The following is a 56864-nucleotide window of genomic DNA, read 5'->3' as shown; positions in this document are numbered from 1 at the left end:
GACCCGCTGGCCGCGCTCCGGGCGGCCGCGCAGGCGCGGGCGGCAGGTCGGGAGACCGCCAAGGCCGAGCACCACGCGCAGCGCGCGGCGCACGCGCGCGGCAAGCGCAGCGCCGACGAGCTGCGTGAGATCGTCGCGCGCGGCCAGGCCGAGCTGCACGGCGCCGGGACCCCCGGCGTCGACGGTGCCACGACGCCGGAGGCGACCGCCGAGCAGGTCGTCGCCTGGGCCGTGCGGGAGTTCGGCACCTCGATCGCCGTGGCCTGCTCGATGGCGGACGCGGTCCTGCCGCACCTGGTCGCCGCCCAGGCCCCCTGGGTGGACGTGCTCTTCCTCGACACCGGGTACCACTTCGCCGAGACGGTCGGCACCCGCGACGCCGTCGAGCAGCAGATGGACGTGACGATCGTCGACGTCCTGCCGGACCTCACGGTCGCACAGCAGGACGCCGCCCACGGCAAGGACCTCTTCGGCCGCGACCCGGCGGCGTGCTGCCAGATGCGCAAGGTCGTCCCGCTGCAGCGCACCCTCGCCGGGTACGAGGTCTGGGTCACGGGCGTGCGCCGCGACGAGGCCCCGACCCGTGCCGGCACCCCGCTCGTCACCTGGGACGACAAGAACGGTCTCGTGAAGATCAACCCGCTGGCCGCCTGGTCGTTCGACGACCTGCTCGGCTACGCCACGCGGAACCAGGTGATCCTCAACCCGCTGCTGAACGACGGCTACCCGTCGATCGGCTGCGCACCGTGCACCAAGCGCGTCGCCCCCGGCGACGACCCCCGATCCGGCCGCTGGGCAGGCCTCGACAAGACCGAATGCGGGCTCCACACATGACGATCGACCTGACCACCGAGCAGACCGCCGAGCAGAGCGTCGGGCTCGACGACCCGACCGTCCCGGCGCACCGCCTGAGCCAGCTCGAGGCGCTCGAGAGCGAGGGCATCCACATCATCCGTGAGGTCGTCGCCGAGTTCGAGCGACCGGTGCTGCTGTTCAGCGGCGGCAAGGACTCCGTGGTGATGCTGCACCTGGCGACCAAGGCGTTCTGGCCGGCACCCGTGCCGTTCCCCGTGCTGCACGTCGACACCGGGCACAACTTCCCCGAGGTCCTCGCCTACCGCGACGCGACCGCCGAGCGCCTGCACCTGCGCCTCGAGGTCGCCAGCGTGCAGGACTACCTCGACGACGGCCGTCTGCGGGAGCGGGCCGACGGCACGCGCAACCCCCTGCAGACGCAGCCGCTGCTCGACGCGATCAGCGGTCACAAGTTCGACGCCGTGTTCGGCGGCGGGCGCCGCGACGAGGAGAAGGCCCGCGCCAAGGAGCGGGTGTTCTCCCTGCGCGACGAGTTCGGGCAGTGGGACCCGCGCAACCAGCGCCCCGAGCTGTGGAACCTCTACAACGGCAAGCACCGGCCCGGTGAGCACGTCCGCGTGTTCCCGCTGTCGAACTGGACCGAGCTCGACGTCTGGCGGTACATCGCCCGCGAGCGCATCGAGCTGCCGGGGCTGTACTACGCGCACGAGCGCGAGGTCTTCGACCGGGACGGCATGCTGCTCGCCGTCGGGCCGTACTCCTCGCCCCGCACCGACGCCGAGGCGGCGTCGCTGCGCACCGAGCAGGTCCGCTACCGCACGGTGGGCGACATGTCCTGCACCGGCGCGGTGCTCTCGGACGCCACGGGCGTCCAGGACGTCATCACCGAGGTCGCCGCGACACGCATCACCGAGCGCGGAGCCACCCGCGCCGACGACCGCATCTCCGAGGCCGCCATGGAAGACCGCAAGAAGGAAGGGTACTTCTGATGGGCACCCAGCTCACGCACGACGCCACGCCCGCCGCCGAGGGCGGGCTGCTCACCGAGCTGCCGGGAACGCTCCTGCGGCTGGCCACGGCCGGCTCCGTCGACGACGGCAAGTCCACCCTGGTGGGTCGGTTGCTGTACGACTCCAAGTCGGTCCTCGCCGACCAGCTCGACGCCGTCGAGCGCGTCTCGCGCGACCGCGGCCTGGAGAGCGCCGACCTCGCGCTGCTCACGGACGGTCTGCGGGCCGAGCGGGAGCAGGGCATCACGATCGACGTCGCCTACCGCTACTTCGCGACCGCACGCCGGGCGTTCATCCTGGCCGACTGCCCCGGGCACGTGCAGTACACCCGGAACACGGTCACCGGCGCCTCGACCGCCGACGCGGTCGTGCTGCTCATCGACGCCCGTAAGGGCCTGCTCGAGCAGACGCGCCGCCACCTCGCCGTCGCGAGCCTGCTGCGGGTCCCGCACGTGGTCGTCGCGGTGAACAAGATCGACCTCGTCGACTACTCGGCCGAGCGCTACGCCGAGCTGGCGGACGACATCCGCGAGGCAGCCGCCGCCCTCGGCGTGCCGGACATCCGGACCGTGCCGGTCTCGGCGCTCGTCGGGGACAACGTGGTGGAGCGCGGCAGCGTCAACACCCCCTGGTACGACGGCCCGAGCCTGCTCGAGCTGCTCGAGGAGCTCCCCACGGGTGAGGACCCGGACGCCGAGGCCTTCCGCTTCCCCGTCCAGGTCGTGCTGCGCCCGCAAGGCGCCGCCGTGGCCGGTGGCGCGGAGGAGTTCCGGGACTACCGGGGCTACGCGGGTCAGGTCGCCGCGGGCGTCGTGCGGGTCGGCGACCCGGTCGTCGTCCTCCCGTCGGGGCGCCGGACGACGGTCGCGGGCATCGACACGGCCGACTCCCTGCAGACCGGTACGGTCCTGGCCGAGGCGTTCGCGCCCCAGTCGGTGACGCTGCGCCTGGCCGACGAGATCGACATCGCCCGCGGCGACCTCATCGCCGCGGCCGACGAGGCCCCGGAGGTCACGCAGGACGTCGAGGGCACGGTCGCGTGGCTCTCGGACCGGCCCCTGCGACCGGGCTCGCGCGTGCTGCTCAAGCACACCACCCGCACGGTGCAGGCGGTCGTGCGGGACGTCGTCGGGCGCCTGAACCTCGACACGACGGCCCTCGACCCGGCCGAGCAGCTGGACCTCAACGACATCGGCCGCGTCACGTTGCGGCTCGCCGCACCGGTCGCCGCCGAGGAGTACCTCACCTCGCGCCGCACCGGTGCCTTCCTCCTGATCGACGGCCAGGACGGCGGCACCCTCGCCGCCGGGATGGTCGGGGACGCCCTCGCGGCCGTGCGATGTCCTGCACAGCGCCCCGGCGCGTACACGATCTGACGCACCCGCGGGGCCCGTCCCCGCGTTCGTCAGGTCGTGCACGGCCGGTCGGCGTGCCGCCGTCCACTCCCTCCCGGCCCTCAGGAAGAAGCCATGACCGAACGCACCGCACCCCGTCCGTCCCGACGTCCGTCCCTGTTCCCGTCCCGGGCCGCCGCGGCCCTCGTCGTCCTGCCCCTGCTCGGTGTGCTCGCCGCGTGCTCGACCGGCACGTCGGCCGCCTCGTCCGACGACGACTCGCTCCGGCTCGGGTACTTCGCCAACGTCACGCACGCCCCGGCGGTCGTCGGTGTCGCGGGTGGCCACGTGGCCGAGGCGCTCGGTGAGACGGAGCTCACCACGCAGGTCTTCAACGCGGGCCCGGCCGCGATCGAGGCGCTCAACGCGGGCGCGATCGACGCGACGTTCATCGGCCCCAACCCGGCGATCAACAACTTCGTGAAGTCGAACGGCGAGGCGGTGCGCATCGTCGCGGGCTCGACGTCGGGCGGCGCCCAGCTCGTGGTCCGGCCCGGGATCGAGAGCCCCGCGGACCTGGCGGGCTCCGCGCTCGCGACCCCGCAGCTCGGTGGCACCCAGGACGTCGCGCTGCGTGCGTGGCTGACCGAGAACGGCCTCGCCAACGACATCCAGGGCGGTGGCGACGTCGCGGTGACGCCCACCGAGAACGCTCAGTCCCTCGCCCTGTTCCAGTCGGGCGAGCTCGACGGCGGGTGGCTGCCCGAGCCGTGGGCGTCGCGCCTCGTGCTCGACGCCGGTGCGGAGGTCCTCGTCGACGAGAAGGACCTGTGGGAGGGCGGCGAGTTCCTCACCACGCATCTCGTCGTGCGGACCGACTTCCTCGAGGAGCACCCCGAGACGGTCGAGGCGCTGATCCGGGGCGAGCTCGCGGCGCTCGCGTGGATCGAGGAGAACCCCGACGAGGCCCAGACCCTCGTCAACGGGGAGATCGAGAAGATCGCCGGCAAGCCGTTGTCCGACGCCGTCCTCGACCGCGCGTTCTCGAACATCACCTTCACGATCGACCCGCTCGCCGGGACGCTCCAGACCCTGCTCGAGGACGGCGTGACCGCCGGGACCACCACCGAGGCCGACCTCGACGGCATCTACGACCTGCGCATCCTCAACGAGGTGCTCACCGACGAGGGCCTGGCGACCGTCTCGGCGGCCGGCCTGGGCCAGGAGTAGACCGTGTCGACCACCACCTCCCCCACCGGCAGCGCGACTGCCGGCGTCGCGACCCCGGGCATCATGGAGTCCGGCGCCGTGGAGTCCGGCGGCGTGCGGCTGCGCGGCATCACGCAGCGGTTCGCCCCAGCGGGCGCACCCGTCCTCGACGGGATCGACCTCGACATCGCGCCCGGTGAGTTCGTGTGCCTGCTCGGCGCGTCGGGCTGCGGCAAGTCGACGCTGCTCAACATCGTCGCGGGACTGCAGGACCCGACCGCGGGCGAGGTGGTGGTCGGCGGGTCCGGCTCGGCGCTGATGTTCCAGGAGCCGGCTCTCTTCCCCTGGCTCACCGCGTCGCGCAACGTCGAGCTCGCGCTCAAGCTGCGCGGGGTGCCCCGCGGCGAGCGCCGCGGGCGAGCGGCCGAGCTGCTGCACCTCGTGCGTCTCGACGGCGCCGCGGACAAGCGCCCGCACGAGCTCTCGGGCGGGATGCGCCAGCGTGTGGCCCTCGCCCGGTCCCTCGCCCAGGAGCGCGACGTGCTGCTCATGGACGAGCCGTTCGCGGCGCTCGACGCGATCACCCGCGACCTCCTGCACGACGAGCTCGAGCGGATCTGGAAGCAGACCGGCCGCACCGTCGTGTTCATCACGCACAACGTGCGCGAGGCCGTGCGGCTCGGGCAGCGTGTGCTGCTCATGTCGTCGCGGCCGGGTCGCATCGCCCGCGAGTGGCGGGTCGACGTGACGGGCGAGCGCCGTATCGAGGCGCCCGACGTGTCGCGGCTCGCGATCGAGATCACGAACGACCTGCGCGAGGAGATCCGCCGCCATGCCCACTGATTCCCCGACCCGCGCGCGGGAGACGTCGACGGCGGCCGGCGCGAGCACCGACACCGACACCATCAGCGACCTCGAGGCCGGTCTCGACGCGCTGCAGACCGTGTCCGGCTCGACCCGCAGCCGGGGCCGTGCCGTCCTCGCCGCCGCCTACCCGCCGCTGCTCGCGGTGGTGATCCTGCTCGCCGTCTGGCAGGTTGTCGTCTGGCTCGAGATCCGTCCCGTGTACGTCATCCCCGGGCCTGCGGAGGTCGGCGAGGCGATCGCCCGCGCCGCCGCCAGCGGGGCGCTGTGGGAGGCGCTCGCCACGAGCCTGTCGCGGGGAGTCCTCGGCTTCCTCGCCGCGGTCGCGATCGGCACGCCTCTCGGGATCGTCGTGGCGCGCGTGCGCTGGGTCCGCGTGACGTTCGGGCCGATCATCACGGGGCTCCAGGTCCTGCCGTCGGTCGCCTGGGTCCCCGCCGGGATCATCTGGTTCGGGCTGTCGGACGCGACCGTCTACTTCGTCATCCTCATGGGCGCCGTGCCGTCGATCATCAACGGCATCGTCGCGGGCGTCGACCAGGTGCCGCCGCTGTACCGCCGGGTCGGGCACGTCCTCGGCGCCGGGCGCATCACCATGGTCAAGGACGTCATCCTGCCCGCCTCGCTCCCCGGCTACCTCGCGGGCCTCAAGCAGGGCTGGGCGTTCTCGTGGCGCTCCCTCATGGCCGCGGAGATCATCGCGGTGGGCGGGTCCATCGGGTTCGGCCTCGGCGCGTTCCTGCAGCAGGGCCGCGAGCTGTCCGACATGGCGATCGTCTTCGTCGCGATCCTGCTGATCCTGGTCGTCGGCATCGCGATCGAGCTGCTGTTCTTCTCCCCCGTCGAGAAGGCCATGCTGCGCCGGCGCGGCCTCGCGGCCGACCCCGCCCCCGCGAACAGGTCCTCCTGGCTCAGCCGCCGCCGAACCGCCGCCACGATCCGGTCGGGAGGCTGAGCACCGTGGACGAGCAGAACCCCACCCTCTACCCGCTGGGCCTGCGCCTCGCCGGCCGCCGCACCGTCGTCGTCGGTGGCGGCCCGGTCGCGGCGCGCCGTACAGGCGGCCTGCTCGCGGCGGGCGCGCACGTGACCGTCGTCGCGCCGTTCGTCTGCGAGGACCTCGCCGAGCACGTCGCGCAGGGCGCCGTGACCTGGGTCCGGCGCGAGTACCTCACGGGCGACCTGGACGGCGCCTGGGTCGTGCACACCGCGACGGGCGACCGCGCTGTCGACGCGCTCGTCGCGCAGGACGCCGAGGCCGACCGCATCCTCTGCGTCACGGCGGGCGACGCGGCGGCGGGGACCGCCTGGGTGCCCGCGGTCGCCCGCACCACGCTCGCGGGCGAGACCGACGGTGACGGGTCTCCGGCCGAGGTCGTGGTGGCCGTCAACGCCGGCCGCGACCCGCGGCGGGCCCAGCGGGTGCGCGACGCGGTCGCGGCAGCGCTGGCCGCGGGCGATCTCCCGCTGCGCCGTGTGCGTCCGGCCGGTCCGCAGCCCGACGCGGACGTGCGCCCGCTCGGCCGGGTCGCGCTCGTGGGCGGCGGACCGGGACACCTGGGCCTCATCACCGCGCGCGGACGCCGCCTGCTCGCCGAGGCGGACGTCGTCGTCGTGGACCGGCTCGGCCCCCGGGGTCTGCTGGCCGAGCTCGGCGACGACGTCGTCGTCGTGGACGTCGGCAAGACGCCCGGGCACCACCCCGTGCCGCAGGACGAGATCAACGCGATCCTCGTGCACCACGCGCTCGCCGGACGCTCCGTCGTGCGGCTCAAGGGCGGCGACCCCTACGTGTTCGGCCGCGGCGGCGAGGAGCTGGCCGCGTGCGAGGAGCACCGGATCCCCGTCGAGGTCGTGCCGGGCGTGACGTCGGCGGTGTCCGTGCCCGCGGCGGTCGGCATCCCCGTGACGCACCGTGGTGTCTCGCGCGGCTTCACCGTCCTCACCGGGCACGAGGACGTCGGCACGGTGCCGGCGGCCCCGGACCACACGGTCGTCCTGCTCATGGGCGTGTCCCGCCTCGCGGAGACCGCCGCCGCGCTCGTGGCGGCCGGACGGTCGCCCGCCACACCCGTCGCGGTCGTCGAGGACGGCTACGGCCCGCGCCAGCGCGCGACGGTCGGGACCCTCGCGACGATCGCCGACCGCGCCCGGGAGGCAGGGGTCCGGCCGCCGGCCGTGACCGTCGTCGGCGACGTCGTGCGCCTCTCCCCCGCCTGGGCGGCGCACACCGGCTGAGTCGACGGATTCCGTAATTCCATTATTCTGGATTCATGGATGAGCTCACGCAGCGACTGAGCGTGCTCGAGGAGCGGGTCGCCCGCCTCGAGCAGGAGGCCCGGGACACCGCCGCACACGACGCCGCCGACCCGTCACCGGCGTCGCCGCACCCACCGCCGGACGACACCTTCTGGGCCCTCGAGGGCCTGCAGGCCCGGACCGGGCGCCCCGACGGCACGGGTGCGGTGATGATCGTCGGCGACGTGACCCTGCCGGGTGGCCAGGGCGCCCGGTGGCAGTACGGTCTCGGGACCGACGACGTCCTCGCGCTCGCGTGGGACGACGCCGCCGACGTCTTCGCGGCCCTCGGCCACCCCGTCCGGCTCGCGCTGCTGCGGGCCGTCGCGGACGCCCCGCGCGCCGCGCGCGAGCTCGCCGAGGAGGTCGGCGCGGGCTCGACCGGCCAGGTCTACCACCACCTCAAGCAGCTCCAGGCGGCGGGATGGCTCCGCACCCGGCCGGGCGGCGTCTTCGTCATCCCGCCCGAGCGCCTCGTGCCCCTGCTCACGACGATCCTCGGAGGACTGCGATGACCACGACGACCGCCCGCACCGCCCCCGTCGCGTCGTTGCGCCGCGGCGTCGCCGGCCTCATGCCCCTGTGGTTCTGGCTCTTCGTCCTCGCCGTGGTCGGCGCCGTCGTGGTCGAGGCCCCCTCGGCCACGGGCATGGTCCTGCCCGCGCTGTTCCTCGCGCTCGCGTTCGTCCGCCCGCCCCGGACGGACCACGACCCCGTCGGCGTGGCGAGCCCGGTCCGCGGCCGGTGGACCGCGATCAACAGTCCCGCCGACGCGGTCCCCAGCCACGGGATCCGGGCGTACGGACAGACGTACGCGATCGACGTCCTGCACCCCAGCCCGGCCGGCGCCGCCACGACCCTCGGCTGGACGGGCGGCTCCCGCCGGCCCGAGACGTTCTCCTCGTTCGGCGAACCGGTGCACGCCGTCGCCGACGGCACGGTCGTCACCGCCTCCTCGTGGCGGCGTGACCACCGCGCCCGCACCTCGTGGCCCGCGATCGTCTACCTGCTGACCGTCGAGTCGTTCCGCGACCTCGTCGGGCCGGGCGGCGTCGTCGGGAACCACGTCGTCCTCGACCACGGCGACGGGGTGTTCAGCCTGTACGCGCACCTGCGGCGGGGCAGCGCGCGCGTCGCCGTGGGCGACGCGGTCCGCGCCGGCGACGTGCTCGGCGAGGTGGGGAACTCCGGCAACACCTCCGAGCCGCACCTGCACGTCCAGCTCATGGACCGCGCCCGACCCCTCCGAGCGGCGGGCATCCCCTTCCGGTGGGAGGACGCGACGATCCTCGACGACACCGACCCCACGCGCGCGCGGGGTGCCGTCCCCACCGACGTGGTCGAGGGCCTGCCCGCGGCAGGTCAGGTCTTCGAGGCCTGAGCCGCGCGCGCTACAGCAGGCGGCGGGCAGCCGCCCAGCGCGTGAGCTCGTGCCGGGACGACAGCTGCAGCTTGCGCAGCACCGCCGACACGTGGGTCTCGACCGTCTTGATGGAGATGAACAGCTCCGAGGCGACCTCGCGGTAGCTGTACCCGCGGGCGATGAGGCGCATGACCTCCTGCTCACGGGCCGAGAGCCGGTCGAGCTCGTCGTCGCGCACCGCGACGTCCGCAGCACCGGTTCCGAACGCGTCGAGGACGAAGCCCGCGAGACGAGGGCTGAACACCGCGTCGCCGCCCGCGACCTGCACGACGGCGGCCGACAGGTCCGGCCCCGAGATCGCCTTGGTCACGTACCCCCGGGCGCCGGCACGGATCACCGCGACGACGTCCTCCGCGGCGTCGGACACCGACAGCGCGAGGAACCGCGTCGTGGCCAGCAGGTCCGTGCAGCGCGAGATGACCTCCGCGCCACCGCCCCCGTCGCCGCCGGGCAGGTGGACGTCCAGCAGCACCACGGGCGGTCGGAGCCGGCGGACCTGCGCCACCGCCGAGTCGACGTCGGCCGCCTCGCCGACGACGTCGACCCGCTCGTCGAGGCTTGCCTTGACCCCCGTGCGGAACATGTGGTGGTCGTCGACGAGGACGACGGCGACCGGACCACCGGTCACTGCACCGGTCACTGCACCGGACGGCTGTCCCGCGGGGACGGGGTCGGGGGTCGTGGTCACGCGTGCTCCTGGTCGGGTCGGGTCGCGGTCCGGGCTCCTGCGCGGGCGGCGGGCGGCCAGGAACCGGTCGGCCGGGCGCCGTGGTCCCCATCCTGCCCGTTCGCGGCGCGCGGCACACGCAGGCGCACCTCGGTGCCCCACCCGGCGCGGCTCTCCACGGTCGCCTCACCGCCCCGACGGGTGATCCGACCGAGGATCGACTCGCGGACGCCGAACCGGTCGGGTGCGATCTCGTCCATCGCGAAGCCGTCCCCCCGGTCCCGGACGAAGACCTGCACCGCGTCGTCGGAGACTTCGAGATAGAGGGAGACGGGCGGCCGCCCGTGGACGACGGCGTTGACGAGCGCCTCGCGCGTCGCCTGCAGCAAGGCCGTGGTCTCCTCGGTCGGCACGCAGTCACCGACGACGACGGTGTCGATCACCACCGCCCCGACGCCCGCGGTGCTCTCACCGTTCCCGTTGCGGCGCAGCGCGATGCCGTCCTCCACCTCGCCGACCAGGCCGCGCAGCTCCGCGGCGAGCGACGTACCAGGAGACGGCCTGTCGTTGTACAACCACTCGCGCAGCTCGCGTTCCTGCGCGCGAGCGAGGCGCGCCACGGTGTCCGGGTGATCGGCGTGCGACCGGATGAGGGCAAGCGTCTGCAGGACGGAGTCGTGCAGGTGCGCCGCGATGTCTGCCCGCTCCGCCTCCCGGGCGCGCGCCGCGCGCTCGTTCCCCAGCTCGCGCACGAGACGCAGCCACCACGGCGCCAGGACGATCGCCGCGCCCGCGAGCACCGCGAGCGCGGCCACCGTCGCCCGCACCATCGACGACATCGGGGCGTCCTGGCCGACGAGGAGCAGCACCCCGACAAGGACGAGGAAGATCCCGCCCACCAGCCGGAGCACACCGCCGGGGGTGCGTCCGCCCGCCCGCGAGAGCCAGCGTCCGCGCTCCGCGGCGTCGAGCTGGCTCCACGCCAGAGCCGTGCCCGCGAGGGCGAGGAGCACCGGTATCACCCACGACACCTCGACGTCGACCCCGGCCCGCGACGCGACCAGGAGGGCCGCGCCGCTCAGCAGCACGACACCCACCGCGACGTCCCGCACGGGGATCCGCGCCGCGCCGTTCTCGAGGCGCGGGGCGAGGCGCCGCAGCGCCACGGGCCGGGCGTCGTCGGCCGCCCGGAGGGGGTCGCCCGTCGGCACCGTCACCCAGAAGAAGACGTAGAGGGCGACGCCCGCTCCCCCGGCGAGGCCGAGCCCGGCAAAGATGAGCCGCACGATCCGCACGGGCAGGCCGAGGTGCGCGGCCAGGCCTTGGCAGACCCCGCCGACCCAGCGTCCGTCCTCGGGACGGCGCAGCGGAAGGCGCGGTGGGGCCGTGGGCCCGGGGGCCGGCGAGGTCGAGGTCACGCTCCGATCGTCACACGACGAGAGCCTCCGGGTGCACCCCGACCCCGGAATTCAGGGTCGCGGGCGTGCAGGTTCAGGGTCCGCTCAGGGGTGGTCCCGGATACCGCCGCGCCCGGCCGAGGGCCAGCATGGACGTATGAGCACCGAGAACCAGCCGCCGCTCGGGTCGGGCGGCGCCACCGACGACACCACCGGTACGGCCCACGGGCCTGACCGCCCCGACCCCATGCGGTCCCACGACCATGCAGGGCCGACCGGGCCGACAGGACCGGCCGGCCCGAACCCGACGGGAGGCAACCAGGGCTGGCACGGTGAGCAGAAGCCGCCGTTCCAGGTACGCCTCGACGGAGCCGACGGCTTCTTCGACCGGATTCGCCGTGCCGGGATCAGCCGGTCGGACGACCGCTGGGTCGGCGGCGTCGCGGCAGGGGTCGCCGACAGGTTCGGGATCGACCCGCTCCTCGTGCGCGGGCTGCTCTTCGTCTCGCTGTTCGTCTCGGGAGCGGGCATCGTGCTGTACGGGCTGGCCTGGGCGTTGCTGCCCGAGCGCCGCGACGGCAGGATCCACCTCCAGGAGGCGTTCCGCGGCAACTTCGACGTCGCGATGCTGGGTGCGATCGCCGTGTTCATCGTCGGGCTCAACTGGGGCTTCGGCTGGTTCTCCTGGTGGAACCGGCTCGGACTCGGATGGCTCAACGGCCTCTTCTGGCTCGCCGCCGTCGCGACCGTCGCCGTCGTCGCGATCACGCTCGTGTCGCAGCGCAGCAGCACCTCGTCGTCGTCGGGCAACCGTCCGCACCCGTCCGGTGGCCCGGCCGCCCCGCCGGCGCAGCCCGCTCCGCTCGCGTCGCCCCCGCCCTACGGCTGGTCCGCCGCGACCGGCCCGGCGACCTACCCGCCGACCGCCCCCGTGGGAGGGGCCGACGACGCACCGGCCGACGCTCCGCCCCCGGCCTCGTCCCAGCAGTGGTCACCGCAGTCGTCACAGCAGTGGTCACCGCAGTCGTCACAGCCGTGGGCGCAGCGAGGGGCGACACCGCCGCCCACCCCGCCCACGAAGCCTGCGGCTCCGAACACTCCCGGCCCTGGCGCGACGACCGTCGGGATCGTGCTCGGCCTGAGCTTCCTCACCGCCGCCGTCCTCCTGCTCCTGGACCGTCAGGGTCTCGTCGGCTCGTCCGTGGCCCTCACCTGGATCGGCGCCAGCGTCGTGCTCGCCGGGCTCGGCATCGTGCTGGCGGGCTTCCGAGGACGCACGGGCGGCGCTCTGACCGCGCTCGCGGTTCTGGTGATCATCTTCGTCGCCGCACCGCTCGCCGTCTGGCGTGCCGTCCCCACGATCGACGGACCGACCCGTTGGGTCAGCGAGGGCACCTACACCGTCCGGACCGTGGCCGAGGCGGAGCGGGGCTACTCGGTGAACTTCGGTGATCCCGTGGTCGACCTCACCGAGCTCGACCTGAGCACGGTGCCCGACGACGAGACGGTCACCGTGCCGATCCACCTCGCCGCGGGCGACGTGACGGTGATCGTGCCCGCCGACACCGCGGTGGAGGCACAGGTGCGGGTCTTCGCCGGGGAGGCTCACTGGTTCGTCGACCGGGACGAGACCGCCAGCGGCGTGAGCACCCGTCCCTCCACGTTCACCAGCGACGAGGTCGACGCCGGACAGACGCCCGCGCTGCGGCTCGAGATCGAGGCGGGCGCCGGCCAGGTCACCATCACGGAGGAATCATGAGCGACAACCATCCCACCGTCCCCCTGCCCACCGAGGGCGGCAGAGCGCAGGACGACACACCCGACCAGCCGACCTTGGCGATCGAGACCCCGGCGACCTACGCGGCGCCGGCGGCCTCCGAGACCGGTCTTCCCGACAAGACGGTGGCCGACGACGAACCGGTGGGCACTGACACGTCCACCGGGGACGACGGGGCCACGGCCCACACCGCGACGAAGGCGCCGTCCACGCTGCGGGTCGGCACGGTCGTCTGGGGCTTCGTCGTCGTGGCGATCGGGATCGGGGTCCTCGCGATCTCGTTCGGCGCGCAGATCGACGTCGAGCTCGCGGCGATCTCGCTGCTCGGGCTCGCGGGAGTGTCTCTGCTCGTCGGAGCGGTCGTCGCCGGAGCCCGCAGGAACCGGCGACGACCTTGATCAGCGGGCGGGGGGCGCCGGCCGGTCCGGAGGCGCCGCCCCGTCGTCCGGTGCAGCGGGTGCCGCGCCCGGGTCGTCCGGGTGAGCCGTCGGGGCCTCGCCCACACCTGCCGCACGGGCATCGGCAGCCGGTGTCGTGCCCGGCGCGGCCGGCGCCCCGGGTGCCGTGGGGGTCGTGCCGCGGACGTCCGTCGAACCCGGCGAGGTGGACGCCGCTCCCGGGGAGGTCGGCGACGTGCTGTCCGCAGCCCCGGAGGCAGGAGCACCGGCCGCGGCAGCAGCGGGGACGGCGGGGGTGGCACGTGCGGCAGGGACGGACGGGCCCGCCGGTCGTGCCGGCGGCGCGGCGTGCGCGGGCGACCGGTGCCGGGAGGCGTCGGACAGGTCGCCCGAGGACGTGAGGTCGTCCGACGTGCCGATCTCCACGGACGGCCCGCCCGCGAGCGTCCGCAGCGCGATGCCGACGAGGAGGAAGAGGAGGCCGAGCCCCATCACGAGCGCGCTGACGCCGAACGCGACGACCGAGGTGAAGAGCGAGGCACGCAGGAACGAGGCGTTCATCACGGTCGCCCGCCGCTCGTCGTCCTGCGGGAGCTCGGCGTACGTCTGACCGCCGGTCGCCTCCAGCGCGTGCTCGTTGATGATCTCCGCCTGGGCGTACGCGGTGAGCGGGCCGTTGACGTGCCGGCCCGCCATGAAGGAGGCGTCCTCCGACACCGTGATGTTCTCGGCGGAGAGCTGCGTGGCGACGACGACCCAGGTGGCCGCGCCGGCGAGAATCATGACGATCCCGGCGATGACGGCGAAGAGACCAATGCCTCGTGCCCCCTTGGCCGGTCTGACAGTGACGGTGCTCGACATGGTGTGCCTTCCCCTCGACGGACTACCCCGGTCGACGCGTCCGGCGACCACCGGACGGCACGGTCCGCCGTCTGGCCCGGCACGCAGTCGTACCAACCATGTCCTCACGGTAGCGACAACGGGCACCGCACGCCCTCGCGGCACACCGTGTCGGTCACGCCCGCCACGCCATGCCGTCCAGGGTGAGGCCCCGCCCGGCCGAGGGTGGGAGAATCCAGCCGTGCGCATCACCCACATCACCGACAGCTACCTGCCCTCCCTCGGCGGCATCGAGGTCCAGGTCAGCGGTCTCGCCCAGCGACAGGCCGCGGCGGGCCACGAGGTCCACGTCATCACGTCCACCCCTGCCGCCCGGGGCGACCACGGACTGAGCGTCGAGCACGAGGGTCCCGTGACGGTGCACCGGCTCGCCGCGCGCGTGCCGGGTGACCTGCCCCTGCACCCTCGGCCCGCGCACCACGTCCGGAACCTGCTCGCGGACACCAAGCCCGACGTCGTCCACCTGCACACCGGGGTCCTGGCCCCGACCACGCAGGCGTCGTTCCGGCCCGTCGTGCGTGCCGGGATCCCTGCCGTGTTCACGCTGCACAGCGTGCTCAGCCACTACGCCGCGGCCCACGCCCTGCTCGACCGCCTCGTCGGCTGGACGCGCTGGCCGATCCTGCTGACCGCCGTGAGCGAGCTCGCGGCGACACCGCTGCGACGCATCGCGCGCGACCGTGTGCCCGTCCTCGTCCTGCACAACGGTGTCGACCTCGACGCGTGGCGCGTACCGCGCACCGAGCGCGCCGATCGCGCGGAGGGGACCGCGGTGCACGCCGTCGCCGCGACCCGGTTCAACCCGCGCAAGCGCGTCCTGCCGCTGCTCGAGGCCGTGCGCGACGCCGGCGAGCGGGTCGACGCGCGCGCCCTGCACGTGACGATCGCCGGCGAGGGTCCGGAGCTCGACGACGCCCGCCGTTTCGTGGCGCGCCACGGCATCCGCGACCGGGTCTCGCTGCCGGGGCGCCTGAGCCCGGTCGAGCTCAAGCGGCTCTACGCCCGGTCCGACGTCTACCTCGCCCCCGGGGTCAAGGACGCCTTCAGCGTCGCCGTCCAGGAGGCGCAGGCGGCCGGGCTCGCCATCCTCTGCCGCTCGCAGTCGGGCGCCGCCGAGTGCCTCGAGCACGGTGTCAACGGCCTGCTGGCCGACGACGACGCCGCCCTGTCCGACGAGCTGGTGCGGCTCGCGACCGAGGACGGGCTGCTCGACTCGATCGTCGCGCACAACCGCAGCACACCGCCGGCCACGACGTGGCCGACGGTGCTCGCCGACACCATGGCGGCCTACGAGCGCGCGGTCGCCGCCCGCGACGAGTTCGACGCCCGCCGCGTCCGCGCCTGAGGGATCACTCCCACTCGATGGTGCCCGGCGGCTTGCTCGTCACGTCGAGCACGACCCGGTTGACCTCGGCGACCTCGTTGGTGATCCGCGTCGAGATGACGGAGAGCACGTCGTAGGGCAGTCGCGTCCAGTCGGCCGTCATGGCGTCCTCGGACGACACGGGCCGCAGCACGATCGGGTGGCCATAGGTGCGACCGTCGCCCTGGACCCCGACCGAGCGGACGTCGGCGAGCAGCACGACGGGGCACTGCCAGATCTCGCGGTCGAGCCCGGCCTTGGTCAGCTCCTCGCGCGCGATCGCGTCGGCGGCGCGCAGCGTCTCGAGGCGTTCGCCCGTGACCTCGCCGACGATGCGGATGCCGAGGCCCGGCCCGGGGAACGGCTGGCGCCAGACGATCTCCTCCGGCACCCCGAGCTCGAGACCGACCGCGCGGACCTCGTCCTTGAACAGCGTCCGCAGCGGCTCCACGAGCGAGAACTGCAGGTCGTCGGGCAGCCCGCCGACGTTGTGGTGGCTCTTGATGTTCGCCGCGCCCTCGCCCCCACCTGACTCCACGACGTCGGGGTAGAGCGTGCCCTGCACGAGGAACTTCACCTCTTCCCCGTGCTCACCCGCCTCGGCGACGACGTCGCGCGCGGCATCCTCGAACACGCGGATGAACTCACGCCCGATGATCTTGCGCTTCGTCTCGGGGTCGGAGTGCCCGGCGAGCGCGTGCAGGAACCGCTGCCGCTCGTCGCGCACGACCAGCCGCACGCCGGTCGCCGCGACGAAGTCGCGCTCGACCTGCTCGGCCTCGCCCGCGCGCAGCAGACCGTGGTCGACGAACACGCAGGTCAGCTGGTCGCCGACCGCCTTCTGCACGAGCGCCGCGGCGACCGAGGAATCCACCCCGCCCGACAGCCCGCAGACCACGCGCGCGTCACCGACCTGTGCGCGGATCGCCGCGACCTGGTCCGCGATGACGTTGCCGGGGGTCCAGTCGGGGGCCAGCCCCGCGCCGTCGTACAGGAAGTGCTCGAGCACGGTCTGACCGTGCGCGGAGTGCTTGACCTCGGGGTGCCACTGGACGCCGTAGAGGCGCCGGCCGGTGTCCTCGAACGCGGCGACGGGCGAGCCCGACGACGTCGCGAGCACCTCGAAGCCCTCGGGGGCGGCGTGCACGGCGTCGCCGTGGCTCATCCACGTGGTCTGGTGCGTGGGGGTGTCCGCCAGCAGCACACCGGCCGAGCAGACCTCGACCTCGGTGCCGCCGTACTCGCGCAGGCCCGTCTGCGCGACGTCGCCGCCGAGCGCCTTGGCCATGGCCTGGAAGCCGTAGCAGATGCCGAGCACGGGCACGCCCGCGTCGAACAGGGCGGGGTCGACGAACGGTGCACCCGTCGCGTAGACCGACGACGGCCCGCCCGAGAGGATGATCGCCGCCGGGTCCTTCGCGAGCATCTGCTCGACGGAGAACGTGTGCGGCACGATCTCGGAGTACACCTTCGCCTCGCGCACACGGCGCGCGATGAGCTGGGCGTACTGGGCGCCGAAGTCGACGACGAGGACGGGGCGGGGCGTGGGCGGGCCGGTGGTCGCGTCGGTGGTCGCGTCGGGAGCGGAAGTCACGGGACAAGGATAGGTGCCCGACGGCGCCCGGTCAGTCGCGCTCCACCACGCGGTCGCGCAGCGCGCGTGCCGCCCGCTCGGGATCGGCCGCCTGCGTGATAGCGCGGACGACGACGACGCGGCGCGCACCGGCGTCGAGCACCTCGTCGAGCCGCTCGGCGTCGATGCCGCCGATCGCGAACCACGGGGTCCGGGGACGCGTCGCCGCGACCTCGCGCAGCAGCCCGGTCCCGACGGCGGCCCGCCCCGGCTTCGTGGGCGTCGCCCACAGCGGCCCGACGCAGAAGTAGTCGACCGCCGGGTCGGCCTCGGCGGCCGCCGCCTGCGCGGCGGAGTGCGTCGAGCGGCCCAGGACGGGACCGGCACCGAGGAGCGTGCGCACCGCCGGCACCGGCAGGTCGCCCTGCCCCATGTGCACGACGGGTGCACCGAGCAGCTGCGCGACGTCGGCCCGGTCGTTGACCGCCCACAGCGCATTGTGCTCGTCCGCGACCCGGGCGACCAGCTCCTGGAGCTCGAGCTCACGGGCGACGTCCAGCGTCTTGTCCCGCAGCTGCACGACGTCCACCCCGCCCGCGAGCGCCGCGTGCAGGAAACCCTCCAGATCGCCGGTGTCCTCACGGGCGTCGGTGCACAGGTAGAGCCGTGCGTCGGCGAGGCGGTCGCGGGGGCCGGGCGGTGGGGTCATCCGCCGGAGTCTAGCCAGCGGGTCGCATGTAGGGTGAGCGGAGCACGGGAGCCCCAGCACGGGGCTGAGAGGGCGCAGGGCGCCGACCGTCGAACCTGATCTGGGTCATGCCAGCGAAGGGAGCACCCATGGATCCTGGCCTGCCGTCCGCTCCGGACCGGTCGGACGTGCCCGACCCTGCGAGCACCACGCCCGCCACGGGATCGTCCCGCGACGTCGTCGTCGTCGGGGGCGGCATCATCGGGCTGACGGCCGCGTGGCGCGCGCTGCGCGCGGGGCTGTCGGTGACGGTCCTCGACCCGTCGCCCGGGGACGGCGCCACCCACGCCGCCGCCGGGATGCTCGCCCCCGTCACCGAGGCGGACTTCGGTGAGTCGCGCCTGCTGCGGCTGAGCACGGACTCGGCGGCGCTGTGGCCGGCGTTCGCCGCCGAGCTCGAGGCGGCCTCCGGGATCGATGTCGCCCTGCGCGCGTGCGGCACCCTCACCGTCGCCTACGACGCCGACGACCTGGTCGCCGCCCGCCGGGTCCTCGCGCTGCACCACCGGTGGGGGCTGGACTCGACCGAGCTCACGCTCGCCGACGCACGGCGCCGTGAACCCCTGCTGGGCCCACGCCTCTCGGGGGCCCTCTGGGCGCCCGGTGACCACCAGGTCGACCCGCGCGCGACCCACCGTGCGCTGCGGCGGGTGCTCGACGCGGACCCGCGCGCCGCCGTCGTGCCGCGCAGCGTGGTGCGGCTCACCCGGTCCGGCTCCCGCGGACCGGTGACGGGGGCGCTGGACGACGCCGGGACGACGCACCGCGCCGCGACCGTCGTGCTCGCCGCCGGGTGGCGCACGGGCGAGCTCCTGGCTGGCCTCCCCGAGATCGGCGCCCCCACGCGCCCGGTCACGGGCCAGACGCTGCGGCTCGACGCCCCGGACCTCGACCTCGCGCACGTGGTGCGCGGCATCGTGCAGGGGCGCCCGGTGTACGTGGTGCCCCGGCTCGCCGGACCCGACGGGCGCCGCGAGGTCGTCGTCGGAGCAACGAGCGAGGAACGCCCCGACGACCGGCGCGCCACCGCCGGCGGGGTGTTCGCCCTGCTGCGCGACGCCCGCGTCCTGGTCCCCGGCATCGACGAGGCCGCGCTCGTCGACGTCACGCCCCGCGGACGCCCGACCACCCCGGACAACCTGCCGCTCCTCGGCCCGACGGCCGTGCCCGGCCTGGTGCTCGCCACCGGGCACCACCGCAACGGGGTCCTGCTCGCGCCCCTCACCGCCGCCGCGCTCGACGCCCTGCTCGCGGGACGCCCGTTGCCAGCGTCCGTCGCGGCCGTCGACCCCGGCCGCTTCGACCCCGGGCGCACCGACCCCGGGCACACCGACCCGTACGCCACGCCCTCGAGCGACCCTCGCCCGACCTTCGCAGGAGAACCGCATGCCTGAGACCACGTCCGCGCTCGTCAACGGCGAGCCGCACCCGACCGGCGACGGCCGCGACATCGAGTCGATCGTCGCCGCCCTCCTCCCCCGCTTCGTCGCCGACGGCACGCCGCAGGGCGTGGCCGTCGCCGTCAACGACGCCGTCCTGCCCCGTGGGGCGTGGGCGACGACGACGCTCGCGCCGGGCGACCGCGTCGAGGTCGTCACCGCGGTGCAGGGCGGGTGAGCGCGGTGCGCACGGACGGCACGCACGGCGGCCCACCCTCGGAGCCGGACGACGACGCCCTCGTCGTCGCGGGGGTCGCGCTCGGCTCACGCCTGGTCATGGGCACGGGCGGCGCGGCGAACCTCCTCACGCTCGGCGACGCGCTCGTCGCCTCGGGGACGGCCCTGACGACGGTCGCGATGCGCCGCGTCGCCGTGCGCGCCGGCGGGTCGGCGAACGGTGCGACCGACGGTGCTGCCGGAGGGGGTGACGCGAACGTCTGGGACATGCTCGAGCGCCTCGGCATCCGCGCCCTGCCGAACACCGCGGGCTGCTTCTCCGCCCGGGAGGCGGTGCTGACGGCGCACCTCGCGCGCGAGGCGTGCGGCACCGACTGGGTCAAGCTCGAGGTGATCGCCGACGACGTGACGCTGCTGCCCGACCCGATCGGGCTCGTCGAGGCGGCCGAGCAGCTGGTCCGCGACGGGTTCGTCGTCCTGCCCTACACGAACGACGACCCGATCCTCGCGCGCCGCCTCGAGGACGTCGGCTGCGCCGCGGTCATGCCGCTCGGCGCACCCATCGGCTCGGGGCTGGGGATCCTCAACCCGCGCAACATCGCCGCGATCGCGGACGCGGCCCGGGTGCCCGTCATCCTCGACGCCGGGATCGGCACCGCCTCGGAGGCGACGCACGCGATGGAGCTGGGCTGCGACGGCGTCCTCCTCGCGACCGCCGTGACCCGGGCCGAGGACCCGGTACGGATGGCGACGGCGATGCGGCTCGCGGTCAGCGCGGGCTGGCACGCTGCGCTCGCCGGGCGGATCCCCCGCCGCGAGGGCGCACTGGCGAGCTCCCCGCTCGCGGGCAGGGCCGACGTCGGCCAGACCCGTGGCTCGGGAAACCTGGACCTCGCTCTCTGACCCACCCCTCAACCCACCCGTGCCCACGGCCGAGGTAGAACGGCAGTCGCCGAGATAGAACTCCAGTACGTCACTGGAGTTCTACCTCGGCAACGGGGGTTCTCTCTCGGCGTGGGGTCAGCGCGGCGCGGAGCGCCGGGGCGCCGCCCAGGACGTCGCGGGCGTCGACGCCGGCCGCGCGCAGCACCTCGACCACGCGCGCCGACCGGATGCCCGCGGCGCAGACCACGAGCAGCGGCCCGTCGGCGGTCAGGTCAGCCACGTCGCCCAGCTCGGCCAGCGCGGCCCGGGCGTCGTCCTCGCCGCCGACGAACCGTCCGCTCGGCACCACGTGCGCGCCCGCCAGGGGCGCGAGCTTCGCCTCCCACTCCTCGCGGACGTCGAGCAGCACGGACCCGCCCGCCAGCAGGCGCGCCACCTCCGCCGGGCCCGCGCCCGGGCCCGACGACGGCCCCTCGCCCGCCGCGTCCGCCTCACCGGGCGCCGCGGTCGCCGGGGCCGCGACCCCGCAGAACGCCGCGTACGCGTCGTCGCCGGTGAGCAGCGCGGTCACGGGGGGCCGGGTGGGGTCCGGCCGGACGGTGAGCTGGCGCCACGTGAGGTCGAGCGCGCCGTAGACCGCCAGGCGACCCAGCAGCGTCGTGCCCGCCCCCGTGACGAGCTTGACGGCCTCGGTCGCCATGACCGAGCCGATCGTCCCGCACATCGCGCCGAGCACCCCGCCCGTGGCGCAGTCCGGCGCGGCACCGGGCGGCGGCGGCTCCGGGAAGACGTCCCGGTAGGTCACGCCGGCGGGACCGTCGACCGCACCGGGAGCGGGGCGGGGCCGGCCCCAGAACACGCTCACCTGACCGCCGAACCGGTAGATCGAGCCCCAGACGACCGGGATACCGCTGATCTCCGCGGCGTCGGACACGAGGTAGCGGGTCGCGAAGTTGTCCGCGCCGTCGAGGACGACGTCGTAGCCCGCCAGGACGTCCAGCGCGTTCGAGGCGTCGAGGCGCACCGCGTGCTCGACGACCCGCACGTGCGGGTTCACCTCCGCGATCGTCTCCGTCGCGGAGGTGACCTTCGGCCGGCCGACGTCCGACCCGCCGTGGATCACCTGGCGCTGCAGGTTCGAGGTGTCCACGACGTCGTCGTCCACGATGCCGATCGTGCCCACCCCGGCCGCGGCGAGGTACAGCAGCGCGGGGCTGCCGAGCCCGCCCGCACCGACGACGAGCACCCGCGCGCCCGCCAGCCGGCGCTGCCCCTGCGGACCGATGCCCGGCAGGCTCAGGTGCCGGGCGTAGCGCGCGACCTCGTCGACCGACAGGTCCTCGGCCCGTGGCTCGACGAGCGGTGCGAGCGAGGCGCTGCCCGGCTCCCCCGGGCCGCGACGGGCGGCGCTCATCAGGTGTACTGCTCCTCGAGCGCGCCGAGCTTGGCGTCCGCCTCGGCGTGGACCTTCTTCTCCAGGACGAACGACATGACCGGCACGACGCCGGCGAACACCAGCGACGCCAGGCGGCCCCAGCCCCAGCGCATCTTGGTCCACAGGTCGAGCACCGTGACGAGGTACACGACGTAGATCCACCCGTGCGCGAACGGGATCCACTCGATGAACGGCAGGACGGCGGACCCGTCGACGAACCGGAACACGACGTACTTGAGGAGCATCTCGACGACGAGGACGAGGAGCATGATGCCGGTGACGAGCGCCGCCGCGCGGTAGCGCGCCAGCGACCCGCGGGCCTTGCGGATCGCGGTGCGCGCAGCCTCCGGGCTCGGTCCCGCGGCCGCTGCCGTGGTCGTTGCCGTGGTCGCTGCCGTGGTCGTTGCCGTGGTCGTTGCCGGGTCCGCCGGAGCGGCCGGCCCGGCCGCAGCGGTCGGGGTCGTCGAGGTGGGCTCCGCTGGCTCGGGGTGGATCATCTGTGAGGATTCCTTACGCTGTCCGAAAAAGCCTGGCCGGGTGTCGGAGGCCGTACCTAATGTTAGTGAACGTGCGACCCCTCCCCCTCCCCGACCCGGGAACCCCTGACCTCACCGGCCCGGCCGCCTACCTGTGGTGGCTCGCGCGCCGTCAGTGGGGCATCCTCGCGATCGCCGTCCTGCTCGGCGTCGTGACCTTCGTCTGCCAGGCCGTGATGCCGTACGTGCTCGGCCAGGCCCTCGACGAAGGGCTCGCCGACGGGTTCGGCCGCACGCTCCTCGGGTGGGCCGCCGTCATGCTCGGCATCGGCCTCGTGCAGGTGGCCGCGTCGGCCGTCGGGCACCGCTACGACGTGGAGAACTGGCTGCGCTCGGCGTTCACCACGTCCCAGCTCGTCGGCGACACGGTCGCCCGCTCGGGTGACAACATCACGGAGGAGCTGCCCACCGGGGAGGTCGTCTCCGCGGTGGCGAGCGACGCGCTGCGCGTCGGCGAGGTCTACGCGATCGCGGCCCGGTTCGCCGGCAGCCTCGTCGCCTACGCGGTCGTCGCCGGGATCATGCTCAGCACGTCCCTGCAGCTCGGGCTCGTCGTCGTGCTCGGCCTCCCGGCCGTCGCCGGGGTGCTCGCCTTCCTCGTCAAGCCGTTGCAGCAGCGTCAGGCCGCCCAGCGCGAGGCGTCGGGCCGGCTCACCACGCTCGGCGCCGACACCGTGAGCGGCCTGCGCATCCTGCGCGGGATCGGCGGCGAGAAGGTCTTCACCGACCGGTACCGGGCGCAGTCCCAGACCGTGCGCCGCACGGGCGTGCGGGTGGCCACGACCCAGTCGTACCTCGACGGGCTGCAGGTCCTGCTGCCCGGGCTGTTCGTCGCGCTCGTGCTCTACCTGGGCGCGCACGCCGCGCTGCGCGGCGACATCAGCGCCGGACAGCTCGTCGCGTTCTACGGGTACGCCGCGTTCCTGTCGTGGCCCCTGCAGAACGCCACCCAGACGCTCCAGGTCACCACGCGCGCCCTCGTCGCGGCCAAGAAGCTCATCACGGTGCTGTCGGTCCAGCCCGCGACCGGCGCCCAGGGCGCCGCGACGGCGGCTCCCCCGGCCGGCTCGCCGCTGGTCGACGACACGAGCGGGGTCGAGCTGACCGCGGGCAGGGTCGTCGCCCTCGTGAGCGTCGACCCGGACGAGACCGCCCGCATCGCCACCCGCATGGGCCGGTTCGACGACGAGGCAGAGTCCGCCACGCCGGTCCGCCTCGGCGGCATCCGGCTCGCCGACCTCGACAAGGAGGTCGTCCGCGAGCGGATCGTCGTCGCCGAGGCCACGCCCCACCTCTTCTCGGGCGTCCTGCGCGACGAGCTCGACGTCCGCGGCGACACCGTCGAGGCCGAGCTCCTGCGCGCGATCATGGTCGCCGACGCGCACGACGTCCTCGACTCGGTGCCCGGAGGCCTCGCGGGCGAGCTCCCCGAGAAGGGCCGCTCGCTGTCGGGCGGCCAGCGCCAGCGCGTCGCGCTCGCCCGCGCGCTCCTCACCGAGCCCGAGATCCTCGTGCTCGTCGAGCCGACGAGCGCCGTCGACGCCCACACCGAGGCGCGCATCGCCGAGCGGCTCGCCGAGGTACGACGCGGCCGCACGACGCTCATCGTCACCGCGAGCCCGCTCGTGCTCGACCACGTCGACGAGGTCCTGTTCGTCGAGGACGGTCGCGTGACGACCAGGGGCTCGCACCGCGAGCTGCTCGATCGACCCAGGACCGCCCACCAGGGCGCCGAGGCCGCCCGCTACCGGGACGTCGTCGGGCGCTCGATGGACGAGCCCGACCCCACCCACCCGAGCGACCCACCGCACCAGACCGACCAGCCCGGACCGACCGACTCACCCGAACAGACCGACCAGATGGCCGACGCCACGAAGGGAGCACGAGGATGAGGCTCCCCGTGGCCGACGCCGCCACCGTGCGCAAGCACACCGCCTACCTGCTCACCGAGCACCGTCGCCCCCTGATCGGTGTCGCGGTCCTGCACACCGTCGCCGCGATCGCCGGCCTCGCCGGTCCGTGGCTGCTCGGACGGCTCGTGGACGCGGTCGCCGAGGGCACGACGGCCACCTACGTCAACCAGGTCATCGCGATCGGCGTGTGCGCGGTCGTGGCGCAGGCCGTGCTCATCCGCTACGCGCAGCGCAGCGCCATGGTCTTCGGCGAGACGGTGTTCGCCGAGCTCCGCGAGGACTTCCTCGAGACCGTGACGACGCTGCCGCTGTCGACCGTGGAGCGGGCCGGCACCGGTGACCTCGTCGCCCGCACGACGAACGACGTCAACCGGATCCAGCACGCCGTGCGGTTCGGGATCCCTCGCGTCATCGTCGCGGTCGTGACGATCCTGCTCACCGTCGTCGCGAGCGTGCTCATCTCGCCGCTCGTCGCGCTCGGGCTCTTCGTCGGCGTGCCGCTCATGGTGGGTGTGTCCCGCTGGTACCTGCGCCGCGCGTCCCCCGGGTACCAGCGCGAGTCGGCCGCCTACGCCACGCTCAACGGCACGATCACCGAGAGCGTCGAGGGTGCACGCACGGTCGACGCCCTCGGTCTGGGCGCGCGCCGCCGCGCCCGCGTGGACGCCGACCTGACGGAGGCCTTCGCCGCGGAGAAGTTCACGCTGCGCCTGCGCACCGTGCTGTTCCCGGCGGTCGACTTCACGTTCGTCATCGCCCCCGTCGCGGTCATCTGCTGGGGCGGGTACCTCCTGTCGACCGGCAACGTGACGATCGGTGCGGTGACGACGATCGCGATGTACGCCTTCCAGCTCGCCGGCCCGGTCTGGGAGCTCATCTTCTGGCTGGACGAGATCCAGGTCGCGGCCACGTCGCTGAGCCGGATCATCGGCGTCAAGCTCGTCGAGAGCGACCGCGAGGCGGGGACCGACGTGCCCGCCGACGAGCACCTCGTGGCGCGGGACGTGGAGTACGCGTACCGGGAGGGGCACAACGTCCTGCACGGCATCGACCTCGATCTCCGGCTCGGCGAGCGGCTCGCCGTCGTCGGTCCGTCGGGCGCCGGCAAGTCCACGCTCGGGCGGATGCTCGCCGGTATCCACCCACCCACGGGCGGTTCGGTGACCGTCGGCGGGGTCTCGCTCGTCGACCTCCCGCTGGAGGACCTGCGCCGGCACGTCGCGCTCGTCACGCAGGAGCACCACGTGTTCGTCGGGTCGCTGGCCGACAACCTCCGCCTGGCGGACGTCGACGCGACCGAGGAGCGGCTGCTCGCTGCGCTCGACGCCGTCGACGCCCACGAGTGGGTCGCGGCGCTCCCCCAAGGGCTGGAGACCGAGGTGGGCTCGGGCGGTCACGTGCTGACACCCGCGCAAGCCCAGCAGGTCGCGCTCGCCCGGCTGGTCCTGCTCGACCCGCACACGCTCGTGCTCGACGAGGCGACCTCGCTGCTCGACCCGCGCGCGGCACGCCACCTCGAGCGTTCGCTCAACGCGGTGCTGGAGGGACGGACCGTCGTGGCGATCGCGCACCGCCTGCACACGGCCCACGACGCGGACCGCGTCGCGGTGGTCGACGACGGACGGATCAGCGAGATCGGCCCGCACGACGAGCTCGTCGCGGCGGGCGGTGAGTACGCGCGCCTGTGGCACTCCTGGCAGCACGAATAGTTGCCTCAGCCGACCTCCAGGCTCTCCCCAGGTTGAGGGCGCATCCTCGGTACTTGACTCGTCAACTATCGAGGAGCAGTCGTGAAGAAGCCTGTCGTCATCGTCATCGTCGGCGCACTCGTCGCTGCCCTGCTCGGCCTCGGGGGCCTGTTCCTCTACGCCCGCTCGCAGCAGGGCACCGAGGCCGCACCGCTCGCCCTGAGCAGCGCCACGGCCGAGGACGAGGGCGCCGCTGACGCCGCAGACGGGTCGGCGACCTCGGCAGAGGACCTCGACGGCGAGTACGTCGTGGGCGAGGGCTCGCAGGCCGGCTACCGCGTGGACGAGGTGCTCTCGGGCCAGGACGTCACGGTCGTCGGGCGGACCGAGGACGTCACCGGGTCGATCACGGTGGCCGGCGGGTCGCTCACCGCGGCGCAGGTCGAGGTCGACATGACGACGATCACGACCGACGACTCGGGCCGCGACAACCAGTTCCTGTCGATCCTCGACACGGCCACGTACCCGACGGCGACGTTCTCGCTCACCGAGCCCGTCGACCTCGCCGACACCGTGACGGGAGACCTCGTCTCCCGGCCCGCCACGGGAGAGCTGACGATCGCCGGCGAGAGCCGCGAGGTGACCGTCGCTCTCGAGGTGCGCACGACGGCGCACGGCGCCGACGTGAGCGTTTCCATCCCCGTGGCGTTCGAGGACTACGGCGTCGAGGCACCGAACCTCGGGTTCGTCCAGGTCGAGGACGTCGGCATCGTCGAGGCGCTCCTGACGATCAGCCGGGCCTGACCGGGAGGCCGGCGATGCCGGCGTCGTCACCGCGGCCGCCCGTACCGGCGCGGCGGCCGCCGGTGACCTCGTCGCGGACCAGGCGGGCCCACAGCAGCACGGCGAAGCCGCCGAAGACCCACCACTGCAGGGCGTAGAAGACGTTCTGCAGGTTGAGGCCCGTGCCGCCCTCGATCACGGGGCGCGGCAGGAGGGCGGGTCCGCCCTCGGCCGGGCCCGGCTGCGGGGGCTCCGCGGAGACGAGCACGACGTAGCCGCCGTAGATCGGTCCGCCCCACGCGTTCGCGAGCGCCGCGGACGAGACGGAGTCCGTCTGCCCGACGGGCAGTCCGCCGGGCCCGGTGGACTCCGACGCCTGGACCCAGCCGGTGAGCCGCACCGTGCCGGTCGGGATGTCGAGCGCGGCGTCGTCGTCCGGGCTCTCGACCCACCCGCGCACCACGGGCACCACGGGCGGCCCGGAGAGGTCGGACCACGACGCACCGCCGGTGCCGTCGTCCTCGACGCGCAGCGGTGTGAGCACGAGGTAGCCGGTCCGCCCGTCGAGCGACCGGCCGGCGACGAGGAGCTGGTCCTGCTCGTACTCGCCCTCGACCCAGACCTCGCGACCGACGATCTCACCGGGGAAGGTGGACTGCGGCGGGAGCAGGACGCCCAGGCCCTCGGGCCCGGTGGCGGCGGCCTCGACGGCGGCGTTCTGCGCCGCAAGGTCGGCGCGCTGCTGGGCGCGGTCGAGCTGCCAGACACCGAGCCGGGCGCACACGGCGGCGGCGAGCAGGAAGACCAGGAGCAGGCCGATCATGCGCGGCTGGCGCGCGACGTCCCAGAAGGAGCGGCGGCGGGGCTCGGGCACGCCTCCCACCGTAGCCGCGCGGCTCGGGTCGGCAGCAATCCTGCGGCGGGTTCGGGCGCATCTCACACTCTCGCGAGGACCGTGCCGGTGACCGTGCCGAGGACCGTGCCGAGGACCGTGCCGAGAACCATGGCGAGGACCTTGGTCGGCGCACCGGGCGGGACCTTCGTCCCTTTCTCCCGTCCTGGGCGCACGTCACACCCCGCAGCCCGCCACAACCTGGTGCGGGGGGCCCTGGCATGCGGTTGTATGAGGACGTATCCGTCCCCCTGCCCGCAGGAGCTGTGATGACGACGACGACCCCTCCCTCGACCGCGAAGACCGCCTGGCGTGCGACGGAGGTGGAGCCCCTCAGCGAGGAGACGCTCGCTCGCGTCGACGGCTGGTGGCGGGCGGCGAACTATCTCTCGGTCGGGCAGATCTACCTGCTCGCGAACCCGCTGCTGCGGACACCGCTCGACCGCGACGACGTCAAGCCGCGCCTCCTGGGCCACTGGGGCACGACCCCCGGCCTGAACTTCCTGTACGCGCACCTCAACCGCGCGATCGCCGAGCGGGAGCAGTCGACGATCTACGTGACGGGCCCGGGTCACGGCGGACCCGGCCTCGTGGCGAACGCCTACCTCGAGGGCACGTACTCGGAGGTGTACTCGGACATCACCGAGGACACCGAGGGCCTGCGACGCCTCTTCCGCCAGTTCTCGTTCCCGGGGGGCATCCCCAGCCACGTCGCGCCCGAGACGCCGGGTTCGATCCACGAGGGGGGCGAGCTGGGCTACGCGCTCTCGCACGCGTACGGCGCGGCGTTCGACAACCCGGACCTCCTCGTCGCGGCCGTCGTGGGCGACGGCGAGGCGGAGACGGGGCCGCTCGCGACGAGCTGGCACTCGAACAAGTTCGTCAACGCGCGCACGGACGGTGTCGTGCTGCCGATCCTGCACCTCAACGGGTACAAGATCGCCAACCCCACGGTCCTCGCGCGGATCAGCGACGACGAGCTGCGCGCGCTCATGGTCGGCTACGGCCACACGCCGTACTTCTTCAGCGGCGGGTTCGACGGCGAGGACCACGGCGAGGTGCACCGGCGGTTCGCGACCCTCCTGGACGAGGTCCTCAACCACATCGCGCAGATCAAGGCCGACGCGGCCGCCGGGAACGAGGAGCGACCGGCCTGGCCGATGATCGTCTTCCGCACCCCCAAGGGCTGGACCTGCCCGCCGGAGATCGACGGCAAGAAGACCGAGGACTCGTGGCGCTCGCACCAGGTGCCGCTCGCGAGCGCCCGGGACACCCCGGAGCACCTCGAGGTCCTCAGGGGCTGGCTCGAGTCGTACCGCCCCGGTGAGCTGTTCGACGACGCGGGCCGGCTCGTCGAGGACGTCGCCGCGCTCGCCCCGCCCGCGACGCTGCGGATGAGCGACAACCCGCACGCCAACGGCGGTCTGCTGCTCAAGGACCTGCGGCTGCCGGACTTCCGCGACTACGCGGTCGACGTCGTGGGGCCGGGTGGTGCTGTCGCGGAGGCGACGCGCGTCCTCGGGCAGTGGCTGACCGACGTCGTGCGGCTCAACCCGGACAACTTCCGGATCTTCGGGCCGGACGAGACGGCCTCGAACCGCCTGCAGGCGGTCTACGAGGTGACGGACAAGCAGTGGAACGCCGACTTCTACGGCCCCGAGGTCGACGACCACATGGCCCGCGTGGGTCGGGTGATGGAGATGCTCTCGGAGCACCAGTGCCAGGGGTGGCTCGAGGGCTACCTGCTCACCGGCCGGCACGGGCTGTTCACGAGCTACGAGGCGTTCATCCACATCGTCGACTCGATGTTCAACCAGCACGCGAAGTGGCTCAAGATCACCAACCACATCCCGTGGCGCCGCCCGATCGCGAGCCTCAACTACCTCCTCTCGAGCCACGTGTGGCGCCAGGACCACAACGGGTTCTCCCACCAGGACCCGGGGTTCATCGACCACGTGGTCAACAAGAAGGCGGAGATCGTCCGGGTCTACCTGCCACCGGACGCGAACACGCTGCTGTCCACCTACGACCACTGCCTGCGCTCGCGCCAATACGTCAACGTGGTCGTGGCGGGCAAGCAGCCCGCGCCGCAGTTCCTGTCCATGGACGCCGCGATCGCGCACTGCACGCGCGGGCTCGGCATCTGGGAGTGGGCCGGGTCTGAGGTCGAGGGCGAGGACCCGGACGTCGTGCTGGGGTGCGCGGGCGACGTCCCGACGCTCGAGGTGCTCGCCGCCGCGCACATCCTGCGCGAACGGCTCCCCCACCTCAAGGTGCGGGTGGTGAACGTCGTCGACCTCATGCGCCTGCAGGACGAGAACGAGCACCCGCACGGCCTGTCGGACAAGGACTTCGACACGCTGTTCACCGCGGACAAGCCGGTGATCTTCAACTACCACGGCTACCCGTGGCTGATCCACCGTCTGACGTACCGGCGCACGAACCACTCGAACATCCACGTGCGCGGGTACAAGGAGGAGGGCACGACGACCACGCCCTTCGACATGGCGATGCTCAACGACATCGACCGGTACCACATGGTGATCGACGTCATCGACCGGGTGCCGTTCCTGCGCTCGAAGGCCGCGGGCCTGCGCCAGGAGATGGTGGACGCCCGGCTCGCGGCCCGGCAGTACACGCGCGAGCACGGTGAGGACATCCCCACGGTCCGTGATTGGGTATGGCCGGACGCCGGAGACACCGGCACCGAGTCGAGCGGCCCCGCGTACGACGCACCGGCCGCCGCGCAGGACACAGGAGGAGACAACGAGTGAGCGAACCGGCTCGCAGCATCTACATCACGTCCCCCGAGGGCGAGACGGGCAAGTCGACGATCGCCCTCGGCGTGCTCGACCTCCTCACGCGCACGGTGCACCGGGTGGGCATCTTCCGCCCGGTGACGCGGGGGACGGGTGCTCAGGACCCGGACTACGTGCTCGAGCTGCTCCTGGAGCACGACGGCGTGGACCTCACGTACGAGCAGGCCATGGGGGTGACCTACGACGAGGTGCACGCCGACCCCGAGGCGGCGTTGTCGACCATCGTGTCGCGCTACCACGAGGTCGCCGCGGCCTGCGACTTCGTCGTGGTCGTCGGCACGGACTACACGGACGTCGCGGGGCCGACCGAGCTGTCGTTCAACGCGCGCATCGCGGCCAACCTCGGCGCACCGGTCCTGCTGGTCGCGTCGGGTCGGGGGCGCACCCCGGAGGCCGTCGGCAACCTCATCGAGGTGAGCGTCGCCGAGCTGCGGTCGCACCACGCGCAGCCGATCGGGGTCGTGGTCAACCGCTGCTTCCCGGGCGCGATCGGCGCCCTGCGCGACGTCCTCGCGGGCCTCCCCACGCTCGCGGCGAGACCCGAGGCGCACGGCGGGCCCGACGTCGGGCCGCTGCCGGGCTGGGCCATCCCCGAGGACCCGCTGCTCAACGCCCCCACCGTGCGGGCGCTCATGGAGGCCGTGGGCGGCACCCTCGCCCTGGGCGAGGAGGAGCTCCTCTCGCGGGAGGCGCTCGACGTCCTCGTGGGCGCGATGTCCCTGGAGCACCTGCTCGGCAAGCTCACCGACGGTGCGGTCGTCATCACCCCCGGTGACCGCAGCGACATCCTCATCGGGCTGCTCGCTGCGCACTCCGCGCAGCACTTCCCGTCGCTCGCGGGCATCATCCTCAACGGCGGGTTCTACCCGCAGGACTCGACGGCCCGGCTCGTCGCCGACCTCGACCCGAGCCTGCCGATCATCCGCACGGACCTCGGGACGTTCCGCTCCGCCAGCGCCGCGGCGAACGCACGCGGTCGCGTGACCAAGGACTCGCAGCGCAAGGTCGACACGGCCCTCGCGCTGTTCGAGCAGAACGTCGACGGCGCCGCGCTCCTCGCGGAGCTCGACGTGCCCCGCCCCGAGGTCGTCACCCCGCTGATGTTCGAGTACGAGCTGCTCGCGCGGGCCCGCGCGGACCGCAAGCACATCGTGCTGCCGGAGGGCGACGACGACCGCATCCTGCGGGCGGCCTCGACGCTGCTGGGCCGCCAGGTCGCCGACCTGACGATTCTCGGCGACGAGCGTGCGGTCCGCGCGCGCGCCACCGAGCTCGGCCTCGACATCGAGGCCGCGACGGTGCTCAGCCCGCACGACCCGGAGCTCGTGGAGCGCTTCGCCGTCGAGTACGCGCGGCTGCGCGCGCACAAGGGCGTCACGGTCGACATGGCACGCGAGACGGTGACCGACGTGTCGTACTTCGGCACGCTCATGGTGCACCTGGGCCTCGCGGACGGCATGGTCTCCGGGGCGCGGCACACCACCGCGCACACCATCAAGCCGTCGTTCGAGATCATCAAGACCGTCCCGGGCGTCTCGGTCGTGTCGTCGGTGTTCCTCATGTGCCTCGAGGACCGTGTCCTCGTCTACGGCGACTGCGCCGTGAACCCGGACCCGAGCGACACGCAGCTCGCCGACATCGCGATCTCCTCGGCCGCGACCGCGGCGCAGTTCGGCGTCGACCAGCGGGTCGCGATGCTCTCCTACTCGACGGGAGAGTCCGGCTCGGGGGCCGACGTCGACAAGGTGCGAGAGGCGACCGAGCTCGTGCGCTCGCGCCGACCCGACCTCACCGTGGCGGGCCCGATCCAGTACGACGCCGCCGTGGACGCCTCCGTCGCGGCGTCGAAGATGCCCGGGTCGGACGTCGCAGGTCGCGCGACCGTCTTCATCTTCCCGGACCTCAACACGGGCAACAACACCTACAAGGCGGTGCAGCGCTCCGCAGGAGCGGTCGCGATCGGGCCGGTCCTGCAGGGCCTGAACAAGCCCGTGAACGACCTGTCGCGCGGCGCGCTCGTCCAGGACATCGTCAACACCGTGGCGATCACGGCGATCCAGGCCCAGCAGCCCGCCGTCGCGCACGCCGTCGCCGACACCAGCACCACACCCGCACCCACCGCCTCTGGAGCCACCGCGTGACCATCCTGCCCGAGGGCGAGCGCCCGAACCCCTACAGCGCGTACGGCGCGCACGGATCCGTGCTCGTCCTGAACTCGGGGTCCTCCTCGCTGAAGTACCAGCTGGTCAACCCCGTGGGGGGCGAGGCCATCGCCGCGGGCACGATCGAGCGGATCGGTGAGGACACCGGGATCGTCAAGCACCGGTTCGCGGGCAACACGACGACCCGCGAGGAGCCCGTCGGCGACCACGGCGTCGCGCTGCGCATCGCGCTGTCGCTGTTCGACGAGGTCGGCCCGGCGCTGGCGGACGCCGACGTGTACGCCGTCGGGCACCGGGTGGTGCACGGCGGCGCGACGTTCTCGGAGCCCGTCCTGGTGGACGACGAGGTCGTGCGGCAGATCGCGGACCTCTCCCCGCTCGCCCCGCTGCACAACCCGCCGAACGTGCGCGGGATCGAGGTGGCACGCGAGATGCTGCCCGACGTCCCGCACGTGGCGGTCTTCGACACCGCGTTCTTCACGACCCTGCCCGAGGCCGCGTCCACCTACGCCCTCGACCGCACGGTCGCCACCGAGCACGGCGTGCGCCGGTACGGCTTCCACGGCACGAGCCACCAGTACGTCTCGGGGAAGGTCGCCCGGGTCCTGGGCCGGCGCGTCGAGAGCCTCAACACGATCGTCCTGCACCTGGGGAACGGGGCGTCTGCGTCCGCGGTGCGCGGTGGTGTCGCGGTCGACACGTCGATGGGGATGACCCCGCTCGAGGGCCTGGTGATGGGGACGCGGACCGGTGACATCGACCCGGCGGTCGTCTTCCACCTGGTGCGCAACGCCGGACTGTCGATCGACGAGGTCGACGACTTGTTCAACAAGCGCTCGGGCGTCAAGGGGCTCTCGGGGGTCAACGACTTCCGAGAGCTGCGGCGTCTCATCGACGCCGGCGACGAGGACGCGACCCTCGCGTTCGAGGTGTACATCCACCGGCTGCGCAAGTACCTCGGCGCGTACGCCGCGGTGCTCGGGCGCGTCGACGTCGTGGCCTTCACCGCGGGCGTCGGGGAGAACGACAGCGACGTGCGGGCCGCGGTCGTCGAGGGTCTCGAGCCGTTCGGCATCGCGGTCGACCCCGACCGCAACGCGGTCCGCTCGGGCGAACCTCGCGTGATCTCGCCGGACTGGACGAGCACGCTGGTGATGGTCGTGCCGACCATGGAGGAGCTGGCGATCGCGCGTCAGTGCGTCGAGGCCGTGGAGTCCGCCGCCCGCGCCTGAGCGGTGCGGCGGACCCTGCTCCCGCTCAGCGCAGCGCGAGCACCTCGACGACCGTCGGGTCGAGCAGAGCCAGCGCGGCCGCGCGGGCGGCCGGTGCGTCCGGCGCCGCGCGCGCCGCGACGGCGATCGCCGTCGCCTGCTCGGTGGTGTGCTGCGCGAGCGCGTAGCGCACCGCCGGGACCGCCGCGGGTGACATCGACAGCGACGTGATGCCGAGGCCCGCGAGCACGACCGCCATGGCCGGGTCGGACGCCGACTCCCCGCAGACACCGACCGGCTTGCCGACCTCGCCGCCTGCCGTCGCGGTGGCCGCGACCAGGTCGAGGACGGCCGGCTGCCACGGGTCGATCAGGTCGGCGAGCTCGCCGCGCAGCCGGTCGGTCGCCATCGTGTACTGGGCGAGGTCGTTGGTCCCCAGGGAGACGAAGTCGACCTCCGCGAGGATCTCCCGGGCCCGCAGCGCCGCCGCCGGCACCTCGACCATGACCCCGACCGTCGTCAGGCCGTGCCCGCGCGCGGCGCTCGCGAACTCCCGCGCCTCCGTGGCGGTCGAGACCATGGGCGCCATGACCCACGGCACCGCCCCGGTCTCCTGCTGCGCGTCGGCGAGGGCGGCGAGCTGCGTCTCGAACAGCTCGGGGACCGTGCGGCGCAGCCGGTACCCGCGCACGCCGAGGGCCGGGTTCTCCTCCTCGGCCGTGCTCGCGAAGGCGAGCGGCTTGTCGGCCCCCGCGTCCAGGGTCCGCACGACGACCTTGCGGTCGCCGAACGCGCGCAGCACCTGGGCGTAGACCTCGGCCTGCTCCGCCCGGGTCGGCGCGTCGGACCGGTCGAGGAAGAGCACCTCGGTCCGGAAGAGCCCCGAGCCCTCGACGGCCGGCCCGTCGGGGCCGCCGGCGCCCGCGGCCCGCTCGGCGTCCGCCGCCTTGCCGACGTTCGCGAGCAGCGCGACGGGGGTGCCGTCCACGAGCGCCCCCGGCGCGGTGTCCTCGGCGAGGCGGGCCTGGACCTGCGCCCGGCGGGCGAAGGCCTCGGCGACCTGCGGTGCCGGGTCGAGGGTGACCGTCCCGGCGGCCGCGTCGACGGCGACCGTGGTGCCCTCGACGAGGTCGGCCGCGCCCCGGGCCCGCACGACGCACGGGATGCCGAGCTGGTTCGCGATGATCGCGGTGTGGCTGGTCGCGCCGCCGAGCTCCGTGACGATCGCGAGGACCTGGTCGACGTCGAGGGCAGCAGTGTCCGCGGGTGCGAGGTCGAGCGCGACCACGACGGACGGCTCGGTGAGCACCGGGACGCCGGGGGCAGGTACGCCGAGGATCTCGGCCGCGACCCGGTCGCGCACGCTGCGCAGGTCGGTGACCCGCTCGGCGAGGTAGCCGCCGGCCGAGACGAACATGTGCTCGAAGGTCTCGATCACGGCGTCGAGGGCGTGCACGGGCGGCTCGCCGTCCGCGATCCGCGCGAGCGTCTGCGAGCGCAGCGCCTTGTCCTGCGCCATCTGGGCCGTGGCCTTGAGGACGGGTGCCGCGGCACCCGTCGCGGCGGCGGACTGCGCGAGGAGCCCGTCGGCGACCGTCCCGAACGCCGCGAGGACGGACTCCTGGGCCGCTGCGCGGTCCGTCGGCGGCTGCTCGTCGGTGGGTGCGGCGACCGGCCGGGCGACCGTGACGACCGGCCCGACGGCGCCACCGCGCCCGACGCCGATGCCGTGCAGGACGGCGCCGGCGTCGGCCGGTGCGACGGCGGCGGGCATCACGGCACCTCGTCGAGGTCCGTCGCGAGGAGCGTGACGAGCTCGTCGAGCACACGGTCGGCCTCGGGGCCGTCGGCCGCGAGCGTGACCTCGTCCCCGTGCGGCACACCGAGCGACATGACGAGCAGGATGCTCCCGGCGTCGACGGGCTCGCCGTCTCCGTGGGCGATGGTCACGTCGATCCCGGCGCCGGCGACGGCCTCGGTGAAGATCGACGCGGGGCGGGCGTGGAGGCCGACGCGGGAGGCGACGGCGACGGTACGGCTGGGCATGTGACTCTCCTCGATCGGTGCGGTGGTCAGGACGTCGCGGCAGGTCGCGCGGTCCCGGTGGCGGGCGCCTGGCCGGCCGGAGCGGTGGCCTGGGCAGTCTCGGCAGCCTGAGCGGCGGCGTCGGCCTCGCGCTCGGCGGCGACCACCGAGTTCGTGCCGATGCTCTTGAGCGCGATGACGACGGCGGCGGCGATCACGGTGCCCAGCACGACCGCGACGAGGAAGCCGAGCGGGTTGCCGATGAGCGGCAGCACCCAGATCCCGCCGTGCGGGGCGCGCAGGGTCGAGTCGAGCGCCATGACGAGACCGCCGGCGGCGGCGGAGCCGACGACCGACGCGGGCAGCACCCGCAGGGGGTCGACCGCGGCGAACGGGATCGCGCCCTCGGAGATGAACGACGCCCCGAGCAGCCACGCCGCCTTGCCGTTCTCGCGCTCGGCGTGCGTGAAGAGCCGCTTGCGCACGACCGTGGCGAGCGCCATCGCGAGCGGCGCGACCATGCCGGCGGCCATGACGGCAGCCATGACGCGGTACTCCGTGGCGTCGACGGCGAGGTTCGGGGTCGAGAGCCCGGCGACCGCGAACGAGTACGCGACCTTGTTGACGGGTCCGCCGAGGTCGAAGCCCATCATGGCGCCGAGCAGCACGCCCAGCAGGACGAGGTTGGCCCCGGAGAGGCCGTTGAGCCAGGTGGTCAGGCCGGTCATCAGGGCGGCCAGGGGCTGCCCGATGACGACGAACATCAGCAGGCCGACGACGAACGTGGACAGCAGCGGTGTCACGACGACGGGCATCACGCCCCGCACACCGCGCGGTACCTTCCAGCGGCTGATCCACAGAGCGAGGAAGCCACCCAGGAAGCCGGCGGCGAGGCCACCGAGGAAGCCCGCGCCGACGGTGACGGCGATCGCGCCGCCGACGAACCCGGGCACCAGGCCCGGTCGGTCCGCGATCGCGTAGGCGATGAACCCGGCGAGGACCGGGACGAGGAACCCGAACGCGGTGCCACCGGTCTGGAAGAGCAGCGCACCCCAGCTCGCCGACGACGTGATGTCGAAGTTGCGGATGGCCTCGACGAGCGTGACACCGCCGTCGAGCTCGACGGTCGGCAGGTCGGTGACGTCGTAGCCGCCCACCATGAAGCCGAGCGCGATGAGGATCCCTCCGGCGGCGACGAACGGGATCATGTAGGAGATCCCGGTCATGAGCCACTGGCGGACGCGCGTCCCCACGCCCGCGCCGGAGTCGACCTTGGTCGCCGGCACGGGTGCGGCGCCGGCCGCGGGTGCCGCGACGGGCCCGGCCTCGACGGCGGCGACGGCCTGGCCGATGACGCCGGGGGCGTCGTGGACGGCCTTCTTCACGCCGACGTCGACGGTCGGCTTGCCCGCGAACCGCTCGCGGTCCTTGACCTCAAGGTCGGCGGCGAAGATCACGCCGTCGGCCGCCGCGATGACGGCGGGGTCGAGCGGGTCGGAACCGGCGGAGCCCTGGGTCTCCACGACCACCTCGTGGCCGGCGGCCCGGCCGGCCTGCTCGAGGGCCTCGGCGGCCATGTACGTGTGGGCGATGCCGGTGGGGCAGGAGGTGACGGCGACGAACTTCATGAGGGCACGACCTCTCGCGTGACGATCTCCGCGACGGTCTCGGCGTCGGGCGCAGAGCGCAGCGAGTCACGGAAGGAGGGGTGGACGAGCCTGCGCGCGAGCGAGGCGAGGATCTTCAGGTGGTCGCCGTCGCCGGAGGCCGGCGCCGCGATGAGGAACAGCAGCGTCGCGGGGCCGTCGGGCGCGCCGAAGTCGACGCCCGCAGGCACACGGCCCACCGCGAGCGTGGGCACCGTGACGTGCTCGGACCGGGCGTGCGGGAGGCCGACGCCGCCGGGCATGCCGGTCGCCATCTGCGCCTCGCGGGCACGCACGTCGGCGAGGAAGCCCTCGGCGTCGGTCACACGCCCGGCGGCCGCGAGCAGCTCGACCAGCTGGCGCGTCGCGGCGTCGCGGTCGCTCGCCTCGATGTCGAGGGCGACCAGCTCGGGGGTGATGAGGGGGGTACTCATGGGATCACAGCTCCTTCAGTGCGATGCGAGGGTCGGGGTCGGCGATGACGTCGACCTCGTCGGGTCGGATGTCCGTGGGCGCCGGGACGGCGCTCCCGGGCAGCAGGACGGCGGCGCGGCCCCAGGCCACCGCCGCACGCAGGTCGTCGGGGCCGCGGTCGCGGGTCCCCGAGGAGAGATAGCCGGCGAGGGTGGAGTCGCCCGCGCCGACGGTCGAGCGCGGCACGAGCGCGGGGCCACCGGCCCACCACGTCCCCGTCCCGGTGACGAGGAGCGCGCCGTGCGCGCCGAGCGAGACGAGGATCTCGGCGGTTCCCGCGGACCGCAGCTCGTGGCAGGCGGCGACCACGTCGCCGACGGTCACCAGGTCCCCGCCGACGACGTCGGCGAGCTCGTCGTCGTTCGGCTTGAGGAGCTGCGCCACCCCGGCGCGAGCGACGGCCGCGAGCGGCTCGCCCGACGTGTCGACGACGAACGCCGCCCCGTGCTCGTGGGCGACGACGCCGAGGCGAAGGTAGAAGTCGTGCCCGATCCCGTCCGGCAGGCTGCCGGCGCCGACGACGACGGCCGGACCGGACGCTGCCGGGTGCGACGCGAGCCGGGCGCGGACGGCCTCCAGGACAGCGTCGGTCTCTGCCGCGCTGAGCACCGGACCCGGCGCGTTGATCTTCGTCGTCGTGCCGTCGTCCTCGGCGAGCGTGATGTTCGAGCGCACGGACCCGGCGACGGGGACCGGCAGGCTCGCGATCCCGCGCGCCGCCAGCTCGGCGACGATCTGGGCACCGTCGGGTCCCCCGACGGGGAAGACCGCGACGGACTCCGCTCCCCCGGCCGTCAGCGCGCGGGTGACGTTGATGCCCTTGCCGCCGGCGTCGGTGTGCGTCGCCCGGGCGCGGTTGACCTCGCCGCGCACGACGGTGCCCGCCACATAGGTGCGGTCGAGGCTCGGGTTGGGCGTGACGGTGAGGATCATGCCCGCACCACCATCGGTCCGGCGTCCTGGACGCCCTCGGCGAGGTCGGGGTCGATCCCGGTGTCGGTGATGAGGACGTCCACGCGGGACAGGTCGGCGACGTGCGCGAAGTCGGAGCGACCGACCTTCGTGTGGTCCGCGAGGACGACGACGCGGCGGGCGGCGTCGACGATGGCCCGCTTGACGGACGCCTCGACGAGGTCCGGGGTGGTCAGGCCCTGCTCGACCGTGAGGCCGTTGGTGCCGAGGAACGCGACGTCGACGTGGACGTCGTGCAGGTCGCGCTCGGCCCACGGCCCGACGGCGGCGAGCGTGCGTCCGCGGACCGACCCGCCCACGAGGTGCAGGTGCAGGTTGGAGCGGGCGGCGACGAGCATCGCGATCGGCAGCGAGTGGGTCACGACCGTGAGCTCACGGTCGGTCGGCAGCATCTCCGCGAGGCGGACGGTCGTGGTGCCCGCGTCGAGGATGACGGACCCCTGGTCGGGCAGCTCGTCGAGCGCGGTCTTGGCGATGCGCGCCTTCTCGGCGGCGAGCACACCCTCGCGCTCGGCGATCGCGGGCTCGATGCCGAGGCGCTCGACGGGGATCGCGCCGCCGTGCACCCGGCGGACGTGGCCGTGGCGCTCGAGCACGGACAGGTCGCGGCGCACGGTCTCGGGGGTGACCCCGAGGTCGCGGGCGAGGCTGGTGACCTCGACGCGCCCGTCGGTCCGGGCTCGCTCGAGGATCTGCTGATGGCGCTCCGGTGCGTACACGCTGACTCCGTCGTCGGGATCGCTGCGACGCGATCGGGATGTCTGTATGAACTTGTATACGCCCGTTTCTGTCCGAACACAAGCCCCTGGGGACCTTTGACCTCTCAATCGGGGCCGAACAGACTGCCGTACCGGACATCCGACGCAGGACGGCGCGCGCCGTGCGGCACAGTAGGACCATGGCCGTCCTCATCGACCCGCCGTCGTGGCCCGCGCACGGCACCGTCTGGTCGCACCTCGTCTCGGACTCCTCGCTCGCCGAGCTGCACGACGCCGCCGCCCGGATCGGGCTCAGCCCCCGGTCCTTCGACCTCGACCACTACGACGTGGCCGCCGAGCGCTACCAGGACGCCGTCGCCGCGGGCGCGCACCCGGTCTCCGGTCGGGAGCTCGTCGTGCGACTCGCCGCGTCCGGCCTGCGCGTGCGTGGACGCGACCGGGGTGCAGGCAAGGCGCACGCGTTGCGGACCCGGTGGGACGCGCTGCTGCCCGACGACCACGTCCGGGGCGCGCGCGACGTCGGGCACGAGCTGGTGGAGCGGTGGGGCGAACCGCACCGCGCCTACCACGGCCGCGAGCACCTCGTGCACGTGCTGGACTCTCTCGCCCTGCTCGAGGGACGCCCGCCCGGCCTGCCGGCCGGTCCCGCCCCGATCGCGGCCACCCGACGCACGGACGGGTCGCGGGTCACCGAGCTCGCGGTCTGGTTCCACGACGCCGTGCACGACGGCGTCGCGCGCCAGGACGAGGAGCGGTCTGCCGAGCTCGCCGTGCGGCTGCTGGGGCCGCTCGCGCGCCCCGGCAGCGGCGCGGACCTCACGCCCGACGACGTCGACGAGGTCGCGCGCCTCGTGCTGCTCACCCGGGACCACGACCCGGACCCGGCCGACACCGCCGGGAGCCTGCTGAGCGACGCCGACCTCGCGATCCTCGGAAGCGCGCCCGACCGGTACGCGCGCTACGTGCGCCAGGTCCGCGCGGAGTACGCCGCCGTGCCGGACGACGTGTTCGTCCCCGCACGAGCCGCCGTCCTCGAACAGCTGCTCTCCACCGGCGCGCTGTTCCGCACCGTCGCCGGCGCCCGGCGCTGGCAGGACCGCGCCGAGTCGAACCTGCGCGACGAGCTCGCGGGCCTGCGCGCATGACCCGGCACGCCGGGCTCACGGCCGTGGCCCTCGGGAGCCTGCTCGCCGCACCGGTCCTGTGGGTGCAGCTCTCGGGCCGGGGACACGTCCGGACGGCGGACACGATGCCCCGTCGACCCGTCGCGCTCGTGCTCGGCGCCGGGCTGCGCCCGGACGGTACCCCGTCGGCATACCTGCGCCGCCGACTCGAGGGCGCCCGCCGGCTCTACGAGCGCGGCACCGTCACGCAGATCCTCGTCAGCGGGGACGGCGCTCGGCCCGGCTACGACGAACCGGAGGCCATGGCGGCCTGGCTCGTCGAGCGCGGGGTGCCGGCGGAGCACGTCGTGCGCGACCCGGGCGGCCTCGACACCCACGACTCCTGCGTCCGGGCGCACGACGTCTTCGGTGTCCGGGGCGCAGTCGTGGTCACGCAGGACTACCACCTGCCGCGCGCCGTGTTCTCGTGCGCGTCCGCCGGCATCGACACGGTCGGACTCGGGGTCTCGTCCGTGAGCGTCGACCCGGCAGCGGTGCTCTGGTACCGCGTGCGCGAGGTGCTCGCCTCGGTACGTGCCGCCCGCGACGCGCTCGTGCGGCGTCGGCCCGTGCACCGCGGCAGACGACTGCGCTAGGTGCACTGCTAGGGCAGGCGAAGCCGCCGCATCGCGGTCAGCACCGCGGTGAGGGCCTGGCTCGGCACCTCGCCGCCGAGCTCGTAGAGGGCATCCATGGTCAGCCCCAGGCTGGTGCCGCGCTGGGCGACGACCGACTGTGCCTCCGTCATGGCCTCGACGCTCTCGCGGCCGTGCCGCCGCCCGAGACCGGACGCCTTGAACCCGCCCATCGGCGCGGCGACCGAGCCCCAGGCGGCCGCATACCCGTCGTTGACGTTCACGGTGCCGGCCTCGACCTGCGCCGCGAGTCGACGACCCCGCGCGACGTCCCGCGTCCAGATGCTCGCGTTGAGCCCGAACTCGGAGTCGTTCATGATCCGCACGGCCTCGGCGTCGTCCGCCACGCGCGTCACCGAGACGACCGGGCCGAACGTCTCCTGCCGGGCGCACGCCGCGTCGTCGGGCACCCGGTCCAGCACCGTCGGGGCGTAGAAGAACGGCCCGATGTCCGAGCGGTGGACGGCGCCCGCGAGCACGCGCGCGCCCTTCGAGAGGGCGTCGTCGACGTGCGCGACGACCCGGTCGAGCTGCGCCTGCGAGGTCAGCGACCCCATGTCGGCGGTGTAGTCCAGCCCCGTCCCGAGCCGGAGCTCGCGCACGAGCGGCACGAACGCCGCCAGGAACTCGTCGGCGACCGCCTCGTGGAGGATCAGCCGCTCGATCGACACGCAGATCTGCCCGCTGTTCGAGAAGCACGCGCGCACCGCGCCGCGCGCGGCCGTCGGGACGTGCGCGTCCGCGGCGACGTACAGGGGGTTCTTGCCCCCGAGCTCGAGCGTCGCCCCGATGAGCCGCTGCCCAGCCCGCGCAGCGACACGGCGACCGGTCTCGGTGGACCCGGTGAACGCGATGTGGTCGACGTGGTCCGTCAGGGCGGCGCCGACGTCCCCCGCGCCCGCGACGACCTGGAGGACGCCCGCGGGCAGACCCGCGGCCTCGAGCTGCTCGGCCGCCCACAGCGCCGTCAGCGTCGCCTGCGGGTCCGGCTTGAGCACGACGGCGTTCCCTGCGACGAGCGCGGGCAGCACCTCCGCGTAGGCGAGGGTCAGCGGGTAGTTCCAGGGCGAGATCACCCCGACGACACCGACCGGGCGGCGGTGGACGCGCGCGCCCGTGAGGACGGGCAGCATGCCCGGCACCCGGCGCGTGCGCAGGTAGGAGCCGGCCCGCACACCGAAGTGCCGGGACAGCTGCGCGATGTCGCCGACCTCCTCGAATGCACTGCGTCGGGCCTTGCCGGTCTCCATCTGGATGAGATCGAGGACCTCCGACTGCGCGCCGAGCACGAGATCGCCGAACCGCAGCAGCACCGCGGCACGCTCCCGCACGGGCACGCGCGCCCACGAGCGCTGGGCGGTCCGGGCACGCACCACGGCCTCCGCGACGTCGTCGGTCGACGACAGGGGGATCGCAGCGAGCGGAGCGCCGCTGAACGGCAGGACGGAGCGGTGCATCCCGACCTCGTGGCTCGTCGCGATCCGTGCGACGAGCGGGGCGAGGACCTCGGGCTCCAGGACGTACGTGGCGGCCGGGTGCTCAGGGTCGATGAGTCCGTCGAGAGCGGCGCCGTCGCCGAACGCCGGACCGGAAGGTGAAGTCATGAGATCAAGGCTACGGGGTCCGACCGACAGGCAGCTCCCACGCCGTGTGCACCGGGCGGAAGCCCAGCCGGGCCCAGAACGGGGTCGACAACGGGTTGAGGGCACCGTGGTGGAGCACGACCGCACCCGTCTGCCCGAGCCGCGGACCGACCCGGTCGATCGCCGCGCGGGCCAGCAGCTCGCCGAGACCCCGACCGCGGACGTCCTCGTGCACGTGCAGCAGGACGAGATACGCGACCGGGTCCCACACCACCGTCCCGGCCATCCACGTCGACAGCTCCGGTGCGTCGACCGCCACCACGCCGACGACCCGTCCGCCGGACTCGGCCACGAGGACCGTGCTGCGCGGGCGGGCGATCGCCGCGGCGACCTGGACGTCGAGCACCGCACGGGTGTGCTCGCGCAGGTGCGCAGCGCCCGTCAGGTCGTCGTAGGCGATCTCGGCGAGCTGCTGGGCGACGACGGCCTCGAGGTCGGCGGGCACCGCGTCCCGGACGACGACACCGTCCGTCCGGTCGTCGTCCGGGGCGCCGGCGGTCCGCGACCTCGGCGGCCGGGCCGCGACGACGCTCGTGGGACGGAAACCGCGCGCCAGCAGCGCGGAGCCGCCGGCGACGTCGCGGCTCGGCCAGCTCACCGCGAGCACCCGGTCGCGTGGGTCGCTCGTCGACCCGGCGCCCTGGGGAGAGACCTCGTGGGCGCTCGCGTCGACCGCCGCGGTCCAGCGGTCGAGCAGCGCGCCGAGCGCCCCCGGCACGTCCGGGCCCGCCACCCGGGGCCGCAGCCGGTGCTCGTGCAGCGCGCGGAACGTCGCCGCGGCCGACCGCTCGTCGACCGAGGACGACTCCGCCACCCCGGCGGCGCGTGAGCCGTCCTGGAGCCGGACGGCGAACAGTCCGTCTCCCGTCGCGCTCGGCCGTGCGGGGTCCGATGCCGGGTCGGACGCCGGGTCGGCTGCCGGGTCGAGCGACGCGGTCAGCGGCGTCGGCGCGGGCACCGCGGGGTCGAGGCGCGCGAGCCGCGCGGTGTGCGCGGCGTCGAGCTCGTCGAGCTCGTCCGGCGTCACGACCGCGCCCTACGGTGCGCCACCGGGGGGCTCCTCGAACCAGCGGGAGAGGACCACGACGTCGGCGGCGGTGTACCCGAGGGCGTCGTAGAAGCCTCGGACGCCATCGTTGGTGCCCCGGACCATCAGCTGCACCTTGCGCGCACCCGCCGCCGCGAGCCACGCCTCGCCGGCCACGACGAGGTCGCGGCCGTACCCGCCCCCACGAAGCTCCGGATCGACCGCCAGGTAGTAGAGCCAGCCCCGGTGACCGTCGTACCCGGCCATCACGGCCGCGACGACGTCGTCGCCCAGGCGACCCACGAGGACCGTCGCCGACGGCGCGATGCGGGCGTCCGCGACGTCGCGCGCGGGATCGTTCCAGGGCCGGGTGAGGTCGCACGCACGCCACAGCGCGATCACGTCGTCGACGTCGGTGTCCGTGATCTCCGCGACGCGCAGCCGGCCGCCCGTCGGCCGCCCGCTCCCCTGCGGGCCGCGGGCCAGCCGCCCGCCGTCACCGATCCTGCCGGGCACGCGCGACCCGCTCAGCGCGGCTGGTACGGGGAGACGACGACCTCGATGCGCTGGAACTCCTTGAGGTCCGAGTATCCCGTCGTCGCCATGGCACGCTTGAGCGCCCCGACGAGGTTGAGCGTGCCGTCGGCCTGCCGGCCGGGGCCGAAGAGGATCTCGTCGAGCGTGCCCGCCGTGCCCACGCGGACGCGCTCGCCGCGCGGCAGCTGCGGGTGGTGCGCCTCGGAGCCCCAGTGCCATCCCTGGCCGGGTGCCTCCGACGCACGGGCGAGCGCCGCGCCGACCATCACGGCGTCCGCGCCGCACGCGACCGCCTTGACGAGGTCGCCCGAGCGGCCGACGCCGCCGTCGGCGATGACGTGGACGTAGCGGCCGCCCGACTCGTCGAGGTAGTCCCGCCGGGCGGCCGCGACGTCGGCGACCGCGGTCGCCATCGGGGCGTGGATGCCGAGGCTCACACGGGTCGTGTGCGCCGCGCCACCGCCGAACCCGACGAGGACGCCCGCCGCGCCGGTCCGCATGAGGTGCAGCGCCGCGGTGTACGTCGACGCACCCCCCACGACCACCGGGACGTCGAGCTCGTAGATGAACCGCTTGAGGTTGAGCGGCTCGGCGTTGCCGGACACGTGCTCGGCCGAGACCGTGGTGCCACGGATGACGAAGAGGTCCACCCCGGCGTCGACCACCGTCTGGTAGTGCTCCTGCGTGCGCTGCGGCGACAGCGCACCGGCGACCGTCACGCCCGCGGCGCGGATCTCCTTGAGCCGCTGCGTGATGAGCTCCGGCTTGATCGGCTCGGCGTAGATCTCCTGCATGCGTCGGGTCGCGTCCGCCGGGTCGAGGCCCGCGATCTCCGCGAGGATCGGCTCCGGGGACTCGTACCGGGTCCACAGGCCCTCGAGGTCGAGGACGCCCAGGCCGCCGTGGTTGCCGAGCGCGACGGCCGTCGCGGGGCTCATCACGGAGTCCATCGGCGCCGCGAGGATCGGCAGCTCGAAGTGGTAGGCGTCGATCTGCCATCCCACCGAGACGTCCTCAGGGTCACGCGTCCTCCGCGACGGCACCACGGCGATGTCGTCGAAGGAGAAGGCGCGCCGTCCGCGCTTGCCACGTCCGATCTCGATCTCGTTGCTCACGCAGGACAGCGTACCGGGGGCCGGCCCTCAGGCGTCGCGGTGCCCGAGCAGCTCGAGGATCGCGGCGGAGAACGCGGGCACGTCGTCGGGGTTGCGTGCGGTGACGAGCGTGCGCCCGCCCTTGCGGCACACGACCGGTGCGTCGTCGTGCCACGTCCCGCCCGCGTTCGTGACGTCCGTGCGCAGGCTCGGGTAGGACGTGACGTCCTTGCCCCGCACGAGGTCGCTCTCGACGAGCAGCCACGGCGCGTGGCAGATCGCCGCGACGGGTGCGCCGGACGCCGCGACGGCACGCACGAGCGCGACGGCGTCGGCCTCCAGGCGCAGCGTGTCGGCGTTGACCGTCCCGCCGGGGAGCACGAGGAGGTCGACGTCGGCGGCGTCGACGTCCGCGAGGGCGAGGTCTGCGGGAACGTCTCCCGCCGGCTCCAGGTCGCCCTCGACCGTCGCGACCGTCGCGCCGTCGGGCGTCGCCAGGCTCGTCCGCACGCCCGCGGCACGCAGGGCCTCCCACGGGCCCGTGAGCTCGGAGCGCTCGACCCCCTTCGCGGCGGTGAGGAAGACGACGTGGGGTCCGGCGTCGGTGGACCGGTCGTCCGTGGGCGTGGTGGAGGTGGTCACGGTGACCTCCCGTGATCGGGTGCAGGGACCCGTCCACCGTGGCGCGCGGGCCGAGCGCTCGCACGCCGGGCGTGGGTGGCCGGTGCCATGCTCGGACGAAAGGTACGGTTCGGGTGGCCGGCAGGGGGCTCACGGCACAGGACGGGTACGGGACAGGAGAGACGATGAGCTGGATCGACGAGCCCCTGCTGGGCTTCGACACGGAGACGACGGGGGTCGACGTCGCGGGCGACCGCATCGTCACGGCGGCGCTCGTCCTGCGGAGCCCGGGGACGGCGACCGAGATCCGCACCTGGCTCGTCGACCCCGGTGTGCCGATCCCCGCCGAGGCCGCCGCGATCCACGGCGTGACGACCGCCCAGGCGGTCGCCCACGGCCGGGCTCCGGGCCCCGCGCTCGACGAGATCGCGACCCTCATCACCCGGCACGTCGCTCGCGGCCTGCCCGTCGTGGCGTTCAACGCCGCGTTCGACCTCTCCCTGCTGGACGCCGAGCTCGTGCGGCACGCGCTGCCCACGCTGCCCCAGCGGCTGGGGCGCGACGTCTCCCCGGTGCTCGACCCGCTGGTGCTCGACCGCGCCCTCGAGCCGCGCCGACGAGGAAAGCGCACGCTGGGCGCCCTCGTCGAGGAGTACGGGGTCTTCGACGCCGGCTCGCTGCACACCGCCGACGTCGACGTCGTCGCGACGCTCGACGTGCTCGCCGCGATGGCGCACCGGCATCCCGAGCTCGCCGACCGGAGCCTCGCCGACCTGCACCGGTTCCAGATCAGCGCCCACCGCGACTGGGCCGACTCCTTCAACGCCTGGCGGGCGTCCCAGGGTTTCGTCGGTGCGGGGGCGTCGGGCGGCTGGCCCTCCGGCGCGTGACCGTGAGCACATGAGCGGCGCGTATCTCATCAGGTGAATGAAGATGTTGTGACGGCCCCGTGAAAGCGCCTCAGCAGCCCCGAACCTCCGTGGTCTTATCTCATCCATGAGTTACGGTCGACGTATGACACTTGTCGACGACGCACCTCTCACCCAGGTGGGGACGCTCATCCGCAGCGCCCGCCAGCACCGCGGACTCACCCAGGCGCAACTCGCCGAACGCCTCGCCACGAGCCAGAGCGCGATCCACCGCATCGAGCAGGGTTCGCAGAACGTCAGCCTCGACATGCTGACCCGCATCAGCCAGGCCCTCGACTCCGAGATCATCACCCTCGGCGGACCCCGGCACGCGCACCTGCGGGTGTCCGGCGGGCACCAGCTCTCCGGGCGCATCGAGGTCAACTCCTCCAAGAACGGCGCCGTGGCGCTGCTGTGCGCCTCGCTCCTCAACCGCGGGCGCACGACGCTGCGAGGCGTCGCACGGATCGTCGAGGTCGACCGGATCGTCGACGTCCTGCGCAGCATCGGCGTGCGGGCCACGTGGTCCACCGACGGCCGCGACCTCGAGATCGTCGCCCCGGCACAGCTGGACCTCGCGGCGATCGACGTGGACGCCGCACGGCGCACCCGTTCCATCATCATGTTCCTCGGCCCGCTCCTGGGCCTCGAGCCCTCGTTCGCCCTGCCCTACGCGGGCGGCTGCGACCTCGGCACCCGGACCGTCGAGCCCCACATGATCGCCCTGCGCCCGTTCGGCCTCGCAGTCACCGCGACCGAGGGGAACTACGAGGCGACCGTCAACGCGGGCACCGCACGCGACCTGACGGTCGTGCTCACCGAGCGCGGCGACACCGTCACCGAGAACGCGATCATGGCCGCGGCGCACCGCGACGGCGTCACCACCCTGCGCAACGCGAGCCCGAACTACATGGTCCAGGACCTGTGCTTCTACCTCGAGCTGCTGGGCGTGCGGATCGACGGCATCGGCACGACGACGCTCCGCGTGCACGGCGTGCCGCGCATCGAGGCGGACGTCGAGTACGCGGTCTCCGAGGACCCGGTCGAGGCGATGAGCCTGCTCACCGCTGGCATCGTCACGGGGTCGGAGATCACGGTCGCGCGGGTGCCGATCGAGTTCATGGAGATCGAGCTCGCGACGCTCGCCGAGATGGGCCTGGAGTACTCGCTGAGCCCCGAGTACCTGTCCCGGAACGGACGCACCCGGCTCGTCGACGTCACGGTCCGCCCGAGCGCGCTGCACGCACCGATCGACAAGATCCACCCGATGCCGTTCCCGGGGCTGAACATCGACAACCTGCCGTTCTTCGCCGTCATCGCGGCGTGCGCGAGTGGCAAGACCCTCATCCACGACTGGGTCTACGAGGGTCGCGCGATCCACCTCAGCGACCTGACCCGGCTCGGCGCGGACGTGCGGCTCCTCGACGCGCACCGGCTCGACGTCACCGGCCCGACCCGCTGGTCCGGCGCCGAGGTCAGCTGCCCGCCCGCGCTGCGCCCCGCCGTCGTCATCCTGCTCGCGATGCTCGCCGCGAAGGGCACCTCCGTGCTCCGCAACGTCGACATCATCTCCCGCGGGTACGAGCAGCTCCAGGAGCGCCTCATCGAGCTCGGCGCGCAGATCGAGACCTTCCGCGACTGACACCTCGCCGAGGTAGAACCGCAGAGGCCGAGGTAGAACGCCAGTCACGGACTGGCGTTCTACCTCGGCCTCTGGCGTTCTACCTCGGCGAGGGGTGGGGCTGTCAGCGGCCCGTGTAGTTCGGCGCCTCGACGGTCATCTGGATGTCGTGCGGGTGGGACTCCTTGAGCCCGGCCGGCGTGATGCGCACGAACTTGCCACGCTCCTGCAGCTGCGGGAGAGTGTGCGCCCCGACGTAGAACATCGACTGCGCGAGGCCACCGACGAGCTGGTGGGCGACCGCACCGAGCGGGCCGCGGTAGGGCACCTGGCCCTCGATGCCCTCGGGAACGATCTTGTCGTCGCTCGCGACGTCCGCCTGGAAGTAGCGGTCCTTGGAGTAGGAGCGCTTGCCGCGCGACGCCATCGCGCCGAGCGAGCCCATCCCGCGGTAGTGCTTGAACTGCTTGCCGTTGACGAACACCAGCTCACCGGGAGACTCGTCGCAGCCAGCGAGCAGCGAGCCCAGCATGACCGTGTCGGCGCCCGCCACCAGTGCCTTGGCGATGTCGCCGGAGTACTGCAGGCCACCGTCGCCGATCACGGGCACGCCCGCCGGCTTGCAGGCCTTCGCGGCCTCGTAGATGGCCGTGACCTGCGGGACACCGACGCCCGCGACGACGCGCGTCGTGCAGATCGAGCCCGGGCCGACCCCGACCTTCACCGCGTCCGCTCCCGCGTCCACGAGCGCCTGCGCACCGGCGCGCGTGGCGACGTTGCCGCCGACGATCTGCACGCCCGCGAAGAACGGGTCGGCCTTGAGCTTGCGGATCATCTCCAGCAGCAGGCGGGCGTGGCCGTTGGCGGTGTCCGCGACGAGCACGTCCACGCCCGCCTCGGCGAGCGCCGTCGCGCGCTCCCACGCGTCCCCGAAGAACCCGATCGCGGCACCCACCCGCAGGCGGCCGTCGGCGTCCTTGGTGGCATTCGGGTACTGCTCGGTCTTGACGAAGTCCTTGACGGTGATGAGGCCCCCGAGGCGGCCCTCGGCGTCCACCAGCGGCAGCTTCTCGATCTTGTGCTTGCCCAGCAGCGCCGCGGCCTCCTCGCGGGAGATCCCGACCGGGGCCGTGACCAGCGGCATGGGCGTCATGATCTCGCGGACGCGGCGGACGTCGAACTCCCGCGGCGAGACGAAGCGCAGGTCGCGGTTCGTGATGATGCCGAGCAGCACCCCCGCGGCGTCGACGACCGGGAGACCCGAGACGCGGTACTGACCGCACAGCGCGTCGAGCTCGGTGAGCGTCGCGTCGGGCGAGACGGTGACCGGGTCGCTCACCATGCCGGACTCGGACCGCTTGACGATGTCGACCTGGTGCGCCTGGTCGGCGATCGACAGGTTGCGGTGCAGGATCCCGATCCCGCCCTGACGCGCCATGGCGATCGCCATCCGCGACTCCGTCACCGTGTCCATCGCGGCCGAGGCCAGCGGGACGGCGACGTCGATCCCGCGCGTGAGGCGCGCCGTGGTGTCGACCTCGCTAGGGATGACGTCCGTCTCGCCCGGCAGCAGCAGGACGTCGTCGTAGGTCAGTCCGGTGAACGCGAACGGGTCGTTCTCCGTCGTGGGCGTGGCAGGGGCGAAGGAGTCGGTCACACCATGATTCTACGCTCGGGCGGCCCGGGATATTCCGGGCCGTGCAGCAGCCCGCCCGGTCAGCGGACGGTCGCCAGCACCTCGTGGAGCAGGCCGGTGAACGTCCGCACACGGTGGACGTTCGCCGCGAGCGGCAGCTGGGAGACGACGTCGTCCCGTGGGAGGCCCACGAAGATCGGCAGGTCGGGATTCGACTCGTGCGTCGCGTGGACGAGGTCGAGCTCCGGGCGCGCCTGCGTGGTGACCATGGCGACCGCCGCCGGTCGGACCATCGCGACGAGCTCGAGGGTGCGGTGCGTGTTGGCCGGTCCGGTCACGATCCGCACCATCGCGCCGTGGGAACCGAGCGCCGCGGCGAGCGCGTGCGCCGCCAGCGGCAGGGGCTCGTCGGGCGCCGCGAAGACGAGGACGATCTTGCGCATGCGGCTGGGGTGGTTGCGGGGCGGCCCGCCCCGCGCGACCATCGCATCCTCGGACGCCTGCGTGTACTCCCGCAGCGCGCGCAGCGTGGCGTTCGCCAGGACCACCTCCGGGACCTCACCGGGGCCCGCGAGGACCGTGCGCTCGGCGAGCCGCTCGAGCGCCGGCTCGACCAGGGACGACCACCACTCCCCCGGGTCACCGTCCTCCGCGATCCGCAGGAGCTGGTCGCACGAGCGCTGGTCGTAGGCGATCGCGGCATCGACGACGTCGGACACGACGACCCGGCGCGCGGAGCGGGGGGCCGTCTCCGGCGCGGTCCCGGGGACCGCACGCAGGATGGGTCGCACGACGGCGCCGCTCGCCTGCCCGCCGGGCCGTGCCGTGTCCTTGCGGTCGGGCCCGGGCACGCCGGCGCGTTCCGTGGGAGCGGGGTCCGACCTGTCGTCGGAGGGCGCCGGCGAACCACCGGGCTCGGCGCCGGAGCTCTGGTCCGCACGCTGCCGCGGCGCGATGGCCTCGCGGGCCTGGCGGGCCTGGTCGGCGAGCTCGTCGGCGCCCACGTCCAGCGCGGCGCGGGCGGCGTCCGCGGGGGCGACGCCCTCGAGCGTCAGTCGTCGCATGACGAGCAGGCGCGCGACGTCCTCGCCCGTGTACCGGCGGTGCGATCCAGCGGTGTGCTCGGAGGGTCCGAGACCGTACCGGCGGTCCCAAGTACGCAGGGTCGCCGGTGCGACGCCGAGGCGTCGTGCGACGACAGCCACGGCGAGCCCAGGGTTGGTAGGCACGTTCGGTCGGGGCCCGCCGGGTTCGGGGGCGGACCGGATGGTGGTCATGAGTCGATTCTGCCGACCGGTTCCGGTGTGTGCCACTGCGGAGGGGTAACGATCCTGCGCACATCGTCCGATCCGTGGGGAGATTTCGCGCCACCACTAGTGCTGACCGGGTCCGCCTGACGCGGTTTCGTCACCCGCTTGTGACACGAGGGACTTGAACAAGTCTTGCAACGCTTATAGGTTGTTCGCCATGGCAGAGATCTCAAGACTTCCTGGACCGGTCATGGAGCTGTGGGAATGGCAGTACCAGGGTTCGTGCCGCGATGCGGACGACACCCTGTTCTTCCACCCCGAGGGCGAGCGCGGCTCGACCCGACGACGGCGGGCAGAGGCCGCCAAGGCCATCTGCGGCTCGTGCCCCGTGATGATGCAGTGCCGCGAGCAGTCCCTCCGCGTGCGGGAGCCCTACGGCGTGTGGGGCGGTCTCAGCGAGGACGAGCGCTCCGCGATCCTCGTGGGTCGGGAGTCCCAGACCGGCTGACGCGCAGCCGCGCCGAGCCGATCCTCGCAGCCGCGCCGAGCCGATCCTCCCGGATCCAGAGACTCCGCCAGGCGACAGGCCGGACCTGTCGACAGACCGCACCACCCGGTGATCCACTCGGCGCAGGACGCACGAAGCCCCCGTGACCAACAGGTCACGGGGGCTTCGTCATGAGCAGGTCGTCAGCTCACGACCACGGCGAGGACGTCGCGCGCGGAGAGGACGAGGTAGTCCTCCCCGGCGTACTTGACCTCGGTGCCGCCGTACTTGCTGTAGATGACCTTGTCGCCGACGGCGACGTCGAGCGGGACGCGGTTGCCGTTGTCGTCGATGCGACCGGGACCGACCGCCAGGACCTCGCCCTCCTGGGGCTTCTCCTTGGCGGTGTCCGGGATGACCAGGCCGGATGCAGTCGTGGTCTCGGCCTCGAGGGCCTTGACGACGATCCGGTCCTCGAGCGGCTTGATGGGGACCGACACGTCGGACCTCCCCTTTCGCTATGAGAACTGCTGTGGATGTACGGGGTTCGGGTACTGCACGCTGCCGTCGTCGCGGGTGCCGGCGAGCATGAGGACCCTCGTGCCGACGCCGCCTCTCGGCGGCGACGACCTGGACCCAATCTAGATCTGCGATTAGCACTCGGTCAAGGCGAGTGCCAGCATGTCGGCCTCGGAGCACGGACCGCCACCGCGCGGGAAGCGTGGAAGGATCGGGGGATGGACGCCGCCGCACTGACCAAGCTGCTCAGCCCGACGGGCTGGGCGCTCCTCGGCGCGCTCCCGCCGTACGACGAGCGCCAGGCGATGACCCTGTCGGCAGGGCTGCGCGCCAAGGGCGTCGACCCGGAGCTCGCCGCCGCGGCGCTCACCCAGTCCCGGCTGCGCGCCGCGGGCAGGGCGAAGTTCGACTCGTTCGCGGACGGCATGCTCTTCACCCAGGCCGGGCTCGAGCAGGCGACCCGGCTCGTCGTCGCCGTCCGGCACGCGCAGCGGTATCTCGCGGCGGACGTCGCGACCGTCGCCGACCTGACCTGCGGCATCGGCGCGGACGCCATGGCGTTCGCAGGTGTCGGGCTGCGGGTCGTGGCCACCGACGTCGACGAGGTCACCGCGTCGATCGCGACCGTCAACCTCCGGCACTTCCCCGAGGCGGAGGTGCGCCACGGCGACGGGCTCGCGCTGGACCTGGCGGGAATCGACGGCATCTATGCCGACCCGGCGCGCCGGACACGCTCGGGCGCGCGGGTGTTCGACCCGAAGGCCTACGCCCCGCCCCTCGACGCCGTCTGGGCGCTGCGCGAGCAGGTGCCCGCCGTCGGCATCAAGGTGGGCCCCGGCATCTCGCACAACGGGCTGCCGGCCGACGCCGAGACGCAGTGGGTCTCGGTCGACGGCGACGTCGTCGAGGCCGCCCTGTGGTTCGGCCCGCTCGCCCCCGACGGACCGGGTCGCACCGCCCTCGTGCTGAGCACCGAGCGGGACGCCGACGGTCGGCAGCACACCACGTCGCGCGAGCTGCGCCACGACCAGGCGGACACCGAGCTCGTCCCGGACGTGGGCGCCGTCGGGCAGTACCTGTACGAGCCGGACGGCGCGATCATCCGCGCCGGGCTGGTGGCCCACGCCGCCGGTGAGCTCGGCGGGCGCCTCGTCGACCGCACCATCGCGTACGTGACGACCGACTCCCCCGCACCCGGCTCGGCCGCAGGTCTCGCCACCGGCTACCGCGTGGTCGACACGATGCCGTTCGGGCTCAAGCGCCTGCGGGCGTACCTGCGCGAGCGCGGCGTCGGGCGGGCCACGATCAAGAAGCGCGGCACCGCCGTCGTGCCCGAGCAGCTGCGCAAGCAGCTCGACCTCAAGGGCGACGCCGAGACCACGCTCGTGCTGACCAGGGTCGGCGGGTCGCAGCAGGTCCTCGTGGTGGAACCGCTCGGGTCCGACGCCCCGCCCAGCGCACCGCACGTCCCCTCCCAGAAGAGCTGATCGATGCACATCCCCTTCGCCCGGTCCGCGCGCTCGTCCGTCGGCCTCGAGTGGGAGCTCGCGCTCGTCGACAAGGACTCCGGCGACCTGCGGCAGGTCGCGCAGACGGTGCTCGACGCGGTCCGGCCCCCCGAGGGCGAGCACCCCGCGATCAAGCAGGAGCTGCTGCTCAACACGGTCGAGGTCGTCAGCGGCGTGTGCCGCACCGTCGGGGAGGCGGGTCGTGACCTCGAACGGTCCATCGAGGAGATCCGTGCCGTCACCGACCCGCTGCGGGTCGAGCTCATGAGCGCGGGCACGCACCCGTTCGCGCGCTGGGCGCAGCAGAAGGTCACCGACAAGCAGCGCTACAACACCCTCATCGACCGCACCCAGTGGTGGGGGCGCCAGATGCTGATCTACGGGGTGCACGTGCACGTCGGCATCGAGGACCGCGACAAGGTCCTGCCGATCCAGCGAGCGATGCTCTCCTACTTCCCCCACCTGCAGTCGCTGTCCGCGTCCTCGCCGTTCTGGGGCGGCAAGGACACCGGCTACGCGTCGAACCGTGCGCTGATGTTCCAGCAGCTGCCCACCGCGGGGCTCGGCTTCCAGTTCGAGGAATGGTCGCAGCTCGAGGGGTACGTCGCCGACCTGATGCACACCGGGGTGATCGACCAGTTCGACGAGGTGCGCTGGGACCTGCGCCCCGCGCCTCGGTTCGGCACGCTCGAGGCCCGCATCTGCGACGGGACGACGAACATCACCGAGCTCCTGGCACTGGCCGCGCTCACGCACTGCCTCGTCGAGCACTTCTCGACGATGCTCGACGAGGGTCGCGAGCTGCCCACCCTGCCGCCGTGGTTCGTCCAGGAGAACAAGTGGCGATCGGCCCGCTACGGGATGGACGCCATCGTCATCCTCGACCGGGCGGGCAACGAGGAGCTCGTCACGGACTCCGTGGGCACCCTGCTCGTGGAGCTCGAACCCGTCGCGGAGCGCCTCGGCTGCAGCGCCGAGCTGAACGACGTCCGGCTCATCCTGCGCCGCGGTGCCTCCTACCAGCGGCAGCGGGCGGTCGCCCGCCGCAACGGCGGTGAGCTCGACGCCGTGGTGGCCTCGCTCGTCGCCGAGATGCGGGCGGGTCGTCCGCTCTAGATCCCCGCGGGCTGACCGCCCACGCCCGCCACCTCTCGCCCCACTACCTGTAGGCACCACGCGATTGCGTGGCACGCGCACGGATCGTTCGGTCCGTGGCCTCCTCCGTCAGACGTCGGCGGTCGCCTGGGCCGTGAGCGGCTCGACCCACTCGTCGAGGAGGCGACGAGGAGAAGGATCAGACGCTCACGGTGGTCAGCGGCATCGAGGAGTCGACCCCCAGGTCGAGGGACGACGGCGCGACCCCGGCGCGCACGACGGCGGACCCGAGGGCGGCGATCATCGCGCCGTTGTCGGTGCAGTAGCGGATCGGGGGGATGCGCAGCGTGATGCCGGCCGCGGCGCACCGGGAGGCCGCCATCTCGCGGAGCTGGGAGTTGGCGGAGAACCCGCCGCCGATGACGAGGGTGTCGACCTCGTGCCGCTCGCACGCCGCGATCGTCTTGGCGGTGAGGACGTCGGCGACGGCCTCCGCGAAGGAGGCCGCGACGTCGGCGGTCGGCACCTCGAGGCCGCTGTCGACCCGGGCCTCGACCCAGCGCGCGACCGCGGTCTTGAGGCCGGAGAAGGAGAAGTCCGCCGCGTGCTTCGCCTGGTCCTTGCGGGCGGTCAGGCCTCGGGGGAAGCGGATCGCGGTGGGGTCGCCCTGGCGTGCCAGCCGGTCGACGTGGGGGCCGCCCGGGTAGGGCAGGCCGAGCAGCCGACCGACCTTGTCGAACGCCTCGCCCGCGGCGTCGTCGAGCGTCGAGCCGAGCTCGACGACGCGGGTGGCGACGTCCTCGACGAGCAGGAGCGAGCTGTGCCCGCCCGAGACGACCAGCGCCATGACGCGCTCGGGGAACTCACCGTGCACCAGCTCGTCGACGGCGGCGTGACCGATGACGTGGTTGACCCCGTACAAGGGTTTGCCGAGCCCGAGCGCCAGGGCCTTGGCGGCGGCCGCGCCGATCGTCAGCGGGCCGACGAGGCCGGGCCCGGCGGTGACGGCGATCGCGTCGATCTCCGACAGGTCGACGTCCGCCGTCCCCAGGGAGGCGGTGATGGTGGGGACCATCGCCTCGAGGTGGGCGCGCGAGGCGACCTCGGGGATGATGCCGCCGAACCGGGCATGCTCGTCCATCGAGCTCGCGACCGTGTCGACGAGGAGCTCTCGACCACGGACCAGGGCGACCCCGGTCTCGTCGCACGACGTCTCGATCCCGAGCACGAGGGGGGCGTCGGCGGTGTCAGCACGTCCGGAAACCATGGCCCCAGGGTAGTCGGACGCGCAGGACGGGCCGACAGCGCACGGACCGGACGACCCGGTGTCACACGTCACACACTGTCGCGGAACATGTTGCGGATTAAATGGTTGATGTGTCTATGGCTATCGAGACACCGACCATGACCGCCCACTCGCCGAGCAGGCCGACCGACGAGCTCCTCGAGATCGACGGCTCCACGGCCGACCTGCTCTTCCGCGAGGCGCGGACCGTCAACGCGTTCTCCGACACGGACGTCACCGACGCCCAGGTCCAGGCCGCCTACGACCTCGTGCGCTGGGGCC

General features: G+C 73.6%; 53 protein-coding genes and 1 riboswitch (2 of these 54 only partly in view). Of the genes, 29 read left to right on the top strand and 24 right to left on the bottom strand.

Features of this window, described 5'->3' with window-relative positions; genetic code table 11:
- The 9 genes from OHL10_RS03300 to OHL10_RS03260 all read left to right on the top strand — a co-directional run.
- Window positions 1-834 carry the 3' portion of a phosphoadenylyl-sulfate reductase gene (locus tag OHL10_RS03300; RefSeq protein WP_425498926.1) on the top strand. 33 nt of this gene lie to the left of the window's left edge, so the window shows 834 of its 867 coding nt (coding positions 34-867); its start codon lies off the left edge, out of view; its stop codon occupies window positions 832-834.
- Entirely contained in the window at window positions 831-1805 is a 975-nt protein-coding gene (cysD, locus tag OHL10_RS03295; protein WP_265520717.1) for a sulfate adenylyltransferase subunit CysD, read from the top strand. Before OHL10_RS03300 ends, cysD begins: the two co-directional genes overlap by 4 nt.
- Window positions 1805-3202, top strand: coding sequence for a sulfate adenylyltransferase subunit 1 (locus OHL10_RS03290; RefSeq protein WP_265520716.1), 1398 nt, complete (start codon window positions 1805-1807; stop codon window positions 3200-3202). The genes cysD and OHL10_RS03290 overlap by 1 nt, the downstream gene beginning before the upstream one ends.
- A gap of 93 nt (window positions 3203-3295) precedes the next feature.
- Window positions 3296-4390 carry an ABC transporter substrate-binding protein gene (locus OHL10_RS03285; RefSeq protein ID WP_265520715.1) on the top strand — a complete coding sequence of 365 codons (1095 nt, stop codon included), beginning with the start codon at window positions 3296-3298 and terminating at the stop codon, window positions 4388-4390.
- A 63-nt stretch (window positions 4391-4453) separates the two neighbouring features.
- Complete coding sequence (locus OHL10_RS03280; protein ID WP_265521010.1) at window positions 4454-5212, top strand: ABC transporter ATP-binding protein; 759 nt, start codon at window positions 4454-4456, stop codon at window positions 5210-5212.
- The gene (locus OHL10_RS03275) at window positions 5202-6188 is read left to right on the top strand and encodes an ABC transporter permease (protein ID WP_265520714.1); all 987 of its coding nucleotides are present in this window, start codon (window positions 5202-5204) and stop codon (window positions 6186-6188) included. Before OHL10_RS03280 ends, OHL10_RS03275 begins: the two co-directional genes overlap by 11 nt.
- 5 nt (window positions 6189-6193) lie before the next feature.
- The gene (gene cobA / locus OHL10_RS03270) at window positions 6194-7471 is read left to right on the top strand and encodes a uroporphyrinogen-III C-methyltransferase (protein ID WP_265520713.1); all 1278 of its coding nucleotides are present in this window, start codon (window positions 6194-6196) and stop codon (window positions 7469-7471) included.
- Between the two features lie 35 nt (window positions 7472-7506).
- A complete protein-coding gene (locus tag OHL10_RS03265) occupies window positions 7507-8046 on the top strand; it encodes an ArsR/SmtB family transcription factor (protein ID WP_265520712.1) in 540 nt (179 codons plus the stop codon).
- Entirely contained in the window at window positions 8043-8912 is an 870-nt protein-coding gene (locus OHL10_RS03260; RefSeq protein WP_265520711.1) for a M23 family metallopeptidase, read from the top strand. The genes OHL10_RS03265 and OHL10_RS03260 overlap by 4 nt, the downstream gene beginning before the upstream one ends.
- A 10-nt stretch (window positions 8913-8922) precedes the next feature.
- Here the strand turns inward: OHL10_RS03260 and OHL10_RS03255 are convergent, their stop codons facing one another.
- Together OHL10_RS03255 and OHL10_RS03250 are read right to left on the bottom strand one after the other, a co-directional pair.
- Window positions 8923-9594 carry a LuxR C-terminal-related transcriptional regulator gene (locus OHL10_RS03255; protein ID WP_425498952.1) on the bottom strand — a complete coding sequence of 224 codons (672 nt, stop codon included), beginning with the start codon at window positions 9592-9594 and terminating at the stop codon, window positions 8923-8925.
- Window positions 9595-9638: 44 nt separating this feature from the next.
- A complete protein-coding gene (locus tag OHL10_RS03250; protein WP_265520710.1) occupies window positions 9639-11039 on the bottom strand; it encodes an ATP-binding protein in 1401 nt (466 codons plus the stop codon).
- A 136-nt stretch (window positions 11040-11175) separates the two neighbouring features.
- Here OHL10_RS03250 and OHL10_RS03245 point away from each other — a divergent pair, with 136 nt between their 5' ends.
- Together OHL10_RS03245 and OHL10_RS03240 are read left to right on the top strand one after the other, a co-directional pair.
- Complete coding sequence (locus OHL10_RS03245; protein WP_265520709.1) at window positions 11176-12777, top strand: PspC domain-containing protein; 1602 nt, start codon at window positions 11176-11178, stop codon at window positions 12775-12777.
- Window positions 12774-13193, top strand: coding sequence for a hypothetical protein (locus OHL10_RS03240; RefSeq protein ID WP_265520708.1), 420 nt, complete (start codon window positions 12774-12776; stop codon window positions 13191-13193). The genes OHL10_RS03245 and OHL10_RS03240 overlap by 4 nt, the downstream gene beginning before the upstream one ends.
- Here OHL10_RS03240 and OHL10_RS18615 read toward each other — a convergent pair whose 3' ends face one another.
- Window positions 13194-14054 carry a hypothetical protein gene (locus tag OHL10_RS18615; protein WP_322645514.1) on the bottom strand — a complete coding sequence of 287 codons (861 nt, stop codon included), beginning with the start codon at window positions 14052-14054 and terminating at the stop codon, window positions 13194-13196. It lies immediately after the preceding gene.
- A 220-nt stretch (window positions 14055-14274) separates the two neighbouring features.
- Here OHL10_RS18615 and OHL10_RS03230 point away from each other — a divergent pair, with 220 nt between their 5' ends.
- Window positions 14275-15438, top strand: coding sequence for a glycosyltransferase family 4 protein (locus OHL10_RS03230; RefSeq protein ID WP_265520707.1), 1164 nt, complete (start codon window positions 14275-14277; stop codon window positions 15436-15438).
- A gap of 4 nt (window positions 15439-15442) precedes the next feature.
- Here OHL10_RS03230 and guaA read toward each other — a convergent pair whose 3' ends face one another.
- Window positions 15443-17050: a glutamine-hydrolyzing GMP synthase gene (gene guaA, locus OHL10_RS03225; RefSeq protein ID WP_265520706.1), complete on the bottom strand. Its 1608-nt coding sequence runs from the start codon at window positions 17048-17050 to the stop codon at window positions 15443-15445.
- Window positions 17051-17081: 31 nt separating this feature from the next.
- Entirely contained in the window at window positions 17082-17738 is a 657-nt protein-coding gene (thiE, locus tag OHL10_RS03220; RefSeq protein ID WP_265520705.1) for a thiamine phosphate synthase, read from the bottom strand.
- A gap of 34 nt (window positions 17739-17772) precedes the next feature.
- Window positions 17773-17877, top strand: a riboswitch (TPP riboswitch).
- Here thiE and thiO point away from each other — a divergent pair.
- From thiO to OHL10_RS03205, 3 genes are all read left to right on the top strand, one after another.
- A complete protein-coding gene (gene thiO, locus OHL10_RS03215; protein ID WP_265520704.1) occupies window positions 17867-19171 on the top strand; it encodes a glycine oxidase ThiO in 1305 nt (434 codons plus the stop codon). (Overlaps the previous riboswitch by 11 nt.)
- Window positions 19164-19394, top strand: a complete 231-nt coding sequence (thiS, locus tag OHL10_RS03210) for a sulfur carrier protein ThiS (RefSeq protein ID WP_265520703.1) — start codon at window positions 19164-19166, stop codon at window positions 19392-19394. The genes thiO and thiS overlap by 8 nt, the downstream gene beginning before the upstream one ends.
- A 98-nt stretch (window positions 19395-19492) precedes the next feature.
- Entirely contained in the window at window positions 19493-20296 is an 804-nt protein-coding gene (locus OHL10_RS03205) for a thiazole synthase (protein WP_425498950.1), read from the top strand.
- A 70-nt stretch (window positions 20297-20366) separates the two neighbouring features.
- Here the strand turns inward: OHL10_RS03205 and OHL10_RS03200 are convergent, their stop codons facing one another.
- Together OHL10_RS03200 and OHL10_RS03195 are read right to left on the bottom strand one after the other, a co-directional pair.
- Entirely contained in the window at window positions 20367-21692 is a 1326-nt protein-coding gene (locus tag OHL10_RS03200; RefSeq protein ID WP_265520702.1) for a ThiF family adenylyltransferase, read from the bottom strand.
- On the bottom strand, window positions 21692-22210 hold the full coding sequence (locus OHL10_RS03195; RefSeq protein WP_322645513.1) for a DUF3817 domain-containing protein: 519 nt from the start codon (window positions 22208-22210) through the stop codon (window positions 21692-21694). The genes OHL10_RS03200 and OHL10_RS03195 overlap by 1 nt, the downstream gene beginning before the upstream one ends.
- Window positions 22211-22269: 59 nt before the next feature.
- On the opposite strand from OHL10_RS03195, the gene OHL10_RS03190 reads away from it, so the two are divergent.
- The 3 genes from OHL10_RS03190 (at window position 22270) to OHL10_RS03180 (ending at window position 26654) form a co-directional block, all read left to right on the top strand.
- A complete protein-coding gene (locus OHL10_RS03190; RefSeq protein WP_265520701.1) occupies window positions 22270-24141 on the top strand; it encodes an ABC transporter ATP-binding protein in 1872 nt (623 codons plus the stop codon).
- Window positions 24138-25871, top strand: a complete 1734-nt coding sequence (locus OHL10_RS03185) for an ABC transporter ATP-binding protein (RefSeq protein ID WP_265520700.1) — start codon at window positions 24138-24140, stop codon at window positions 25869-25871. The genes OHL10_RS03190 and OHL10_RS03185 overlap by 4 nt, the downstream gene beginning before the upstream one ends.
- An 81-nt stretch (window positions 25872-25952) precedes the next feature.
- Window positions 25953-26654, top strand: coding sequence for a YceI family protein (locus tag OHL10_RS03180; protein WP_265520699.1), 702 nt, complete (start codon window positions 25953-25955; stop codon window positions 26652-26654).
- On the opposite strand, the gene OHL10_RS03175 is transcribed toward OHL10_RS03180, so the two are convergent.
- Window positions 26641-27507 carry an SURF1 family protein gene (locus OHL10_RS03175; protein ID WP_265520698.1) on the bottom strand — a complete coding sequence of 289 codons (867 nt, stop codon included), beginning with the start codon at window positions 27505-27507 and terminating at the stop codon, window positions 26641-26643. The genes OHL10_RS03180 and OHL10_RS03175 overlap by 14 nt on opposite strands.
- A 62-nt stretch (window positions 27508-27569) precedes the next feature.
- Complete coding sequence (locus OHL10_RS03170; RefSeq protein ID WP_265520697.1) at window positions 27570-27701, bottom strand: hypothetical protein; 132 nt, start codon at window positions 27699-27701, stop codon at window positions 27570-27572.
- A 93-nt stretch (window positions 27702-27794) separates the two neighbouring features.
- On the opposite strand from OHL10_RS03170, the gene OHL10_RS03165 reads away from it, so the two are divergent.
- From OHL10_RS03165 to OHL10_RS03155, 3 genes are read left to right on the top strand one after another with little or no spacing between them, the layout of a single operon-like run.
- Window positions 27795-30299, top strand: coding sequence for a phosphoketolase family protein (locus tag OHL10_RS03165; protein WP_265520696.1), 2505 nt, complete (start codon window positions 27795-27797; stop codon window positions 30297-30299).
- Window positions 30296-32485 (top strand): phosphate acetyltransferase, encoded by a 2190-nt coding sequence (gene pta / locus OHL10_RS03160; RefSeq protein WP_265520695.1) that lies wholly within the window; start codon window positions 30296-30298, stop codon window positions 32483-32485. The genes OHL10_RS03165 and pta overlap by 4 nt, the downstream gene beginning before the upstream one ends.
- The gene (locus tag OHL10_RS03155) at window positions 32482-33738 is read left to right on the top strand and encodes an acetate/propionate family kinase (RefSeq protein WP_265520694.1); all 1257 of its coding nucleotides are present in this window, start codon (window positions 32482-32484) and stop codon (window positions 33736-33738) included. The genes pta and OHL10_RS03155 overlap by 4 nt, the downstream gene beginning before the upstream one ends.
- A gap of 25 nt (window positions 33739-33763) precedes the next feature.
- Here OHL10_RS03155 and OHL10_RS03150 read toward each other — a convergent pair whose 3' ends face one another.
- From OHL10_RS03150 to OHL10_RS03125, 6 genes are read right to left on the bottom strand one after another with little or no spacing between them, the layout of a single operon-like run.
- Window positions 33764-35491: a phosphoenolpyruvate--protein phosphotransferase gene (locus OHL10_RS03150; protein WP_265520693.1), complete on the bottom strand. Its 1728-nt coding sequence runs from the start codon at window positions 35489-35491 to the stop codon at window positions 33764-33766.
- Complete coding sequence (locus tag OHL10_RS03145) at window positions 35491-35763, bottom strand: HPr family phosphocarrier protein (protein ID WP_265520692.1); 273 nt, start codon at window positions 35761-35763, stop codon at window positions 35491-35493. Before OHL10_RS03145 ends, OHL10_RS03150 begins: the two co-directional genes overlap by 1 nt.
- Before the next feature lie 26 nt (window positions 35764-35789).
- Window positions 35790-37370, bottom strand: coding sequence for a PTS fructose transporter subunit IIC (locus tag OHL10_RS03140; protein WP_265520691.1), 1581 nt, complete (start codon window positions 37368-37370; stop codon window positions 35790-35792).
- Complete coding sequence (locus OHL10_RS03135) at window positions 37367-37822, bottom strand: PTS sugar transporter subunit IIA (protein WP_265520690.1); 456 nt, start codon at window positions 37820-37822, stop codon at window positions 37367-37369. The genes OHL10_RS03140 and OHL10_RS03135 overlap by 4 nt, the downstream gene beginning before the upstream one ends.
- Window positions 37823-37826: 4 nt before the next feature.
- Window positions 37827-38795, bottom strand: a complete 969-nt coding sequence (locus OHL10_RS03130; RefSeq protein WP_265520689.1) for a 1-phosphofructokinase family hexose kinase — start codon at window positions 38793-38795, stop codon at window positions 37827-37829.
- Entirely contained in the window at window positions 38792-39553 is a 762-nt protein-coding gene (locus OHL10_RS03125; RefSeq protein ID WP_265520688.1) for a DeoR/GlpR family DNA-binding transcription regulator, read from the bottom strand. Before OHL10_RS03125 ends, OHL10_RS03130 begins: the two co-directional genes overlap by 4 nt.
- Before the next feature lie 179 nt (window positions 39554-39732).
- Between OHL10_RS03125 and OHL10_RS03120 the strand changes: the two genes are divergently transcribed.
- Window positions 39733-40698 (top strand): DUF4031 domain-containing protein, encoded by a 966-nt coding sequence (locus OHL10_RS03120; RefSeq protein WP_265520687.1) that lies wholly within the window; start codon window positions 39733-39735, stop codon window positions 40696-40698.
- Entirely contained in the window at window positions 40695-41312 is a 618-nt protein-coding gene (locus OHL10_RS03115; RefSeq protein WP_265520686.1) for a SanA/YdcF family protein, read from the top strand. The genes OHL10_RS03120 and OHL10_RS03115 overlap by 4 nt, the downstream gene beginning before the upstream one ends.
- An 8-nt stretch (window positions 41313-41320) precedes the next feature.
- Here the strand turns inward: OHL10_RS03115 and OHL10_RS03110 are convergent, their stop codons facing one another.
- From OHL10_RS03110 to OHL10_RS03090, 5 genes are read right to left on the bottom strand one after another with little or no spacing between them, the layout of a single operon-like run.
- Window positions 41321-42955 carry a succinic semialdehyde dehydrogenase gene (locus tag OHL10_RS03110; protein WP_265520685.1) on the bottom strand — a complete coding sequence of 545 codons (1635 nt, stop codon included), beginning with the start codon at window positions 42953-42955 and terminating at the stop codon, window positions 41321-41323.
- 10 nt (window positions 42956-42965) lie between these two features.
- Window positions 42966-44021 (bottom strand): GNAT family N-acetyltransferase, encoded by a 1056-nt coding sequence (locus OHL10_RS03105; RefSeq protein ID WP_265520684.1) that lies wholly within the window; start codon window positions 44019-44021, stop codon window positions 42966-42968.
- A 9-nt stretch (window positions 44022-44030) separates the two neighbouring features.
- Complete coding sequence (locus OHL10_RS03100) at window positions 44031-44537, bottom strand: GNAT family acetyltransferase (RefSeq protein ID WP_322645512.1); 507 nt, start codon at window positions 44535-44537, stop codon at window positions 44031-44033.
- 11 nt (window positions 44538-44548) lie between these two features.
- Complete coding sequence (locus OHL10_RS03095) at window positions 44549-45673, bottom strand: GuaB3 family IMP dehydrogenase-related protein (RefSeq protein ID WP_265520683.1); 1125 nt, start codon at window positions 45671-45673, stop codon at window positions 44549-44551.
- Window positions 45674-45700: 27 nt separating this feature from the next.
- Window positions 45701-46294, bottom strand: a complete 594-nt coding sequence (locus OHL10_RS03090; protein ID WP_265520682.1) for a DJ-1/PfpI/YhbO family deglycase/protease — start codon at window positions 46292-46294, stop codon at window positions 45701-45703.
- A 164-nt stretch (window positions 46295-46458) separates the two neighbouring features.
- Between OHL10_RS03090 and OHL10_RS03085 the strand changes: the two genes are divergently transcribed.
- The gene (locus OHL10_RS03085) at window positions 46459-47163 is read left to right on the top strand and encodes an exonuclease domain-containing protein (protein ID WP_265520681.1); all 705 of its coding nucleotides are present in this window, start codon (window positions 46459-46461) and stop codon (window positions 47161-47163) included.
- Between the two features lie 124 nt (window positions 47164-47287).
- Complete coding sequence (locus OHL10_RS03080; protein ID WP_265520680.1) at window positions 47288-48823, top strand: UDP-N-acetylglucosamine 1-carboxyvinyltransferase; 1536 nt, start codon at window positions 47288-47290, stop codon at window positions 48821-48823.
- A gap of 103 nt (window positions 48824-48926) precedes the next feature.
- Here OHL10_RS03080 and guaB read toward each other — a convergent pair whose 3' ends face one another.
- Window positions 48927-50459, bottom strand: coding sequence for an IMP dehydrogenase (gene guaB, locus OHL10_RS03075; protein WP_265520679.1), 1533 nt, complete (start codon window positions 50457-50459; stop codon window positions 48927-48929).
- Window positions 50460-50518: 59 nt separating this feature from the next.
- Window positions 50519-51715, bottom strand: coding sequence for a MerR family transcriptional regulator (locus OHL10_RS03070; protein WP_265520678.1), 1197 nt, complete (start codon window positions 51713-51715; stop codon window positions 50519-50521).
- A 190-nt stretch (window positions 51716-51905) separates the two neighbouring features.
- Between OHL10_RS03070 and OHL10_RS03065 the strand changes: the two genes are divergently transcribed.
- Window positions 51906-52196, top strand: a complete 291-nt coding sequence (locus OHL10_RS03065; protein WP_265520677.1) for a WhiB family transcriptional regulator — start codon at window positions 51906-51908, stop codon at window positions 52194-52196.
- A gap of 182 nt (window positions 52197-52378) precedes the next feature.
- On the opposite strand, the gene groES is transcribed toward OHL10_RS03065, so the two are convergent.
- Window positions 52379-52675 carry a co-chaperone GroES gene (groES, locus tag OHL10_RS03060; RefSeq protein WP_265520676.1) on the bottom strand — a complete coding sequence of 99 codons (297 nt, stop codon included), beginning with the start codon at window positions 52673-52675 and terminating at the stop codon, window positions 52379-52381.
- Window positions 52676-52912: 237 nt separating this feature from the next.
- Here groES and OHL10_RS03055 point away from each other — a divergent pair, with 237 nt between their 5' ends.
- Together OHL10_RS03055 and OHL10_RS03050 are read left to right on the top strand one after the other, a co-directional pair.
- Window positions 52913-54181 carry a class I SAM-dependent methyltransferase gene (locus OHL10_RS03055; protein ID WP_265520675.1) on the top strand — a complete coding sequence of 423 codons (1269 nt, stop codon included), beginning with the start codon at window positions 52913-52915 and terminating at the stop codon, window positions 54179-54181.
- 3 nt (window positions 54182-54184) lie between these two features.
- On the top strand, window positions 54185-55318 hold the full coding sequence (locus OHL10_RS03050) for a glutamate--cysteine ligase (protein WP_265520674.1): 1134 nt from the start codon (window positions 54185-54187) through the stop codon (window positions 55316-55318).
- 178 nt (window positions 55319-55496) lie between these two features.
- Here OHL10_RS03050 and tsaD read toward each other — a convergent pair whose 3' ends face one another.
- The gene (tsaD, locus tag OHL10_RS03045) at window positions 55497-56564 is read right to left on the bottom strand and encodes a tRNA (adenosine(37)-N6)-threonylcarbamoyltransferase complex transferase subunit TsaD (protein ID WP_265520673.1); all 1068 of its coding nucleotides are present in this window, start codon (window positions 56562-56564) and stop codon (window positions 55497-55499) included.
- A 116-nt stretch (window positions 56565-56680) separates the two neighbouring features.
- Between tsaD and OHL10_RS03040 the strand changes: the two genes are divergently transcribed.
- Window positions 56681-56864 carry the beginning of a malonic semialdehyde reductase gene (locus tag OHL10_RS03040; RefSeq protein ID WP_265520672.1) on the top strand. 470 nt of this gene lie beyond the right edge of the window, so the window shows 184 of its 654 coding nt (coding positions 1-184); the start codon lies at window positions 56681-56683; its stop codon lies off the right edge, out of view.

The organism is Oerskovia flava, assembly GCF_026163685.1.
GTDB lineage: Bacteria > Actinomycetota > Actinomycetes > Actinomycetales > Cellulomonadaceae > Oerskovia_A > Oerskovia_A flava.
This window is presented reverse-complemented; position numbering and strand designations above follow the sequence as displayed.

Bases quoted from the DNA above. Each gene is read 5' to 3' on its own strand.
- cysD (WP_265520717.1), top strand. From the start codon at position 831: ATGACGATCGACCTGACCACCGAGCAGACCGCCGAGCAGAGCGTCGGG.
- OHL10_RS03290 (WP_265520716.1), top strand. From the start codon at position 1,805: ATGGGCACCCAGCTCACGCACGACGCCACGCCCGCCGCCGAGGGCGGG.
- OHL10_RS03285 (WP_265520715.1), top strand. From the start codon at position 3,296: ATGACCGAACGCACCGCACCCCGTCCGTCCCGACGTCCGTCCCTGTTC.
- OHL10_RS03280 (WP_265521010.1), top strand. From the start codon at position 4,454: ATGGAGTCCGGCGCCGTGGAGTCCGGCGGCGTGCGGCTGCGCGGCATC.
- OHL10_RS03275 (WP_265520714.1), top strand. From the start codon at position 5,202: ATGCCCACTGATTCCCCGACCCGCGCGCGGGAGACGTCGACGGCGGCC.
- OHL10_RS03265 (WP_265520712.1), top strand. From the start codon at position 7,507: ATGGATGAGCTCACGCAGCGACTGAGCGTGCTCGAGGAGCGGGTCGCC.
- OHL10_RS03260 (WP_265520711.1), top strand. From the start codon at position 8,043: ATGACCACGACGACCGCCCGCACCGCCCCCGTCGCGTCGTTGCGCCGC.
- OHL10_RS03245 (WP_265520709.1), top strand. From the start codon at position 11,176: ATGAGCACCGAGAACCAGCCGCCGCTCGGGTCGGGCGGCGCCACCGAC.
- OHL10_RS03240 (WP_265520708.1), top strand. From the start codon at position 12,774: ATGAGCGACAACCATCCCACCGTCCCCCTGCCCACCGAGGGCGGCAGA.
- OHL10_RS18615 (WP_322645514.1), bottom strand. From the start codon at position 14,054: ATGTCGAGCACCGTCACTGTCAGACCGGCCAAGGGGGCACGAGGCATT.
- thiE (WP_265520705.1), bottom strand. From the start codon at position 17,738: ATGACCCCACCGCCCGGCCCCCGCGACCGCCTCGCCGACGCACGGCTC.
- thiO (WP_265520704.1), top strand. From the start codon at position 17,867: ATGGATCCTGGCCTGCCGTCCGCTCCGGACCGGTCGGACGTGCCCGAC.
- thiS (WP_265520703.1), top strand. From the start codon at position 19,164: ATGCCTGAGACCACGTCCGCGCTCGTCAACGGCGAGCCGCACCCGACC.
- OHL10_RS03205 (WP_425498950.1), top strand. From the start codon at position 19,493: ATGGGCACGGGCGGCGCGGCGAACCTCCTCACGCTCGGCGACGCGCTC.
- OHL10_RS03200 (WP_265520702.1), bottom strand. From the start codon at position 21,692: ATGAGCGCCGCCCGTCGCGGCCCGGGGGAGCCGGGCAGCGCCTCGCTC.
- OHL10_RS03195 (WP_322645513.1), bottom strand. From the start codon at position 22,210: ATGATCCACCCCGAGCCAGCGGAGCCCACCTCGACGACCCCGACCGCT.
- OHL10_RS03190 (WP_265520701.1), top strand. From the start codon at position 22,270: ATGTTAGTGAACGTGCGACCCCTCCCCCTCCCCGACCCGGGAACCCCT.
- OHL10_RS03185 (WP_265520700.1), top strand. From the start codon at position 24,138: ATGAGGCTCCCCGTGGCCGACGCCGCCACCGTGCGCAAGCACACCGCC.
- OHL10_RS03165 (WP_265520696.1), top strand. From the start codon at position 27,795: ATGACGACGACGACCCCTCCCTCGACCGCGAAGACCGCCTGGCGTGCG.
- OHL10_RS03150 (WP_265520693.1), bottom strand. From the start codon at position 35,491: ATGCCCGCCGCCGTCGCACCGGCCGACGCCGGCGCCGTCCTGCACGGC.
- OHL10_RS03145 (WP_265520692.1), bottom strand. From the start codon at position 35,763: ATGCCCAGCCGTACCGTCGCCGTCGCCTCCCGCGTCGGCCTCCACGCC.
- OHL10_RS03140 (WP_265520691.1), bottom strand. From the start codon at position 37,370: ATGAAGTTCGTCGCCGTCACCTCCTGCCCCACCGGCATCGCCCACACG.
- OHL10_RS03135 (WP_265520690.1), bottom strand. From the start codon at position 37,822: ATGAGTACCCCCCTCATCACCCCCGAGCTGGTCGCCCTCGACATCGAG.
- OHL10_RS03130 (WP_265520689.1), bottom strand. From the start codon at position 38,795: ATGATCCTCACCGTCACGCCCAACCCGAGCCTCGACCGCACCTATGTG.
- OHL10_RS03120 (WP_265520687.1), top strand. From the start codon at position 39,733: ATGGCCGTCCTCATCGACCCGCCGTCGTGGCCCGCGCACGGCACCGTC.
- OHL10_RS03115 (WP_265520686.1), top strand. From the start codon at position 40,695: ATGACCCGGCACGCCGGGCTCACGGCCGTGGCCCTCGGGAGCCTGCTC.
- OHL10_RS03110 (WP_265520685.1), bottom strand. From the start codon at position 42,955: ATGACTTCACCTTCCGGTCCGGCGTTCGGCGACGGCGCCGCTCTCGAC.
- OHL10_RS03085 (WP_265520681.1), top strand. From the start codon at position 46,459: ATGAGCTGGATCGACGAGCCCCTGCTGGGCTTCGACACGGAGACGACG.
- OHL10_RS03080 (WP_265520680.1), top strand. From the start codon at position 47,288: ATGACACTTGTCGACGACGCACCTCTCACCCAGGTGGGGACGCTCATC.
- OHL10_RS03070 (WP_265520678.1), bottom strand. From the start codon at position 51,715: ATGACCACCATCCGGTCCGCCCCCGAACCCGGCGGGCCCCGACCGAAC.
- OHL10_RS03065 (WP_265520677.1), top strand. From the start codon at position 51,906: ATGGCAGAGATCTCAAGACTTCCTGGACCGGTCATGGAGCTGTGGGAA.
- OHL10_RS03055 (WP_265520675.1), top strand. From the start codon at position 52,913: ATGGACGCCGCCGCACTGACCAAGCTGCTCAGCCCGACGGGCTGGGCG.
- OHL10_RS03050 (WP_265520674.1), top strand. From the start codon at position 54,185: ATGCACATCCCCTTCGCCCGGTCCGCGCGCTCGTCCGTCGGCCTCGAG.
- tsaD (WP_265520673.1), bottom strand. From the start codon at position 56,564: ATGGTTTCCGGACGTGCTGACACCGCCGACGCCCCCCTCGTGCTCGGG.